Here is a 56,059-nt window from a genome sequence, read left to right on the forward strand (position 1 = left end):
GGACGGGGACGCCGGACCGGGCGAGCCGGACGGCGTCGTTCTCGGTGGCCAGGTCCGCGGTCAGCGCCGCCACCGGCACCTCCCGCTGCACCGCGCGGGCCAGGACCCGGCCGAGGAGTTCGGTCTTGCCGCTGCCGGGGCTGGACAGCAGATTGACGACGGTCACGCCCTGCCGGGTGAGATCGCCGCGCAGCTCCGCGGCCAGGTCGTCGTTCTTCGCCAGGACTGCCTGCTTGACGTCGGACCGGCACATGGCGCTGCTCCTCGGATACGGCGGTGGAGCCCGGGGTGTGTGGCCCCGGGCTCCACCGATCTTCCGCTCAGCCGCCCGTCGTGCCGGGCAGCGCAGCCGGGCAGGGGGGCCCGGATTCCATCGGGCGGCCCAACGGGGGCACGGGCGCGCCGGGGTCGGCGAGCAGGGCCGGGATCAGGGTGTGCAGCGCGTCCACGGCCCGGCCGACGGCCTCCCGGACCGGTGTGCTGAGCCCCGGCAGGAGATCCTCGTCGCCGGTCGGCAGCAGTTCGGGCTCGCAGGCCAGGACGAGAACGCGGGGCAGGGGATCCTCGCCGAGGTGTGTGGCGAGGGCGAGCACCTTCGCCGGGTCCATGCCGTGGGCCTCGGGCGCGACGCTGCCGTCGGGCGGTTCGGCCTCGATCAGGGAGAGGGTGCCCGGGTGGTGGCCGCGCCGCGCGGTGTCCACCAGCACGGCGGTGTCGTACCCGTCGAGCAGGTCGTAGGCGAGGTCCATGCCGCGGATGCCGTAGTCGTGGACCCGGACCGCGGGCGGCAGCGGGCGCCGGTCGAGGGCGCGGATCACCTCGGGCCCGAAGGCGTCGTCGGCGAGGAAGATGTTGCCGACGCCCGCCACCAGCAGCCGCGGCGTCACCGGACGGCTCCGGCGGGCACGGACAGGGGCCGGGGTGAGCCGGACGGTGTCTTGCGGACGAAGGCCGAGCGCAGGGCGTGATAGGGGGCCTCGGGGTCGTGGAAGATGGTGTGCATCCGGGCCAGTTCGGCCTCGCGGTAGCCGACCAGCGGGCGTTCGTGGTCGTCCGCGGCGCGGCCGGCGGCCTTGGCGGCGATCCGCGCGTCCACGAAGGGCGAGGACGCGAGTTCGGCCGCCAGCTTCCGGACCACGGCCGGAAAGTCGCCGGGCGCGGCCGGTACGAGTCGGTTGACGAGCCCCAGCCGCTCGGCGGACGCGGCGCTGACGGGCAGGGCCTCGGTGGTCAGCCGGTGGGCGGCTTCCGCGCCGACGCGACGCGGCAGGGTGTACGTCCAGAACTCCGAGCCGTACAGGCCCATGCGCCGGTAGTGCGGATTGAGGACGACGCCGGTGCGGCACCACACCTCGTCGGCGGCGAGGGCGAGCATGGCGCCGCCGGCCGCCGCGTTGCCCGCGAGCGCGGCCACGACCAGCCGGTCGGTGGTGCGCAGTACGGCCTCGACCAGGTCGTCCATGGCGTTGAGGTTGATCCACGACTCCTGGGCCGGGTCGGGAGCGGCCTCGATGACGTTCAGATGGATGCCGTTCGAGAAGAAGTCGCGGTCCCCGCCGAGCACAAGGACGCGGGTGGGCCGGGAGAGCGCGTGCTCGTAGGCGGCGAGCAGCCGCCGGCACTGGTCGGTGCTCATCGCGCCGCCCGGGAAGGAGAAACCGAGGAAGCCGATGTCACCGCGCTGCCGGTAGCGGATGTCGGTCCAGGTCCGGCGGTCGGACGGCAGTTCCAACGGGACGGCGGCCTGCGGGAGTACGAGGGAGGACTCCCAGGCGGCGAGCACGGAGACGGCGGGACGGCGGAAGGGCGCGGGGTCGCCGGAGTTCTTGCGGGGGCGGAGTTCCGGGATCCAGACCGCGCCGTCACGGGTGGCCCGGCAGACGGCGCCCGCCCGCCGGGCGAGGAGTTCTCCGGGGCGGCCGCGCAGCCGGTCCTCGGGGTGCCCGCCGTGCAGGAACACCTCCCGGCCGAGGAGTTCGTCCAGGACGCCCGGCTGCGAGTCGGCGCCGCGGAGTTTGCCCAGGACCGTTTCGGTGTCGTCCCGCTCCCAGTCGATGCGCCGCCGCTCCTGCCGGAACGCGTCGCGCCAGACCACGCGGACCGAGTCGTCGGTCTGCGGCCGGGGTTTGTGGGCGCCTTCGGCGTAGCGCCGTACGGCGGTGAGGACGGCGGCGACGGCGGCGTCGGAGGCCTCGTTGCGGTACAGGTCGCTCTTGCCGACGGGCGGTACCGGGAAGGGCTCCGCCGCCCAGATCGCGCCCGCGTCCATCGCCGCCTCGGCCTGCAGGACCGTCACGCCCCACTCCCGCGCCCCCTCGGCGATGGCCCAGTCCAGCGAGGACGGACCACGGTCACCGGGCGGCCCCGGATGCACGATCAGGCAGGTGTGTTCGCGCCACACGTCCTCGGGCAGCGCCGACCTGAGCATCGGCGCGATGACCAGTTCCGGCCGCCGTTCCCGTAGCGCGGCCCGCACCGGGTCGGCGCCCTGTGCGGCGAGGACGACGTCCACGCGGTGCCCGTGATCCGTCAGTTCGGCGTACACGCGCTGGGTGAGGCTGTTGAACGCGCTGGCGACGAGCAAAATGTCCATGACATGGCATAGTTGCGCTTCTCGGCGAAGTCGTGAAGCACCGCCGCGCCGTTTCGTCCGCCTCGGTCAGGTCTCTTCCTCCATCCGAATAGCGTTCCGAAGCTCCTCGAAAGCCTGGCTCCGGTCGCCCTCGTGGGCCTCCAGCAGCGCACCGGCGATGGCGTCGAGCTTGCGCTGGATCGCGTGTTCGGCCCGCATCTCGGCGTTCTTCAGCAGGGCGAGGAGCAGCAGGGTGACCGCGGTCATGGACTCGCCTGCCAGCAGGAGCAGTTCTAGCCGCAGTTGCGCGACGTGCGCGGCGACGAAGAAGCCGACGAGGAGCAGGCAGAACAGGAAGAACACCGGTGAGCTGGTGAAGTTGGAGGCGTACTCCGCGAACTGCTCGAACCGGCCGCGTCCGGTTCCGCCGCGGTACACGGGGTTCTTGAAGGCCATGGCCGAACCTCACCTCGCGGCGCTCGGGGCATGGGCCGCCATGCCGGCGACTGGCACGCGCATCGGCCTCTCCTCCCTGCCGTCGCCCGGAGCCGGCCGCCCGCCGGCAGACCACGGATCAGCTTCGCAGTACCCCTACGAGGGCATACGACACCGGGCCGGTCCCGCGGATCTCGGGCTCAGGCGGCGACGGTACGGCCCGGTCCGAGCCGGTCCAGGAGCTGGTCGAGGTGGAGCTCGGCCACGGGGGCGAGGAGGTCGGGGTGCCGCAGCAGTGCGGCGGCGCGCCGGTCACCGTCGTCCGGGGCGAGCAGGCGCCGGAACTCGGCCGGCGAGTCCGGGTTGTGCTCGCCCTCGGCGAGTGCCGCTACGGCCAGGCCGGCCAGCTCGGGATCGGTGAGCAGACCCGCCGCCCAGCTGGCCACGACCTCGTCCACCCAGGTCCGCCAGGCCCAGTCGTCCTCCGCGTCCTCCTCGCCGGTGCGCTCGGCACCCGTGGTCCAGTCCAGGCGGGCGGCGCCACCGGGGCCGGCCATCATGACCAGCGCCGCGTCGATCCCGGTCGGGTAGCGCAGCCACGCGGCGACGGTCACCGCCTGCCGGGCCTGCGCCTCGCACAGCGCGGAGGCCAGCGCGCCGCCGCTCGGCGGATAGGCGGCCGTCAGCCAGCGCGCCGTCGCTGCGATGAGGGGGGACAGATCAGTGGGCACAGCCGGACCGTCCGGGATACGAGGGGAAAGGGCTCGACGCAACGGTAGCCCGGCACCGGTCATCTCAGGGCGCGCATGCGAACCAGGTCATATGTGGCATCGCCCACGCCGATCCGCCCCCGCAGTGCGGCCCTGCCGCCCTTGGCCGCGTGTCCCCCCGGGCCCCGGGGCAACTCGCTCCGTCTTCAGGCGCCGGGGCTACGCGCTGCCGACCAGGGAAAGGATCACGAGCTTGCTGGCGGGCGCCGGTCACTGCCGTGCGTACGCAGGCGAGGCCGGCCAGGTCGTCGACGAACCGGGGAGCGACGGTATCCGGCGGGCCGCCGCACCCCGGCTCACCGGCCCGGTGTGCGGGGCCTCGGCGGGCTGACCGGTCACGGACCGGCTGCCCTACGCCTGGACGTGGACAACAGCGGACCGCCGAGAGCCGGGCCGGCGGCGCGGGCGGACGGCCGTACCCGCTATGCGTCCTCCGCGGCCGCGCTCACCGCCACGTCCAGCACACCCTCGTCCTGGAACAGCTCCCAGGCCGGCCCGGTCGGATCCTGGGCGCCCTCCAGACCCAGCAGCACACGGGCGGCGTCGTCCGTGCGGCCGGGCAGTCGTTCGACCTTGACCTGCACGATCCGGAAGCCGCGCCGGGTGCAGGTCTCCATCAGCCGTGGCAGCAGCGCCGGCTCGGCCGGCTGTCGCATCCCCTGGCCGTCGTGGACGTCCCACAGGGGCGCCGCAAGGCCCGCTCCCGTCATGGACACCTCGCAATCGGCTCCGCCGACGTCGGCGTCGCTTCGATGGTCCGCCGTCGATGCCTACCCCGCGACGGGACCGCGACTCCATCGGCCGGGTACCGGCGGCGGCGACCGGGTACTCGGCCGAGTGCCACGGGAGGCCCGGCCGGCAGCGGTGGCGGCGCCGCCGGCCGGGGGCTGCTGCCCGGCCCGCGGCGGGGAGGTACCACACCGTCAGGACTTCGTGAGGAAGGAACCGGCCTCATGCAGCACGACGAGATGATCGGAAAGGTGCAGGCGCTGGCCCGACTGCCGGACCGGGGCTCGGCCGAACGGGCCGCACACGCCGTCGTGAGCACGCTGTCGGAGCGGCTGCCGTCCGGGCTGGCCCGGCATGTGGCCGCACAGCTGCCGCCGGACATGGCGGCGGCGATGAGGGAGGCGGCCGACGCGTCGGCCGGGTCCGACTCCGGTGTGTCGGGCGAGCGGTTCGGGCTGACCGTCTTCGCCGGACGCGTCGCCGACCGGGCGGGCACCGACGAGGACACGGCACTGCGGGAGGCCGCCGCCGTGATGGAGGTGCTCGACGCCGCACTGGCCCCGGAGCTGACCGAGCGGATGGCCGGCGCCCTGCCCCGGGACATTCGCGACCTGCTGCCGGTGGGCCGGGCGGCCGAGGGCGCCGGCCGCACCGGCGAGGAAGGGTGAACGCGCGTCGGCAGGGCCGGAATCCGGCGTACCGGAGCGGCACGGCGGGGCCGGGCCGGTGCACGGACGATCATGTCCTGCGGCACGGCCCGCGCGGAGTGACGGTGCCGCGGGCGCCTGGTTGAATTGGTGTGCAAGCGCCCGTCGAGGGCAGACGTGGCAATGACGCTTCCCACTCTGCAAAGGTGCTCCATGGCCTTCTTCGCTCTCTCCCGGCAGCGGCCGCTGGTTCTGCTCTCCTCGACCGAGCTCGCGGCGGAGTACGAGCGGCTGGTGACCGAGAACGAGCAGTTGCAGCACGCGGTGTCCTCGCACGCGGTGATCGACCAGGCCATCGGAGCCGTGGTCGTCGTCGGGCAGATCGCCCCGGAAGAGGCCTGGCGGGCGCTGCGGGACGTTTCCCAGCGCACCAACACCAAACTGCGGACGGTCGCCGAGCACATCCTGGACTACGTCCAGGGCCGCACGCTCCCCGAACCGGAGCGGATCGAGCTGGGCAGGGCGATCGTCCGCTACCGGCGGTGCGCCGCCCCGGACGAGGGCACGTCGACGAGCCGGTGAGAGCCGGCCCGCAGGAGATCAGCGGCGGCCCGCCTTCATACGGCGGTGCCGGTGGGGCCTGGTGCGGCGGGTCGTCGGGGGATGCAGGATCCATCGGTCCTCGACCTGGTCGAGACCGAAGAGCAGGAGGGTGAGGACGGGGAGCAGCAGTACGGCGATAGTGATCACTGGAGGATCCCCTCTGCCGACGATTCTCCCCGGGTGCCCCGCGCCGACCTGGCCACTCGCGGCGGTTGTGCAGGTCCTGTGAGCACCTCCGCGGAGCTCGCCCGGCTGGAGGCGGCCATTGCCGGCGGCGGCCGCGATGCGGCGGAGCCCGCCGTGTTCCTCGTGCGGGTTCAGCTGGTCAAGGCCGTGTGAGCCGGCTCCCGTCACATCCGCCGGCCGGCTTCCGTCAGTGCAGCGCAAGCGCGGAGTGGATGTGTACGAGGCGGTGGCGAGCCGGCGGGCGGTGCGGGCCTTCACGGAGGAGCCGGTCCCGCGTGCGGCGCTTGAGCGGGTCCTGACCGCCGCCGCGCGCTCACCCTCGGGCGGCAATCTCCAGCCGTGGCACGTCCAGGTGCTCACCGGCGCCCCGCCGGCCGAGCTGAAGAAGCGCACCGGCGAGCGTGCGGCCGCCGGTGACCCCGGCGACGAGCGGCAGTACCGGATGTATCCACCGGAGCCGAAGTCCCCTACCGGGAGCGGCGGTCCGCGGCGGCCGCGCGGCGTCTCGGGGCGCTCGGGATCCGGCGCGGGGACGCGGAGGCCCGCCGGGCGGCCGTCGCCGCGAACTGGCGCTGTTTCGGAGCACCGTGCCTGCTGCTGTGCTACATCGACCGGGACATGGGCGCGGCGCAGTGGGCCGACCTCGGGATGTATCTGCAGACGGTGATGGTGCTGCTGCGGGCCGAGGGGCTGCACAGCTGTGCGCAGATGGCCTGGTCGGTGTATCACCGGACGGTCGCGGAGGTCGTGTCGGCTCCGCAGGAGCTGATCCTTTTCGCGGGTGTGTCGATCGGCTTCGCGGATCCGTCGGCGCCGTTCACGCGGATCGGCCGGGCGCCGCTCGGGGAGACCGTCACGTTTCTCGGCGACGCGTAGGGCGACGGGGATCCGGCCGTCAAACGTCCCCGTCCGGGGGAATGCGCGCGCGGACGCGTTGCGCGCGCCCCGCTTGCGAGTCGCGCTTACGGTTCTTTCAAGTGACCGACCGTCATCAGGGGTGACGGAGAGGAGCCGGGAGCGGTGGTGGGCGATGCGCGTCGGCGGGCGGCCGGGCCGGACGGCGGGCGCCGCAGGGGGCGGGTGCTGGGCAGCCGGCCGGCGTACACCGTGCGGCTTCCGGCCGTCCCGCGCACCGAGCCGGTGCCGGCGGCCGAGCGGACGGTGCCGTGGCTGCGGGTCGGGGCGGCCTACGCCTGGCGGCTCATCCTCGTCGGGGTCGTCGTCTACGGCGTCTTCAGCATCCTCGGCAGCTTCCAGCTCGTCGCCGTGGCCCTGTTCCTCGCGCTGGTCGTCACCTCCGTCCTGCGCCCGCTGACGGACCTGCTGAACCGGGTGCTGCCGCGGCCGCTGAGCGTCGCCGTGGCGCTGCTGGGCAGCATCCTGCTGCTGCTGGCCCTGCTCGCCCTGGTGGGCAATGCCGTGGCGGGTGAGTCGGCCAGGCTGACGGGTGAGTTCCGGGGCGGGGTGCACCGCATCGAGCAGTGGCTCCAGCGGCCGCCGTTCCGGCTGAGCCCGCGCCGGCTGTCCGAGCTGGAGAACCAGGTGACGCACTATCTGTCCGCCCACCGGTCCAGCCTGCTCAGCCGTGCCGTCAGCGGGCTGAGCCGGGTGGTGGAAGTGGTCACCGGGGGCGCGCTCGCGCTGTTCGCCTCGGTGTTCTTCATCCACTCCGGCGAACGTCTGTGGCGCTGGATGCGCGACCAGCTGCTGCCGATCGGCGCCCGGCCGGCGTGGGACCGGGCGGGCTGGGCCGCCTGGCGGGCCTTCGCCGGGTACACGCGCGGCATCATCATCGTGGCCGCGACCAATGCCGTGCTCGTCGGTGTCGCGCTGCTCGTGCTGCGGGTGCCGCTCGCGCTGCCGCTGACGCTGCTGGAGTTCTTCGCCGCGTTCGTGCCGCTGGTGGGCTCGCCGGTCGCGCTCGCCGTCGCGACCGTCGTCGCACTGGCCGGGCGGGGACCGCTGACCGCGCTGGCCGTGCTGGCACTGATCGTCGTGATCGGCCAGCTGGAGGGACATGTGCTGCACCCGCTGGTGATGAGCTGGGCGGTACGGCTGCATCCGCTCGTCGTCGCGGTGTCGGTGATCGCCGGCAGCATCATCGCAGGGGTGATCGGTGCCGTGGTGGCCGTGCCGCTGGTGTCGGTGGTCTGGGCGGTGCTGCGCGCGCTGCGAGCGGTGCCCCCATGACCCGGGCCACATCGACCACCGTGGAGGCCCTGTCGTCAAATTCCCGTCGTCCGCCCGCAGGGCGGGCTCGGCGGCGTTTGGTGCGTGCGATCGCAAGGCGCCGGAGCGCCCTCGTGGCGGAGCCACGTGGGCGGTTCGGCAACGCGGCGAGCGTGCGTGCCAGGCGTCGCCGAGCAGGCGGGAATTTGACGACAGGGCCTCTAGGGGGACATGTCCGAGCACGGTTCCACCACCGACGCCCCCGTCGCCGTACCGCTCAGCGCAGGGCCGCGGTCACCAGGCCGCGGATCTCCTCCTCCGGCACGCCGACTGGACGCCGCCCAGCCCGGGCTGACCTGGGTGCGGGGTGCCTGGTCCCTCCTCGGCCCTCGCGTTCCGCCGACCGCACTGCGTAGGGCGGTGGGCCGCTGGTCACCCGGAGAGGTATGCGATGCGGGCGGACGGTGCGCGGCCGTGTACGGGGTGGCACCCGCGGCATGCGAATGACGTGGCAGGCGCTGTGGCGCGGTGCGGCGGCCGCGGTGCACGGTGTGGCACGGGCCTGGGCCGGACCGTGACGGGAGCGCGATCTGGCCGCCCAGGCGGCGAAGGCGGCGCTGGCCGCGTGGCTGGCCTGGGCGGTGGCGGGCTGCTGGCTGCACGCTCCGATGGCGTTCGTCGCGCCGTGGGTGGCGGTGGTCCTGGTGGAGTCGACCGTGCGCCCCGGCCGCACCCCGAACTCGCGCACCGCTACGCACAGTTCATGCGCCACGCGGCACACGGCACACGGCACACGGCACACGGCACACGGCACACGCGCTGCGGCTCTACAGCCACAGCCGGTTCGGCGACGAGTCCGACGAGCACGAGGACGAGTTGCGCCCGGCCGTGGCGCGGTTGCGCGCGACGCTGGACGATCTGCGCCGGGACCTGGTGCGTGCCACGAGGGACGACCCGGACGAGGTCGCGACATACGGCGCCCTGCTCGCCCAGGCCCACCGGCTGGCCGATCAGCTGGCCGTCTCGGGCACCTGACCGGGCCCCGGCACCAAGCGGCGGAACACCGGCCCGGTGGGCGGGCAGGGCGGTCACACCGTCTTGACCTGGCCGCCGTCGATGGTGAACTCGGCTCCCGTGATGTTGCCCGCCAGCGGGGAGGCGAGGAAGAGAGCCAGGTCGGCGACTTCGTGCGGTTCGGTGACCCGCCCGGTGGAGATGCCCATGCTCTGCGGCACGACGACATCGATGGCTTCCTGCGCGGTGGTGCCGGCCTGGGCCGCCGTGGCCTCGGCGAAGCCGCCCGGCGCGGTCCAGAACGGAGTGCGAACCGGCCCGGGGGCGATCGCGTTGACCCGGACGCCGCGCGGTGCGAACTCCTCGGACAGCGACTTGGTCAGGCTGGTCAGCGCGGCCTTCGCCGCCGAGTAGTCCACAACGACGGGGAAGGGCAGGCGCGCGTTGATGGAGCTGATGTTGACGATGGCACCGCCGTCCGCGGCCAGCAGGTGTGGAAGCGCCTCGCGGCTGGTGCGGACCGCGCTGAACAGGGTCAGATCGAAGATCCGTTGCCATTCGGCGTCGTCGATGTCCAGGAAGCTCGGCCGGGGCGTCGCGGCACCCAGGTTGTTGACCAGGATGTCGACCCTGCCGTACTGCTCCACCGCGAGCCGGACGAGTGTGTGGGGCCCGTCCGCGGTGGCCAGGTCGACCGGGACAGCGGTGGCGCCGTACTTCTCGTGCAGCCCTTCGAGTTCCGGGGTGACACTTCGGCTGCCGGCGACGACGTGTACGCCCTCACGGGCGAAGGCGTCGGCGATGGCGAGGCCGATGCCCTTGCTCGCTCCCGTGACGACAGCGACCTTGTCCTTGAGCTGGAGGTCCATGGCGGTCCTTGTCCTGGTCGGCCCCCTGTACTCACGGTAGGCGGTTCCGGTGTCACCGCCTCAGCGAGGAGGGGTGCCTGGGCGGGACCCCGGCTCGCGCACCCCGAACAGCGCCGGCCCCACGGTGAGGGTGCCGTCGGTCAACGGCCGGCAGCGCACTCCCCCGCCACCACGCAGCGCGCGCTGCGCACCGGGGCCGAGGGTGGCGTCCATCCAGGCGCAGGGCCGGGCCGCGCTGTGCACCGCGAGTTCCACGGGGCCGGTGCCGCAGTCGAGGAAGACGGTCGCGCCGATCCAGGCGTCGATGTCGACCCCGCGCAGCAGGATGTTGCGCCGGGTGCGCAGCAGGTCCGCCGGGTGGGGACCCGGCTGTGGAAGCCGTTCGACGGCCATGAGGGTGATCGAGGCGTTGCGGTGGGCGGGCCGGTTGAAGTACCGGTCGCCGACGAGCCCCAGCCCGGCGCGCACCTCGGCCGTCGTCACCAGTTCCCCGGAGGGCAGTTCGGGCATCCCGTCGCCCGGCCGGCCCGCGAGCCGGTGCACCGGGGAGACCAGCAGCTGAAGGATTTCGACCTGGGGCACACCGCGAGCCTACGACGGCGACGCGCGCCCGCGCTCAGCCGGCCCTGCGCATGGCCCCGCCCAGCACCGGGCGCGGGACGGCGTCTTGTGCCGCCGGCCGGGCTTGGTGATGCTGCCTCGATGCCGACTTCCTTCGTCGCGTTCATCGGCGCGGCCTTCCTGATCGCCATGGTGCCGGGGCCGAGCACCGTCGTCATCCTGCGCCGGGCGGTGGTGAACGGCCGGAGAACCGGCATGGCCACCGTCATGGGGAACGAGTGCGGGGTCCTGCTGTGGAGCCTGGCCGCCGCCTTCGGCCTCTCGGCGCTGCTGCTCGCCTCGCGGATCGCCTACGACGTGACGCGGCTGACCGGGTGATGGGAGCGCGCGCCCTCTGGCAGGCGCGGCGGGCCCGCGTCGAGCACGAGCGGCCGGCGGAGCCGGCCGAGGTGTCGCTGCGGCGGGCGTACGGGCAGGGGCTGGTCTCCAACTTCGCCAATCCCAAGGCGGGCGTGTTCGCCGTCTCCATCCTGCCGCAGTTCGTCCCGCCCGGCGCCCCCGTCCTGCCGGTGCTGCTCGCCTTCGCGGTGATCTGGGTGGTGGTCGACCTCGTCTGCTACGTGCCGCTGGTCTGGCCGGCCGGGCGCGTGGGCGGCGTTCTGCGGCGCCGGCCGTCCGGCGCCGGACGGAGCAGATCTCCGGGGTCGTCCTGGTCGGGCTGGGGGTGCGGCTGGCCACGGAGTCCTGAGGCGGCACCGGGAGCTGCGTAGCCCGGCATGTCAGCGTGATGTCAGCACCCGGTGCCACCGTAGTACTCGTGAACGGCACGGGAGACCGGAGCCGGGAACGAGGAGAGGTGCCCGGAGTGGCTTATCGGGGACCAATGAGCGCGTCTCACGGTCGGGCCTCACGGCCCGCGCAGGTTCAAATCCTGCCCTCTCCGCCGGACCTACCCCGTGCCGGGCGCCCCCGGCACGGGGTCAGCCGGTCGCGAAGCTCTTCAGCCGGTCCGTCGAGCCGTTGAAGCGGTCGCGGTCGCCGACGGTCTTGCCGGAGGAGGTGTACTGCCACATGGCGTACGACGACCAGCCCGACGGCAGTGTCCCGGCGTTCGAGGCATAGCGGGCGATCCACAGCGGGTTGTCGCCGAACCCGGAGTAGTCACCGGTGCACTCGGTCCACCAGTTGGTCGCCGTGTAGATGACGGCGTTCCGGCCGGTGCGGGACTTGTAGCGGTTCAGGAAGTCGCGGATCCAGCCGACCATCTGGCTCTTGGACAGGCCGTAGCAGTCGTCGCCGTACGGGTTCCACTCGATGTCGAGCGCGCCCGGCAGGGTCTTGCCGTCATCGGACCAGCCGCCGCCGTGCGCCAGGAAGTAGTCGGCCTGCGTGGCACCGCCGGCCGAGTCCGGTGTCGCGAAGTGGTACGCCCCGCGGACCATGCCCACGCTGTAGGGGCCGTCGTACTGCTGGGCGAAGTAGGGGTTGGTGTAGGACGACCCCTCGGTGGCCTTCGTGTACGCCCATGTGGTGCCTTCGCTCCACAGGGCCGGCCAGTCGACTTCACCCTGGTAGCCGGCGACGTCCACGCCTTCGGCCTGGCTCGCGCGGATGGTGGTGGGCGGGGCCTCTGCGCCGAAGGCGCGTCCGTCGTGGGCGAGGACGCCCATGCCCATGTACGCGCTGCCGCGCGGGGGAATGCCCGGGACCGAGTCGGGCCGGGCCATGGGACTGGACAGGGTGAGGAGGAGGCCGGTCAGGGCGCCCGTGACGACGAGGCGTGAGCGGCTGGGCTGAAGGGATATGGAGGTTCGCACGGAACCCATCTGACCCGGTGTCGGCCGGTATCGCACCCCGGATACCGCCCAACGAAGCCATCCTGGGTCGAGCTTGGGCCGTATGGGTGGCCCCCGGGTGGCGTACGGGCCGGTCGTGGTGGTCACCCGGAGGCGCGTCCCACGACCGGCCCGCGCCCGATCAGCCGTCGATGCGGTGCTGGGTCCAGAACGAGGTGAGGTCGGTGCTGGTGGCGGCCTGGGCGGCGGCCTTGAACTCGGCCGTGGTCGACACGCCGTACCAGTGGGCGGTCGCGTAGTCCTTCAGCAGCTTGGCCATGGCGGAGTCACCGAGGACGCGGCGCAGGTCGTGCAGGGCGCACTTGCCATAGCCGTAGACGACGGTGGAATAGCGGGAGGAGTGCGCGTCCCAGTAGGCCATTGAGTTGGTGATCTTCTCGGCGCTGGAGGCCCAGGAGACGCCGTTCCAGCAGTTGGTGCCCGACTTGCCGAGGGCGAGATCGGTGGCGTAGTCGGTGAACGCCTCGTCCAGCCAGGGGCTGTTGTACTCGTCGTCGCCGACGATGCCGTACCACCACTGGTGGCCGATCTCGTGGGTGAGGGCGGTGGAGCTGACCACGTCCAGGACGAACCCCGGGTACTCCATTCCGCCGAACCAGTAGTTGTTGTCGAGCACGGCGTCCAGCTCGCCGTAGGGGTAGGCGCCGAAGCGGGCCGCGTGCGCGTCCACGGCGCTCTTGGCGGTGCTGAGCATGGACTGGGCGCTGGAGGAGCTGATGCCGGACACGGAGTAGACGTTCACCGCGACGCCGGCCGCCGAGGTACCGGAGATCTTGGTGAAGGGGCCGGCGGCCCAGGCGAAGTCACGGACCTTCGACGCCGTCGCCGTCGTCACCGTACGGCCGCTGGAGCCGGGTGTGTCGGTGGAGGTGCCGGTGGCCGGGACCAGCAGGCCGCTGGGGTGGTCCAGGGTCACCTTGAAGTCGGCGGCCAGGGAGTAGAAGGACTCGCCGTTGTCCGTGTACGGGTCGAGGTGCCAGCCGGCGCTGTCGCGGACCGCGAGGACGGGCAGGGCGTTGCCGATGAAGCTGTAGGCGCCGTCGTGGCCGAACCGGTCGGCGCCGCTGGGCACGGTGATGCCGAGGTCGAAGCCGATGGTGGCGCTCTGGCCCTGGGCGAGCGGGGCCGGCAGGTCGATCCTGAGCGCGGTGCAGTCCACGGCGGGCGCGCCCGCGGTGCCGCCGGTCACGTTGGTGACGCGGATCGGCATGGCGTCACAGGTGCCGTGGTAGTTGTCCCACAGCCTCAGATAGACCTCGTTCAGGGCGGTGGCGGAGGCGTTGGCGAAGGTCACGCTCTCGTGCCCGGTCCAGACGGTGCCGCTCGTGTCGCTGCTGAGGTTCACCGTGTACGAGGGCGAGGCCGGGGTGCGCGTGGAGTCGCCCGGCGGTGGCGCGGAGCCGCCGGAGGTGTCGAGCGCGACGTCGTCGAGGACGAAGCTCGTCTGGAGGCTGGAGTCCTCGGTCCCCGTGAAGGAGAGAGTGACGGTCTGCCCGGCGTAGGCCGAGACGTCGATCGACTTCTGGACGTACCCGGTGTTCTCGTCGAGGTTCGAGTAGGTGGCCAGCGTCGTGGTGCCGATCTTGGCCGTGAGCTTGTCGTACGCGACGGAGGAGGTCGTCTCGTCCGTGTCGATGTGCAGCCAGAAGGTGAGGGTGGCCGCGTCACAGCCGGCCGGGATGGTGACGCTCTGGCTGAGGGTGTCGGTGTGGGTGCTGCCGACTCCGTCCAGCCAGGCGTAGGAACTGCCGCCGTGGGCGGTCTCGCCGGAGCGGCTGGTGATGACGGTGGAGGAGGACGTCGACCAGGGCGATGTCCCGCTCTCGAAGCCGCTGTTGCCGACGACCTGCGCCGGAGTGCAGGCGGCGGGTGCCGCGGCCGGCCGGGCCGTGGCGGGCGTGCCGGGGAGCACGAGGGCGGTCACCACGGCGACGGTGAGCGCACCGGCGCCGAGGACCTTGTGGGGGGTCGATCTCACACGCTACTCCTTTGCGGCGGCCGGGATTCCCGGCCTGCTCGATGGCCGCCGGCCGGCTGGGGTTCGCCGGGGCGGCCGCTGACGGGGCTTGCGCGATCGCTGCATCGAGAGGTGCGGCGCGCCCTCACGGGGTCAGGGCGCGGGATGCCGGACTTTCGAGAGAGTGCCAGATTTGACCGGGCCATGCCAGATGGGGTGCGGCGTTCCGTGGGGAGGTTCCGTCAGTCGGTGCGCAGCGTCACGTAGACCGCCGTCAGTGCGGTGCCCTGCGGGTCCCGCCAGCCGCGCGCCACATGGCCGAACGCTCCCTCGGGGCACAGCGGCGGGTTCTCGGGGGTGGGGTGCAGGACCCGGTGCACGTGGAGGACCGTGTCGCGCGGCGCGGGGATGCGGGTGCCCGTCCGGTCGTCGGCCGGTTCGGGGGCGAAGCCGTCCAGCGCGAAGGGGGCGCCGGTGCAGGAGCGGATCACCTCGGGGTCGGGGGCGCCGTCGATGCTCTGGGCCTGCGCCTGGGCCCTGCCCTGGATCAGCGACAGCAACTCGGTGACCAGCACCGGGTCGTGGCAGCCGTCGTACACCCAGCGCGTGCCCAGCACTCCGTGCTCCAATGTGCCCACCAGCCCGTGCTCCGCGCCTTCGAGCGGCGCGCCGCGATAGCTCAACGGGACGAGATAGGCAATCGGTTCGGGGGTGGAGGTGTCGGTGGCCACCATGAACTCGATGCCGACCTCGCCCTCCGGGTCGTCCAGCCGGAAGCCGCCGGACTTGGTCAGCACCGGGGCGTCCGGCCCACCGCGGTACCAGGGGCGCGAGGGCAGCCAGTCGGTGAGCAGCTCGAGCTTGGTGGGCTTGAGCGTGGTGTGGTGGATGACGGCCATACCGGCAGGGCTCCTCCGTGGTGCGGATGCTGACCCGCCCCAGCTTCGCACACGTTCCCGCAGGTCACCCGCCTGCCCCTGTCGGCAGCGACTCAACTCGGCTGCTGCGTCGCGCCGTTCGCTACGGGCAGGTCCTCGACGGCCGGTGCCGTGCGCCGGCGCAGGGGACGGACCGGGCGCACCACGGGGCCGCCCGCTTCTCGCTCAACAGCGCGGCTGCGTCCGGGAGCCAACGAGCCCCGACCCCGGACTCCCGCTCGACTGGGGCGGGTTCGCCGAGGCGGAGGGGTAGGCGTGGCAGTCACCGACCCGGTTCGTGCCGGTGGGGGCGAGGCCAGGAGTGAGATCGCTACGGCCGTGGGCAAGGGCCCAGCCGTCGACGGGGCCGGTCACCGTGGCGCCGGTCACCGCGAGCCAGGACGTCTTGTACCCGAACCCCATGGCCTGCTCCCCAACGGCGCCTGAACTCATTGCTTCCCGCTTCTGGTCCGCGAGACCTACCGGACGGTATACAGACCCAGTCGAACGCGCGAGGGCCGCTCCCCGGAGCCGGCACCGTGCGATGAACCGGCCTCAGGGGGAGGATCCATGGCGAACGGCACTGGTGCGGCGGGCGGGGCGAGAGGCCGGCGGGGAGCCGCAGTGGTGGGGGCGGCGCTGGGCGGTTGCGTCCTTGTCGCTGCCGCCACGGCACCGGCCTCCGCGCACTCCGCGGAACACGGTCGCGGCATCGACTACGTCGCCCTCGGCGACTCCTACACCTCGGGCCCCGGCATCCCGCAGCAGGTGGACGCCAACTGCGCCCGCTCCGACCACAATTACCCCTCGCTGGTGGCGGGCCGGCGTCAGGTGAGCACCTTCAAGGACGTCAGCTGCGCCGGGGCGACCACCGCCGAGATGTGGCGGGCGCAGGGCACCAACGCACCCCAGCTCGACGCCGTGCGACGGGACACGGACCTGGTGACGGTGCAGATCGGCGGCAACGACGTCGGCTTCGGCCCGATCATCAGCACCTGCGCCCACCTGGCCGCCCAGGACCCGACGGGCAACCCCTGCGAGCGCTCGTACGAGGCGTCCGGCTACGACCGGCTGGCCCTCGCGATCGTCCAGGCCGCGCCGAAGGTCGACCGGGTGCTGCGGGCCGTGCACGCGAGGGCGCCGCACGCGCGCGTGGCCGTCGTCGGCTACCCGGACCTGCTGCCCGACGACGGCAGCGGCTGCTTCCCGCAGGTGCCGTTCGCGCAGAAGGACTTCCCCTACCTCCGGGACACCGAGAAGCGGCTGAACCTGATGCTGCGTCTGGTGGCCGGGGTGAACCGGGCCGAGTACGTGGACACTTACGGCCCCACGGTCGGGCACGACATGTGCAAGGCGCCCGCGGACCGCTGGATAGAGCCGCTCCAGCCGACCGCGCCCGCCGCCCCGGCACACCCCAACGCCAGGGGAGAGGAAGCCATGGCACAGGCGGTACTGGACAGGCTGGAGGAGGGCCGCACCCACGACTGACCGGGCCGTGGCCTGACTCTGTGGCGGGGCAGGTCTCCCTGGCAGAAGGGCTCCGGGGCCGAGCCGGAATCCATGGCAGGGCCGGGAACCCCGTGGCTGGGCCGGACTCTTGCCGGGTGGGAGTCCCGGCCTGGCCGGCCGCCGAGACCGCACCGGAACCCAGGGGCCGGGCGGGACTCCTGGCAGGCTCCGCGGCCCGGGCCGGACCCGTGCCAGGCCGGACCGCGCCGCGGGTGCCGCCGCCCCCAGCGCCGCCAGGGCCGGCGCCGCGTGCCGGGCCGCCCTCGGGACCTGCCGTCGGGGCCGGCACGCGCACCGGGTCGGCCCGGCCTCCTCACCGTGGCCGCCCGCAGCCGCCTCAGCCGTCGAGCGCGCCCAGTACCACGGCCTGGGCCTCCTCCTGGACCCGGGCGAGGTGCTCGGGGCCGAGGAAGGACTCGGCGTAGACCTTGTACACGTCCTCGGTGCCCGAAGGGCGGGCCGCGAACCAGGCGTTCTTTGTGGTCACCTTGATACCGCCGATCGCGGCGCCGTTGCCGGGCGCCTCGGTGAGGACGCCCGTGACGGCCTCCCCGGCGAGAGTGTCGGCGGTGACCTGGGCCGGTGACAACTTGCCCAGCAGCGCCTTCTGTTCACGGGTCGCGGGCGCGTCGATGCGGGCGTAGGCGGGTTCCCCGAAGCGGGCGGTCAGGTCGGCGTGGTGCTCCGACGGGGTCCGGCCCGTGACAGCAGTGATCTCGGAGGCGAGGAGGGCCAGGAGGATGCCGTCCTTGTCGGTGGTCCACACCGAGCCGTCGCGGCGCAGGAAGGAGGCGCCGGCGGACTCCTCGCCGCCGAACCCGATGCCGCCGCCGGCCAGTCCGTCCACGAACCACTTGAACCCGACCGGAACCTCGACGAGTTGACGGCCGAGGTCGGCGGCGACCCGGTCGATCATCGTGGAGGAGACCAGCGTCTTGCCGATTCCCGCGCCGGCAGGCCACTGGTCGCGGTGCCGGTAGAGGTAGGAGATGGCGACCGCGAGGTAGTGGTTGGGGTTCATCAGGCCCGCGTCGGGGGTGACGATGCCGTGCCGGTCGGCGTCGGCGTCGTTGCCGGTGGCGATGCGGAACCGGTCGCGCTGCTCGATGAGGGAGGCCATGGCGTACGGCGAGGAGCAGTCCATGCGGATCTGGCCGTCCCAGTCCAGCGTCATGAACCGCCAGGTGGGATCGGTGTGCGGGTTGACCACCGTGAGGTCGATGCCGTGCTGATCGGCGATGCGGCCCCAGTAGGCGACGGAGGCCCCGCCGAGCGGGTCGGCGCCGATGCGCACGCCGGATGCGCGGATCGCGTCCAGGTCCAGCACGCTCGGCAGATCGCCGACGTAGGCGCCGAGGAAGTCGTACCGCCCGGTCGTCTCCGCGGCGAGCGCCCGCGCGTACGGCACCCGGCGTACGTCCTTCAGGCCGCCGGTGATGATCTCGTTGGCCCGGTCCTGGATCCAGGAGGTGGCGTCGGAGGCCGCGGGGCCGCCACTGGGCGGGTTGTACTTGAAGCCGCCGTCGGCGGGCGGGTTGTGGGAAGGGGTGACGACCACGCCGTCGGCGAGGCCGGAGCTGCGGCCCCGGTTGCGGGTGAGGATCGCGAGCGACACGGCGGGGGTGGGCGTGTAGCCGTCGGCGCTGTCGATGAGCACGGTGACGCCGTTGGCGGCGAACACCTCCAGCGCGGTGACCTTCGCGGGCTCGGACAGGGCGTGGGTGTCGGCGCCGAGGAAGAGGGGACCGTCGGTTCCCTGGTCCGCGCGGTACTCGCAGATGGCCTGGCTGGTGGCGGCGATGTGGTCCTCGTTGAAGGCGGTCGCCAGGGACGAGCCCCGGTGCCCGGAGGTGCCGAACGCCACCCGCTGCGCCGGGTCGGCCGGGTCCGGGTGCAGTGCGTAGTACGCCGTGACCAGCCGGGCCACGTCCACAAGGTCCTCGGGACCGGCCGGCCGGCCGGCTCGCTCGTGCGGCATGAGTCCGTTCCTCCGAGTCGTCGGATCGATCGCTCACCGCCCATCTTTCCTCGTCAGGGCCCTGACATGCGAGTGGGTACCGCCCTATGATCCAGTGCTCCGATCTTCGTGCCGTGCTGCCGCCCGTGCAGGACGCCTTCCACAGACAGGTCTTCAACCGTGACCGCATCCGCCGTCCAGGCTCCTTGGTTCCTCGCGCGTTGCACGCAGTTCGCCGTGGCAGCGGCGGCCGGCAGCGAACTGGTCCGGGCGCTGACGGCCCGCGCTCATCTGCTGCATCCGGCGACGACCACGGCCTCCGATTTCGGGCAGGCGTCGATGATCTTCGTGAACGCGATGACGGCGGCGGTCGTGCTCTTCCTCCTCTGGTTCGCCCGCTGTTGGCGCAACGCCGGACTGCTTTCGCCCGGCGCGGTGCGCGGCTCTGTCGCGTGGGCCGTTGTCGCCTGGCTGATACCGGTGATGAACCTCTGGGCTCCGCGTGGGCTCGTGCTGGATGTACAGCGCGCGAGCGACCCCGGTGGTGCGGCTGAGGGCCGCGGGAACGTTCTGGTGAACGTGTGGTGGGCGGCCTGGGCCGGGCATGCGGCGCTGTCCCTGGCCGCCATGATCCTGGGCGGCGGCACCTCGCTGCCCCTGCTGGTGGCGTCGGAAGGTCTCAACCTCCTGGCCGCCGTCCTGGCGATCGCCGTGATCCAGCGCATCACGGCGCGGCAGGCCGCCGGGCTGCGTTCCGTGACTCCGGTGCCCGCGCCCGCCGGCCTGCCGCACGCCTCGTAGGACGGGCGCGTCACCCGATGTGGTAGCTGTCCCCGTACACCTTCCAGTCGAGCGGGGTGTTCAGGTCGAGGTTGCCCTTGCGCAGGAAGACCCGCTGCTCGGTGTCGACACGGCTGGTGTCGCTGTGCGCCTCCTCCTGCTTCATGGCCCACACCCGGGCGTCGAGGAAGGCGTTGAGGTACGTCGTCTCGTTGCCGCCCTGCGCCGGGGGCTTGGCGCTGCGCAGGGCGCGCTTTCGGATGTTGCGGAAGCTGGTCGGGTCGTCGCCGTCGCCGTGCATGACGATGGCGTCGTAGTAGCAGAACTGGCCGAGGGTGCGCAGGCCGTCGGCCTTGCCCTGGGCGACCGCGGGGTTGAAGTAGACGCGGTCGCGCTCGTCGTTCTGGCACTGCTGGAACACGGTGTCCTGGGCGGCCTTGCGCCAGTCCTTGGGGTAGTTGGGGTCGAGGCCGTCATGGGAGTCGGAGCCGTTGACCTGGCGCAGGGCGGGCAGGTACTTGGCGAGGACGTTGCCGGGCTTGCGGTCGGCGTACAACTGGACCAGGTCGAGCATGTCGCCGGTGCCGGAACAGAAGCCGATGATGCCGGCGGTGTAGCCGCGGCCGTCGCCGATGTCCTCGATGTACTTGTACTGGGCCTTCCAGTCGAGCGAGGAGTTCTCCGCGCTCGACACCAGTTCCATGGCGATCTCCTTCTTCGCCGGGTCGTCGAGGCCCGATGCCGCCGCCGGGGCGGCGGTCGCGCGCTGGGACACGAGCAGGGCTCCGGAGGCCACGCCGGCGCCGAGCAGGGCGACGACGGTCCGGCGGGATATGTGGGCGGGGGTTGCGGTCTCGCGGTCTGCGTTCACCACAGGGCTCCAAGCGGGAGTGGGGGGTGGGTAGTTGGTCCGTGCTGATCCGCGTCCAACATTGGTAGGAAAGTTTCCTATCAAACACTCGACAGCTCGGTAAGCAGGCTCGCGAGAAGTTCGTACGATCGAACGAGGGCTGGATCGGACAGGTGCGCCTCAGGTGCGCCGCGCCCCGTCCCACTGCTGCACGAAGCTGTACAACTCACGTGACACGGTGATCAGTTCACGCTGCTCCTCCCGCGAACCGACCATCGGCTGCGACCCCTTGAGCGGCACCTGGGCGGTCTCGGGCAGGAACTTCACCGTCAGCAGTCCGATGACCCCGGCCAGCATCAGTTAGTAGGCGGGCCGGCATCAGGTCGTCGCCGGTGGCCGTGACCAGCGCGGCGGTCACCAGCGGGGTGGTGCCGCCGAAGGCGGAGACGGCGAAGTTGAAGCCGATGCCCATCGCCGCGTAGCGGACGGCGGTCGGGAGCACGGCGGGCAGCGTGGCCGCGCTCGGCGCGGCGAAGCAGGCCAGCAGGGTGGCGAGCAGCAGGACGCCGAGGATCGGCGGCCAGGTGCCGTGCGCCTTGATCAGCAGGAAGGCGGGCACGGCCAGCACGATCATCGTCGCGGCGGCGACGGCGTAGACCGGCCGCCGGCCGACATGGTCGCCGAGCCGGCCGATGAAGGTGATCAGCACGACGATCCACACCATGCCGACCAGCACCAGGAGGTCCGCGGAGCCGCTGGAGGGGTGCAGGGTCTCGGTCTGATAGGTCGGCAGATAGCCGGTGACCATGTAGTTGGTGACGTTGTACAGCAGCACCAGACCCACGCAGACGAGCAGCTCCCCCCAGTGGCTGCGGATGATGTCCTTGAACTCACTGGGCGCCGATTCCTGCGCCAGGGCCTTCTCGTGTTCGTCCAGCTGCTGCTGGAGGGCCGGGGACTCCTCCAGTTTGAGCCGCATGTAGAGGCCGATCACCCCGAGCGGTCCGGCGATCAGGAACGGGATGCGCCAGCCCCAGGTCAGCATCTGACCGTCCGTCAGGGACAGATCGAGCACAGTGACCAGGGCCGAGCCGAGGGCATAGCCGACGAAGGTGCCGAAGTCGAGCCGGCTGGAGAGGAAACCGCGCCTGCGGTCCGGCGAGTACTCGGCGACGAAGGTGGTCGCGCCGCCGTACTCCCCGCCGGTGGAGAAGCCCTGGACCATTCGGGCCGGCAGGAGCAGCACCGGTGCGGCGATGCCGATCGTGCCGTACCCGGGGATCACACCGATGGCGAAGGTGCCGACCGCCATCATGATCATGGTGGTGGCGAGCACATTCTGCCGGCCGATCCGGTCACCGAGCGGTCCGAAGAACAGGCCGCCGAGCGGCCGGACGACAAAGGCGGCGGCGAAGGCCGCGAACGAGGAGATGACCTGCGCGGCCGGGGAGGCGCCGGGGAAGAAGACCTTGCCGATGGTGGCGGCGAGATAGCTGTAGACACCGAAGCCGAACCACTCCATGCAGTTCCCGAGCGCGGAGGCGCCCACGGCGTGCCCGATCAGCGGCCGCTCGACGACCTGGACGTCGTCCTTGCCGAACGCCCGTCGGTCACGGCCGAGCCTGCGGATCAGCTCCTCGCGGACCTGGCGGGGCAGCCGCGCCACGGCTTGCGGCGTCCGCGACCGGGCCCGGCCCCTCCCACCCGTCCGACCTCGCACCGCTCACGAGCGCCTCCTCGTCTCACCGCACCGGTCACCGCCTGCCCCCTTGGCCGATTCAGAAACGGAGCCGCTCAATCCCATCCGGTACGGCGGTTGGACTTGCGCGGCGCCCGGGCGCAGGGTGGACGGGCCCGTCCGCACACGGAGGGGCGACCCCTACGGCACCACCCGGAGAAGACCCGATGACCCACGTCGCGGACCCCGCACGCTACGACGGCGCCATGCGCTACCGGCGCACCGGACGCTCGGGGCTGGACCTGCCCGTCCTGTCCCTGGGCTACTGGCACAACTTCGGCGACGACCGTCCCTTCGAGACCCAGCGCGAGATCGCCCTGCGCGCCTTCGACCTGGGGATCACGCACCACGACCTGGCCAACAACTACGGTCCGCCGTACGGAGCGGCCGAGCAGAACTTCGGCCGGCTGCTGAAGCGGGACCTCGCGCCGTACCGGGACGAGCTGGTGATCTCCACCAAGGCCGGCTGGGACATGTGGCCCGGCCCCTACGGGCAGGGCGGCGGCTCCCGGAAGTACGTGCTGGCCTCACTGGACCAGTCGCTGCGCCGGATGGGCGTGGACTACGTGGACATCTTCTACTCCCACCGGCTGGACGCCACCACGCCGCTGGAGGAGACGATGGGGGCGCTCGACACGGCCGTACGCCAGGGCAAGGCGCTGTACGTCGGCATCTCCTCCTACGACGCGGAGCGCACCCGGCAGGCGGCGGCGATCCTGCGCGAGCTGGGCACCCCGCTGCTGATCCACCAGCCGTCGTACAGCATGCTCAACCGCTGGATCGAGACCGACGGTCTGCTGGACGCGGCCGAGGAGGAGGGCTTCGGGGTCATCGGCTTCACTGCGCTCGCCCAGGGCCTGCTGACCGGCCGCTACCTGGAGGGTGTGCCGCAGGACTCGCGGGCGGCGCGCGGCACGTCCTTCGACGCCTCCTGGCTGACAAACGACATGCGGCAGCGGCTGCGCGCGCTGAACGACATCGCGGCACGGCGCGGTCAGACGCTGGCACAGATGGCGCTGGCCTGGGCCTTGCGCGATGAGCGGGTCACCTCGCTCGTCATCGGCGCCTCCCGCACCGAGCAGCTGGAGCAGAACGTCGCCGCGCTGGAGAACCTGAGGTTCGACGCGGAGGAGCTGGCCGAGATCGACAAGTACGCGACCGACGGCGGCGTGGACCTGTGGCGTGAGGCGCGGCTGGGCCAGCTGGGCTGACACCGGGCGGGTGGTCCCGAGGGATGAGGTGGGCCCTCTGTGACATTCGTCACAGACATCCGGAATAAAGCCGACATAATGGACGTCCTATGGACAGCGTTGTCAACGCGGACGACAGCGCCCTCAGGTTCACTCGCGATGTCCAAGGAGCCGCTCCCCTCATGGCACACGGAGCCCACCGCAGCCCCCTCCTGCCTCCCCGTCCCGACCTGAGCCTCGCCCGCGACTGCGAGGTGTGCCTGGGCTGGGGCACCGTGGTCACCCGCGACGGGGACCACGAACTGTGCCACATGTGCCAAGGCCTCCCGGCCGACGACGAGGGCGCCTTGCGCTCCGACTCGTAGTCCCCGCACCGGCCCGCCGTCCACGACGCAACCGGCAGGCTGATCGCGACGACGTACCGTGGAGGCATGGCCGCCCCTCCCCTGCCTGGTCCGCTGGCGCATCTCGCGCCGCTGCTCGGGCACTACGGCTACTGGGCCGTGGGGGCCGTGGTCCTGGTGGAGGACTTCGGAGTGCCCGCGCCGGGCGAGACGATCCTGCTGGCCGCCGGGGTGTACGCGGGCGCGGGACGGCTGAACGTGGTGGCCGTGGCGGTCATCGCGTTCGTCGCGGCCGTCGTCGGGGACAACATCGGCTACGGCATCGGCCGGTGGGGCGGACGGGCGTTCGTGCACCGGTGGGGAAGATACGTCTTCCTGACGCCGCAGCGGTTCCAGGCGGCTGAGGAGTTCTTCGGCCGGCACGGCGGCAAGATCGTGACCGTGGCCCGGTTCATCGAGGGCCTGCGCCAGGTCAACGGCATCATCGCCGGCACCTCGGGCATGCACTGGCGCCGCTTCCTCGCCTTCAACGCGCTGGGCGCCGCCCTCTGGGTCGGTCTGTGGACGACCCTGGCCTACCTGGTGGGCAGCCACATCACGACGGTCTACGACGAAATCTCGCGGTACCAGGTCTACGTCCTCGTCGCCCTCGGCGTGCTGATCGCCGCCCTCGTCGTACGGCACTGCGTACGGCGGCGCCGCGAGGTGTGATCCGCCCCGCTCCGGCCGCTCAGCCTCCCCCGGTGCCCTGGGCGTGCAGGTACTCCAGAGCGTCCTGCACCACGGTGCGCCGGTACCAGGACCGCCATGCGGCCAGCTCATGGGCCAGGCGGTCCAGATCGGCCGCCTGACCGGGGTGCAGCCATGCGCCCGGTTCGACGCGGTGCAGCGTGATCACGCCGTTGCAGTCGCCGCTGGCCGTCGTCATCGGCACACTGTGCAGCGCGCGGCTGCCCACCGCCAGCGCCGCCCGGCCCACCGGGTGAGCGGCCAGTCCGGGATCCGCGGCCACGTCCGCCACGGTCACCGGCCGGCCCTCGGCCTGCGCCCGCGCGCACACCGCGGGCGGTCCGACCACCAGCGCGAGGCAGTCGCGGTAGGCGGCGTCCAGTCCGTGGTGGGCCTCCAGCACCAGCGCCTCCTCCTGCACCTTGTCGATCAGATGGATCTCGGCCGCGTCGGCGTCCCCCAGCGTCACGACCGCGTACAGGGCCGCCCGCAGCACCTGCCGCCGGTCCCGCGGGTCGACCGGGCCGGCCTGCGGCAGTCCCAGGGCGGGCGGCGGGGTGCGCCGGCGACCGGGGAACCACAGCTGTGCCGTCAGCGGCGGCGGCGCGGTCACCACGGCCGAGGCCACCACCCGCAGCGGCACGTTGCAGTGCTGGGAGGCCGCGCGCAGCAGGGCGAAGGCGTCAGCCGGTGCGGGCAGGAGGTAACGGGCGATCAGGATGCCCTGGGCCATGCCGATGATTCCGCCGGTGCGGGCCTTGGCCCGCAGGCCGAAGACCTCACCGGGAGTGCCCTCGGCCTGGGTACGGCTCGGTCTGCGGGGTCCGGCTCGCGCACGCACCGCTCACGGTGGCGAAGGCCCCCTCCAGAGTCGGGTACAGCCGGATCCCCGGCAGGGGCGTCGTCGTGAGCACGCGGCGGACCTGAGGGGTGGCTCCGGTGACCAGGACCGGGCCGGCGGCGCGGTGCCGGGTGTGGAGGTCGAGGGCGTGCACCGCCGTGCTGCTCACATGGCGCACACCAGACATGTCCAGGACAAGCTGCAGGCCGCGCTCGTCAGCCCGCCGCAGCCTCAGGTCCAGCTCACGGCCGAGCACCCCGGCGCCGTGGGCGTCGAGAGTCCCCGACAGTCGCAGCACCATCGCCTGCTCGGTCACCGGCTGCACGGTGACCGCGGCTTCTCCTGTCACAGGGCCTCAGCCACCGACATCGGCTCGCAGCCCCCGCGTTGCTGTGCGCTGCTTCCTCCACCTTGTTCCCTCGCGTCACGGAAAGGCAAGCAACCCTCCCCGCGCGTTGAGGCTTTGCCCTGGCAGGAGGGCGCACACTGGAGAGAAGACCGCGGCCCGAGGTCGATGGTCCGGGGCTCCCTCGGTTCGGAGAAGTGCTGGGGGAGCTTCGCCGTGTCCGGCCCTCCTGTCGCCCACCTGCTCCGCCGTCTAGGGCGAGGTGCGCGTGGGCCGGGCCTTCTCCATGTGGTCCGCCGCCCTCGCCTGCCGGGTGTCGTCGACGGCGCGCTCGTGGCCGCCGCGCAGAGCGGAGGCGAGCGCGGAGACCAGGGCCATAGCTGCGGCCACGCCGAAGACGATGGTCAGGCCGTGGTGGAAGGGCCCGGAGACCAGCTCCGGGAAGAAGGTGTGGCCGGTCAGGGTGGCCCGCTGGGCGGCGGTCAGATGGTCCAGCGTGCCGCTGTCGCCGAGCAGATGGCCGATGGGGTTGTCGCCGAGGAACGTGGCGAACAGGGTGCTGACGGGCGGAAGTGCGGCCACCTCGTGCGCGGTCGAGGCGGGCACGCCGTGCGCCTGGAGTCCGCTGCCCAGCGTCTTCGGCAGGGTGCCCGCGAGACCGGAGACCATCAGCGAGAAGAAGACGCCGATGGACAGGGCCGTACCCGAATTCTGGAAGGTGGAGCGCATCCCGGAGGCCACACCCCGGTAGCGGGCGGGCACGCTGCCCATGATGGAAGAGGTGTTGGGCGAGGAGAACATGCCCTGGCCGAGGCCGTTGAGCAGCAGCAGCGTCGCGAAGACGCCGTAGTCGAAGTTCACGGGGAGGGCCAGCAGGCCGAGGAAGGACCCGGCGACGACGACCAGTCCGGCGGTGGAGAAGAGGCGGGCGCCGAAGCGGTCGGACAGATAGCCCGACACCGGCCCGGCGACCAGGAAGCCCAGGGTGAGCGGCAGCATGAAGATGCCGGCCCACAGCGGGGTGTCCGCGAAGTCGTAGCCGCGCAGCGGCAGCCAGATGCCCTGCAGCCAGATGATCAGCATGAACTGCAGTCCGCCGCGGGCGATCGCGGTGAGCAGGGCGGCCAGGTTGCCGGCCGCGAACGCCCGCACCCGGAACAGCGACAGCCGGCACATGGGCTCCGCGACCCGCGTCTCGACCAGGCAGAACACCAGCAGCAGGAACACGCCGCCGACCAGGCCCGTGAGCACCCAGGGGTTGGTCCAGCCGGTGGGGTGGCCGCCGTAGGGCTGGATGCCGTAGGTGATGCCCGCGAGCAGGATGCCCGCGCCCGAGGCGAAGGTGAGGTTGCCGAGCCAGTCGATCCGGCCGCGCCCGCCGGCCGAGGTCTCGCGCAGGCTCAGGTACGACCACACGGTGCCGGTGACGCTGACCGGGACGCTCACCCAGAACACCGCACGCCAGTCGACCGTGGCCAGCAGGCCGCCGGCGAGCAGGCCGAGGAACTGCCCGGCGAGCGCGGTGATCTGGTTGATGCCGAGGGCCGTGCCGCGCTGCCGGGCCGGGAAGGCGTCGGTGAGGATGGCGGCCGAGTTGGCGGTGAGCATGGAGCCGCCGAAGGCCTGCACGATCCGCCACAGGATCAGCCACAGCGCACCCGCGCCGGCCCGGAACGGGTCGAGGGACAGGGCGACGGAGGCGCAGGCGAAGACCAGGAAGCCCAGGTTGTAGATGCGGACCCGGCCGAACATGTCGCCGAGCCGGCCGAGCATGACCACCAGCACCGCCGAGACCAGCAGATAGCCGAGGATCATCCACAGCAGATAGCCGATGTTGCCGGCCGCGAGCGGGTCCAGGCCGATCCCGCGGAAGATCGCCGGCAGCGAGATGATCACGATGGAGGCGTCCATCGTGGCGATCAGGACACCGAGGGTGGTGTTGGAGAGCGCGACCCACTTGTAGCCGGGGCCGGGGGGCGTGTCCCTGAGGCGGGCCGATCGGGCGAGGAGGCGGCCGCGTATTCCCCCAGCGGGCGCGGGGCCGGTCACAGCCGTTCCGCCAGTCGGTCGAGCAGGGGCAGCACGTCGTACAGGGCCTGCCGTTCCTGCGGGGTGAACTCGTCCAGGGCGTGGGCGAGATGGCTCACGGACTCGGAGCGGCGCTGCTCCAGCATGGTCCGTCCCTCCTCGGTGATGGAGACGATGGCCCGGCGGCCGTCGGCCGTGTCGGGGGTACGGCTCACCAGTCCGCGCTGTTCGAGCCCGGCGAGGGTACTGGCCATCGCCTGCGGCCGGACGCGTTCCAGTTCGGCGAGCGAGCCGGGCGAGTCCGGACCGGTACGGGCCAGCCGGGCCAGTACCGACACGCCGGACAACGTCACGTCGCCGACCGCGTGTGCCTGGCGCAGTCGGCGGACGATCCGGCCCATGGCCAGCCGCAGTGCGGCGGCGAGTGCGACGGTGTCCACGATTACTAACGATAGGTTTATCAGTCTGGACTGTTCAACCAAGGGTAAGTAATTAGGCCCGCACTGGCGAGTATGTCGGCAATTTCCTGTTTGGGTGGCTGCACAAGGGCAAACCGACTGGGGACCGGACCCCGCACAACGTTGGGATGTGACACCCGGTGGCAGGCAGCCAGAAGGCAAAGGGCAAGAAGGAGCAGGCCAAAGGGAGGGCCAAGGAGGCCATGGGCCGCGCCGTCGGCAACGAGCGGATGGAGGCCGAGGGCCGTATGGAAGGCGCGCGCGGCGACGCCCGGCAGGCCAAGGAGAAGGGCAAGGACACCTTGAAGCACTGAGCCGCCTTCAGCACCGAGCCGCGCCGGATCGACGGCTCCTCCGATTCCGAACGGGTCCGGGAGATCCAGCGGTTTCCCGGACCGTTCCGCCGTCCGCGCACCCGGTCCGCGGCCCTGCGACCAGGGGTTCATGGGCAACCGGAGGATTCGCGGCGCACGTCCCCTTGACCGCCGGTTCAGCGGGTATCCGCGCAGGGACGGGAGGATCCCGTCCGCACAGGAAGGGCCACTGGCACCGCACGAAAAGGGCAACGACGCATGGACATCCCGCTCGGGACGCACACCAGGACGCAGGCCCGCCCCGCGCCCCTGCGCCACAGCCGCACCTGGGACGACGCCGTGGCCGGCGTCGGGGACGCCAGGGACGCCGTCGCCGCGCTGCTCGCGGGTGTGCGCCCCGCGCCCCCGCGGCGCTCGGTGCAGGATGCCCGGCTCGTCGCCAGCGAACTCGTCACCAACGTGGCCAAACACGCGCCCGGTCCGTGCACCCTGAGCCTGGAAGTGCTGCCCGAGGCCGGCGCCCTGCGCATCACGGTGTCGGACACCTCCACCGACCCGCCGCGGCGGCACCCTCCCGATCCCCGCCGCGTCGGCGGGCACGGGCTGCACCTCGTCGCGATGCTCTCCCGCGCCCTCGAAGTGACCTGGCTGCCCCACGGCAAACGGATCACCGCCACCGTGCCGCTCACCGCCGAGGAGCCGTGATCGGGCCGACCAGGTCGGTGTGGTGTCGCCGTACGACCGGACGCAGCCGGCGGCGGCCAGGTCCACCGCGCGCCCACGAGCGGGGCGTACGCACGCAGCAGCGCGGCCGCCGTTTCGGACGCGCGGAGCCGGGGCACCCGTGCCAGGCTCGAAGGGGAACACCGAGAGTGAGCGATCCAGCACGGGCCGAAGGCGAGCCCGCCCGCCGTCAGCAGCACCCCGTATGACAGGACGTGTGAGGAGGTACGGCGATGAGGGACGGCGACGAGGCCCGCGGACATCTGTGGTACGGCCCCCAGCCGGACGTGGCCGGGGACTCCGGATACCCGGACGCCCCGCCGAGGATGGGCTTCTTCACCGACACCTCGGTGTGCATCGGCTGCAAGGCCTGCGAGGTGGCGTGCAAGGAGTGGAACGCCATCCCGGAGGACGGTCTGGTCCTGACCGGCATGTCGTACGACAACACCCAGAGCCTGGGCGCCGACACCTGGCGGCATGTGGCCTTCATCGAGCAGCGGGGGCCGTTCGGCGGGCAGGAACCCGGGATCGCGCACGAGGACGTCGACGTGTTCGCCGCCGCGGCCCGCCTCGGCACCGATGCCTCCTCCCCCGGCCCGGGCACCACCACTCCCCCGCCCGGGCAGGCCCCCGAGGGCGCGCCCGCCGGGCAGATCTCCCCCCTGTCCCCGGACGGCCGCACCGAGCTGCGCTGGCTGATGTCCTCCGACGTGTGCAAGCACTGCACGCACGCCGCCTGTCTGGACGTGTGCCCCACCGGCGCGCTGTTCCGCACCGAGTTCGGCACGGTCGTCGTCCAGGAGGACATCTGCAACGGCTGCGGCTACTGCGTGCCCGCCTGTCCCTACGGCGTCATCGACCAGCGCAAGGACGACGGCCGGGTGTGGAAGTGCACGCTGTGCTACGACCGGCTCGGCGTCGGCATGGAGCCCGCCTGCGCCAAGTCCTGCCCCACGGACTCCATCCAGTTCGGCCCGCTGGACGAGCTGCGGGAGCGGGCGCAGGCCCGGGTGGCACAGTTGCACGCGGCCGGCGTGACCGACGCACGGCTGTACGGCGAGAGCCCGGACGACGGGGTCGGCGGCGACGGCGCGTTCTTCCTGCTGCTGGACGAGCCGGAGATCTACGGCCTCCCGCCCGATCCGGTGGTCACCACCCGCGATCTGCCCGACATGTGGCGGCACGCGGCACTGGCCGCCGGCACGCTGCTCGCCCTCGCCCTGGGCAGCTTCGCGAGGAGGCCGCGATGAGCGAGTCGGACGTCACCCGGGACGGCGTTCAAGGCGCACGGCCCGGCAGGGAGGCGCCCACGGGCGGAGGCGGGGGGCGCCGCCGGCATCGGCGCGGGCGGGGCGAGCAGCCGATGGTTCCGGACGCCGCCTTCTCGTCGTACTACGGCAAACCGGTGGTGAAAAGGCCGACATGGAAACCCCTGGACATCGCCGGATACCTGTATCTCGGCGGTCTGGCCGGGGCGTCCTCGCTGCTCGCGGCCGGCGGCCAGGTCACCGGGCGGCCGGGGCTCGCGGCTCCCGCGAAGCTCGGGGCCGCCGGGGCCATCTCCCTGTCGCTGGCCGCGCTCGTCCATGACCTGGGCAGGCCGGCCCGGTTCCTGAACATGCTGCGCGTCCTGAAGCCCACATCCCCCATGAGCGTGGGCTCCTGGCTGCTCACGGGGTACGCGCCGCTGACGCTGACCGCCGCGGCGACTGAGGTGGCGGGCCGGTACCGGCTGCTGGGCACGGCCGCGACAGCGGCCGCCGCCGTCCTCGGCCCGGCCGTGGCCACGTACACGGCGGTGCTGCTGTCGGACACGGCGGTGCCGTCCTGGCACGAGGGCTACCGCGAGCTGCCGTTCGTCTTCGCGGGCTCCGCCGCCACCGCGGCCTCCGGCCTGGCCCTGGTCGCGGCCCCGACCGCCCAGACGGGGCCGGCCCGCCGGCTGGCCGTGCTCGGTGCCGCCCTGGAACTGGGCGCGTTCCAGACGATGAAGCGGCGCATGGGCCTGACCGCGGAGCCCTTCGAACAGGGCAGGCCACGCCTGCTGCTGCGTGCGGCACGGGCGCTTACGGCGGGTGGCACCGCCCTCGCCCTGTGCTGCGGGCGGGACCGGCGCCTGGCTCTGGCGGCCGGAGCGGCGCTGCTCACCGGCTCGGCGGCCCTGCGCTTCGGTGTGTTCCACGCCGGGGTCGCCTCCGCGGAGGATCCGAAGTACACCGTCGTACCGCAGCGGGAGCGGCTGGAGCGGCGCGGCCGCTGACGGCGTGACCACCGGACGGGCGGCATGGACCGTGCCAGAGGTGCCGGTGTCGTGTGCGTCCTCGGTGTTCGCGGCCTGCCGACGGCACGGCGCGGTGTGTGCTCCGTGCCCCGTGGGGAACTTGGTCCGCCCCGGGGCGGCGCCGGTGATCCGGGGCCGGGGCCGGCGAGAGGAGCCCATGTGACAGCGTCGGGGTCAGCGGCGGAGGGCCGGCACCCGGGCGCCCACGAGGCCGGATACGAGCCGGATCCGCAACGGTGGCGGGCCCTGTGGGTCACCTTGGTGGCCGGCTTCATGAGCCTGCTGGACGTGACGATCGTGGCGGTCGCCCTGCCCACGATCCAGCGCGAGCTGCACGCCTCCCCCGCGCAGGTGCAGTGGGTGGTGTCCGGATACGCCCTCGCCTTCGCCCTGGCCCTCGTCACCGCCGGCCGCCTCGGCGACGCGCTGGACCGGCGCCGCATCTTCCTGCTGGCCCTCAGCGGTTTCGTGATCTTCAGCGCGGCCTGTGGAGCGGCGCCCGGCATCACGGCGCTGGTGGTGGCCCGGCTCGCCCAGGGGCTGACGGCGGGCTTCATGGCCACGCAGAACTCCGCGCTCATCCAGCAGATGTTCCGCGGCGCCGAACGCGGCCGCGCCTTCGGCTTCTTCGGCGCCACCGTCGGCATATCGGCCGCGACCGGCCCCATCACCGGCGGCGCCATCCTCGCGCTGGCCTCCGGCGCCCAGGGCTGGCGGTGGATCTTCTACGTCAACGTCCCCATCGGCATCCTGGCCGTCCTCCTCGGCCGCCGCCTGCTGCCCCGGACGCGGCGGTCCGGTCGGGGACGCGTGGACCTGCCCGGCGTCCTGCTGCTCGGCCTCGGCGTCCTCGCGGTGATGTTCCCGCTGGTCCAGGCGGAGTCCGGTGGCATCGGGCGCGTGTGGTGGCTGCTCCTCGTCGGCGTGGCGATCCTCGCCGTCTTCGCCCGGTGGCAGCGCCGCCTCGTCGCGCGGGGCGCCGAGCCACTGCTCGACCCGCGCCTGTTCACCACCGTGCGCGGATACGCCGTCGGCGCCGGAGTCGGCACCCTGTACTTCATCGGGTTCAGCGGTGTCTGGCTGGTCTTCGCGCTCTCCTACCAGCACGGTCTGGGCTTCTCCCCCCTCCGGTCCGGGCTCGCCGTGACTCCCTTCGCCCTGGGCTCGGCGGGCGCGGCCGTGGTCGCCGGCCGGCTGGTGGACCGCTTCGGCCGCCTGCTCACCGTGTGCGGCCTGACGGGCGTGATCGTCGGCCTCGGGGGCACCGCGCTGCTGCTCCGTCTCGCGCCCCTCGGCATCGCGCCCTGGCTCGCCGCCCCGGTGCTGTTCCTCGGCGGCGTCGGCAGCGGCTGCGTGGTCTCCCCCAACATCACCATGACGCTGCGGGACGTGCCCGTGCGCATGGCGGGTGCGGCGGGCGGCGCCCTGCAGACGGGGCAGCGGCTCGGTGCCGCGGTCGGCACCGCCGCCCTGCCCGGCTTCTTCTACCTGGTGCTGGGCAGGAGCCACGACTACCGCGCCGCCCTGGTCACCGCGCTGGGCGCCGCCCTCGTCGGCATGGCGGCGTCACTCGCCCTCGCGACATCCGACTGGCGACGCGACCGGCGCACACGCCCCCCGCACCGGAAATGCCCGGATCAACTCCGGACGCGGGGAGGGCAGGGCGATCCCCTGCTACTCCTGTTGTTCCCGATTCGCCCAGGACACCAGCCAGGCCCTCCGCCGAGTGGCGCAGACAGCGGCCCGGGTCGTCGAGGCGGGGCCGGGTGGGGGAGACGACCGGGAGCCGCCGGGTCCGTTTGGCCCCGCCCGGCCGGGGTACTCCCCGCCGACGCAAGAGATGCCGTGACCGCGCGCATGCGGGAAGATCGAGGGACCGAGCGGGAGGAGTGGCTGTGGGCGTGCGCACCTGGATCGACTCCTGGCCGGTCTACCGGCAGTTGACGGGCACCGATCCGCTGGGCCGGGGTGCCGCGGCGAAGAGCGGGCGCAGCGAGCGGCTGGAGCCCCGGGTGGCCAGGGCCGACCGGGTGGTGAAGTCCGTCTGCCCGTACTGCGCGGTGGGCTGCGGCCAGAACGTGTACGTCCAGAACGGGAAGGTCACCCAGATCGAGGGCGACCCTGACTCCCCGATCTCGCGCGGCCGGCTGTGCCCCAAGGGCGCGGCGAGCCTGCAGCTGACCACCGGGGACGCCCGCGAGCACCAGGTCCTCTACCGGCGTCCGCACGGCACCGAGTGGGAGCGCCTGGACCTCGACACGGCGATGGACATGATCGCCGACCGGGTGATCGAGGCGCGCCGGGCGGGCTGGCAGTGGGAGGTCGACGAGACCCGCACCCGGCGCACCCTCGGCATCGCGAGCCTCGGCGGGGCCACGCTCGACAACGAAGAGAACTACCTGATCAAGAAGTTGTTCACGGCGCTCGGCGCGATCCAGATCGAGAACCAGGCGCGCGTTTGACACTCCTCCACCGTTCCCAGTCTGGGAACCTCGTTCGGACGCGGCGGCGCGACCACCTTCCAGCAGGACCTGCAGAACGCGGACTGCATCGTCATCGAGGGCTCGAACATGGCCGAGTGCCATCCGGTCGGGTTCCAGTGGGTGATGGAGGCCAAGGCGCGGGGCGCGAAGGTGATCCATGTCGATCCGCGGTTCACCCGCACCAGCGCGCTGGCCGACCTGCACGTACCGCTGCGCGCGGGCACGGACATCGCCTTCCTCGGCGGGATCATCAACTACGTGCTGGAGCACGAGAAGTACTTCCGCGACTACATCGTGGCCTACAGCAACGCCCCGGTGATCGTCCGGGAGGACTTCGGGGACACCGAGGACCTGGCGGGTGTTTTCTCCGGCCTGGACGCCGTGAACCGTTCCTACGACAACGGCAGTTGGCAGTACGAGGGCACCGAGATCCAGGCGGCCTCCGGGGAGCGCGACCAGGAGTACGAGAAGCGCACCGGCCGCGGCAGTTCGGTGACCGAGGCGGCACGGGGCGAGGCGCACGGGGCCGGCGGCGCGGTGATCCCCGAGGGTGAACCGGAGCGCGACGAGACACTGGCTCATCCGCGCTGTGTCTTCCAGGTGCTCAAGCGGCACTACGCCCGCTACACACCGGAGATGGTCGAGGAGATCTGCGGGGTGCCGCGGGATCTGTTCCGGCAGGTGTGCGAGCTGGTCACGGAGAACTCCGGCCGCGACCGGACGACGGCCTTCGCCTACGCGGTCGGCTGGACCCAGCACACGGTCGGCGTGCAGTACATCCGGGCGGCCTGTGTGCTGCAGACCCTGCTCGGCAACATCGGCCGGCCGGGCGGCGGCATTCTCGCGCTGCGCGGACACGCCTCCATCCAGGGCTCCACGGACATCCCGACCCTGTTCAACCTGCTGCCGGGCTACATCCCGATGCCGCACGCGCACCAGAACCAGGACCTGGACGCCTTCGTGGAGGCCGACGCGGCCCACAAGGGCTACTGGGGCAACATGCGCTCGTACCTGGTGAGCCTGCTCAAGGCCTACTGGGGTGACGCGGCGCGGGCCGACAACGACTTCTGCTTCGACTACCTGCCCCGGCTGACCGGCAGCCACTCGACGTACGAGACGACGATGGCCCAGCTGGAGGGCACCTGCAAGGGCTACTTCCTCTACGGCGAGAACCCGGCCGTGGGCAACGCCAACTCCAAGCTGATGCGGCTCGGCATGGCGAACCTGGACTGGCTGGTCGTCCGGGACTTCTCGCTGATCGAGTCGGCGACCTGGTGGCTGGACGGGCCCGAGATCGAGACCGGTGAGCTGCGCACCGAGGACATCCGCACCGAGGTGTTCTTCCTGCCGGCCGCCGCGCACACCGAGAAGGACGGCAGCTTCACCAACACCCAGCGGCTGCTGCAGTGGCACCACCAGGCGGTCGAACCGCCCGGCGAGTCGCGCAGCGACCTGTGGTTCACCTACCACCTGGGGCGGATCATCCGGGAGAAGCTCGCCGGGTCCACCGACGAGATGGACCGGCCCGTGCTCGACCTGGCCTGGGACTGTCCGACGCGGGGCCGGCTCGCCGAACCGGACGCGGAGGCCGTCCTCGCCGAGATCAACGGCCACGACGCCGAGGGCAATCCGCTGTCCTCCTACGAGGAGCTGAAGCCGGACGGCTCGACGTCCTGCGGCTGCTGGATCTACTGCGGTGTCCGCGCCGACGGCGTCAACCAGGCCGCCCGCCGCAAGCCCGGCCGGGAGCAGGACTGGGTTGCCGCCGAGTGGGCGTGGGCCTGGCCCGCCAACCGGCGGATCCTCTACAACCGCGCCTCCGCCGACCCGCGGGGCAGGCCCTGGAGCGAGCGCAAGGCGCTGGTGTGGTGGGACCCGGAGAGGGGCGAGTGGTCCGGGCACGACGTGCCCGACTTCAAGAAGGACAAGTCGCCCGATCACGTGCCGCCCGAGGACGCGACCGGTCCGGCAGCGCTGTCCGGCACGGACCCGTTCATCATGCAGGCCGACGGCAAGGCCTGGCTGTACGTGCCGTCCGGACTCACCGACGGCCCGCTGCCGGCCCACTACGAGCCGCAGGACTCGCCGTTCCCGAACCTGCTCTACGACCAACAGCACAACCCCGTACGGCAGTTGCTGCCCACGCTCCCCGACAACCGCTATCAGCCGAGCGGCGACGAGCCCGGCTCGCAGGTGTTCCCGTACGTGGCCACCACCTACCGGCTCACCGAGCACCACACGGCGGGCGGCATGTCCCGCTGGCAGCCGTATCTGGCCGAGCTGCAACCGGAGTTCTTCTGTGAGGTCTCCCCGGAGCTCGCGGCCGAACGCGGCCTGGAGCACACCGGGTGGGCGACGATCGTCAGCGCTCGCGCGGTGATCGAGGCACGGGTGCTGGTGACGGACCGGATGGCGCCGCTGAGGGTGCACGGCCGCAGACTGCACCAGGTGGGGCTGCCGTACCACTGGGGTCCCAACGGCTACAGCACCGGGGACGCGGCCAATGAGCTGCTGCATCTGTCCCTGGACCCGAACACGCACATCCAGGAGTCGAAGGCGTTCGCCGTGGACATCCGGCCGGGGCGCCGGCCCCGGGGTCCGGCGTCGGTGGAGCTGGTGCGGGCCTACCGGGCCCGGGCGGGCATCGACGAGCACACGGGAACGGAGCCGTAGCCGCCCTACCTGAGGACGATCGAGTGGGACCCGCGCGGCACCAGCTCCCCCACCACCGGCGCGCCGGGCACCTCGCCTGCGAGCAGCAGCCCGCCGGAGGTCTGGGCGTCGGCCAGCAGCAGCCGGGTGTCGGCGTCGGCGTCCCCGAAGTCGGTGTGCGGGGCGACCCATTCGAGGTTGCGCCGGGTGCCGCCGCTGACGTATCCGTCCCGGACGGCCTCCCGGGCCCCGTCCAGGTACGGTACGGCGGCGGTGTCGACCACGGCGGTCACCCCGGAGGCCCGTGCCAGCTTGTGCAGATGGCCGAGGAAGCCGAACCCGGTCACGTCGGTGGCACACCTGGCCCCGGCGGCGAGGGCGGCCTCGGCGGCGTCCCGGTTGAGCGCCGCCATGGTGGCGACGGCCTGCTCGAACCGCTCACCGGTGACCTTGTGCCGGTTGTTCAGCACGCCCAGACCAAGCGGCTTGCTCAGCGACAGCGGCAGCCCGGGCCGGCCGGCGTCGTTGCGCAGCAGCCGCTCGGGATTGGCGAGACCGGTGACGGCCATGCCGTACTTGGGTTCCGGGTCGTCGACGCTGTGCCCGCCGCCGACATGGCAGCCGGCCTCGGTGGCGATGTCCAGGCCGCCGCGCAGCACCTCGCGGGCCAGGTCGAAGGGGAGCCGGTCGCGCGGCCAGGCCAGCAGGTTCACGGCGAGCACCGGCCGGCCGCCCATCGCGTACACGTCCGACAGCGCGTTGGCGGCGGCGATGCGTCCCCAGTCGTAGGGGTCGTCCACGACCGGGGTGAAGAAGTCGGCCGTGCAGACGACGGCGGTGCCCCGGTGGGTGACCACGGCGGCGTCGTCGCCGGTGGAGAGCCCGACGAGTAGCGGCGTGTCGCCCCCGGCGAGCTGAGGCACGGTCAGCCCGGCGACCACCTCCTCCAGCTCTCCGGGCGGGATCTTGCAGGCGCAGCCGCCGCCGTGCGCGTACTGGGTGAGCCGGACGGGCGCCGGATGGATCGGCGGGGATGTCGATGTCATGGCGGCGGTCTCCTGGGGCAGTAGCCTGACGAGCGGTGGAGGCGTGTGGGTGCCTGGTGGCCCTCCCGGTCTTCAAAACCGAGGGGCCCGAGGATCTCGGGCCGGCGGGTTCGATTCCCGTCCGCCTCCGTTCACCGCGTCCGTACGGCAGCGCCGACGCTGGTCGTCGACGCGCTCGGTGTGGCCCCGGGCGTCCAGGAACTCCAGCAGAGGTACGGCGACCCGCCGGGTGGTGTCCAGCGCGCGCCGGGCCTCTTGAAGCGTGAACGGCTGGGGCAGGGTGCGGAGCACGGCGGCGGCCTCGGTGTCGGCGCCGGGCAGCAGCACGACACCGTCGGCGATCCGCAGCAGCGCACCGGCCGTGACGGCGGCTGCCAATGCCCTGCGGTCCAGGCCGAGTTCGGCAAGCCGACCGGCCTCAGGGGCACGGAAGGGCGTACGGGTGAGGTCCTCGCGTACGGCGTCCACGGCGGCGCGGACGGGCGGGGGCAGGCCGGGGCGGTGGTCGCCGGAGGAATACAGCCGTCCTTGCCCGCTGCGGATTCGGGGCGTGGCGTCGGCCAGGGCGTCGACGAGGCCCCGGTCGGGCAGGCCCAGCAGCCGGCGGGCCGCCTCGGCGGGCAGACCCGGCTCCAGCGGGTGTTCCCTCGCGTACCGGTCGACCTCGCCGGCCAGCCGGTCCTTGAGCGCGGTCCAGTACGTGTCGTCCGCCAGCCAGTCGCCCGCGACGGGTTCGGCGGGGGCCGGGAAGCCCATCGCCAGCAGGTCGGCGCGCCGGATCAGCCCGCGGCGGCGCAGTTCGGCGGCGCCGTCGGGGCGGCCGGTCAGCTCCGCGAGTTCGGCGGCGCGGGCCCGGCCGGCGCCGCGCCGGGTCAGCCGGGGCGGTCGTACGTCGAGGACGGTGGCCCCGCAGGGCATGCGGCTGCCGCCCGGTTCGCGCAGCACCGCACGGTCACCGACCCGCAGCGGCACGCCCCGGGCGAGGGTGAGCCGCGCGGTGTCCTCGCCGAGCGGGCGGACGGTGACGGGCACGGCGGCGGTGCCGATGTGCAGGGTGACCGAGCGGGGCAGGTCATGGGCCGGCTCGCCGGTGACCCGTACGTCGAGCACCGCGCAGCCCAGCCAGCGGTCGGGGGTCAGCAGGACCTGTCCCCGGCGCAGCCCGTCGGCGCCCCGGCCGTGCACATTGACCGCCACCCGGGCCACCCCGCTGACCGCCGTCCGCTGCTGGTGCAGCGTCTGCAGCCCGCGCACCCGGAGCACGGCCGAGCCGTCCCCGGTGACCAGCCGGTCGCCGACCCGCAGGGTGCCCGCACCGAGCGTGCCGGTCACCACCGTGCCGTGTCCGCGCACGGTGAAGGCCCGGTCGAGCCACAGCCGTACGTCGGCGTCGGGGTCGGGATCGGTCAACTCACCTGCCAGCCGCGCCAGTTCACCGCACAGCTCGTCCAGTCCCGCACCGGTGACCGCGCTCACGGCGACCGCGGGCACCTTGCCCAGTGAGGTCTGGGCCAGCCGGTCGACGGCGTCGGTGCGTACGGCTTCGGGATCGGCGAGGTCGCTGCGGGTCACGGCGAGGACGGCGTGCCGGACGCCGAGGGCGTCCAGGACGGCCAGGTGCTCCTCGGACTGGGGTTGCCAGCCCTGGTCGGCGGCGACCACGAACAGCACGGCGGGCACCGGTCCGACGCCGGCCAGCATGGTCGGCACGAAGCGTTCGTGCCCGGGCACGTCGACGAAGGCGAGGTGGTCCGCGTCCGGGCCGAGCCGCGTCCATACGAAGCCCAGGTCCAGGGTGAGCCCGCGGCGCCGCTCCTCCTCGTAGCGGTCGGGCTCCATGCCGGTGAGGGCTCGTACCAGGGCGGACTTGCCGTGGTCGACATGGCCGGCGGTGGCGAACACCCGCATCACATCCGCCTCTCCACTCGCGGCCGGGCGGACCGCACGGCATCGGCCAGCCGTGCGTCGTCCTGCTCGGGCACCGCGCGCAGATCCAGCAGGCAGCGGCCCCCCTCCAGCCGTCCGACGACGGGGACCGGGCCGGTGCGCAGCGCGGCGGCGTACGGCTCGGGCAGGGAGAGCGCCGCGCTGGGCAGGGTGACGCCGGGGGCGCCTCCGCCGCCGACGGTGGCGGTGGAGGCGACGGCCCGTACGTCGATGCCGCAGGCGGCGAGAGTGCCGGCGAGCCGGTCGGCACGGGCTCGCAGCCCGGCCGGGTCGGCGGTAAGGGCGAGGGCGGTCGGGGTGGGCGGTCCGGTGAGGGTCGCCTCCAGGGCGGCCAGGGTCAGCTTGTCGACGCGCAGGGCGCGGGCCAGCGGGTGCCGGGCGAGGCCGCGGACCAGGTCCTTCTCGCCCAGCAGCAGCCCGCACTGGGGACCGCCGAGGAGTTTGTCGCCGCTCGCGGTGACGAGGGCGGCGCCCGCGCGGAGTTCGGTGTCGGCGTCGGGTTCCCCGGGCAGCGCCGGATGCGGGGCGAGCAGTCCGGAGCCGATGTCGACGACGACCGGGACGCCGAGACCGGTGAGTTCCGCGGTCCCGGCGGACCGGGTGAAGCCGGTGATGCGGAAGTTGGACGGATGCACCTTGAGCACGAACCCGGTGTCCGGGCCGAGGGCGGCGGCGTAGTCGGCCGCGGCCGTGCGGTTGGTCGTGCCGACCTCGCGGAGCCGGGCGCCGGTCGAGACGAGCAGGTCGGGCAGCCGGAAGCCGTCGCCGATCTCCACCATCTCGCCCCGGCTGACGACGATCTCCCTGCCGGCCGCGAGGGCGGTGGCGGCGAGCACCAGGGCGGCGGCGCCATTGTTGACGACGTGCGCGGCCCCGGCGGACGGTACGCGCGCGTGCAGGGCGGCGAGGGCGGAGCGGCCGCGGCGGGCGCGTACCCCGGTCGCCAGGTCCAGTTCCACGTCCGTGGGCCCGGCGGCCTCCTGGACAGCCTGCCGAGCGGCGCCCGACAGCGGGGCCCGGCCGAGGTTGGTGTGCAGCAGCACCCCGGTGGCGTTGATCACGGAGCGCAGTCCGCTCGCCGTACCGGGCAACAGGGCCACGGCCGCCTCCGGCACCTGCTCGGGCAGGATGCCGCCCGCCCGGGCCCGCTCCTGCGCGGCGCGCACGGCAGCCTTCACCACACCGGCACCGAGCCGGTCCACCGCGGCCGACAGCCGGGGGTCGCTCAGGAGGTGGTCGGTGCGCGGGATACGCCGGCGGGCGTCGGTGCTCTCGGGTGACCGTGCCGCGTGGTCCGGTCGTCGTTCGGCGCGATCCGGTGATCGTAGGGCGCGATCCGTGGGCCGTTCGAAGTGGTCCGGTGGACGTTCGGCGCGATCCGGTTGGCGTTCGGCCCGATCCGACGGCCGTACGGCGCGATCCGCCCGCCGTTCGGGGTGAACCGTCGGCGGTTCGGCATTTTCCGGTGGTCGTTCGGCGTGATCGGGTGGTCGTGCGGTCGTGCCGTCACGTCCTTCCGCGCGGGTGGCGTCGGGCCCGGCCGCTCCGGTGTGCCGGTCCGCCGCGTTCGCCGTCCGCTGCTCCATCCGCGCCTGTCCCTCCGGTCCGGCCCGGGCCCGTCCGGCCCCACCCATCGTCCCCCAGTGCCCCGGACCGGCCGTTCGACACGCCGGAGGGGTGTGGCGGCGGCCACCGCCCGGGTACTCGGCGCGGCATGAAGGACAAGGACCGCATGCACGACAACGGCCGTTCGCACGGCGAGGACCGCGGCCGACAGGGCGAGAGCGCGACGGCCGCCGAGCGGGCCGCACGCCGGCAGCGCGAGGCGGAGCGCGAGCGTGCCTCCGCCCAGCCGTTCGAGTACCCGTACCCGGAGCGCCGGGCCGGGATCAGGGCCCGGCGCCATGTGAGCGAGGCCGAGGCCGCCGCGGACATGCCACCGGGTATCCCGGGCGGCTACGGCACGACCGGCGGGGGTCAGCCCGGTGCCACCGGGGCCGCGCACCCGACTCCCCGGGACATCAGGTCACGCAAGCGCTCGGCGGAGCCGGGCAGCGACGACGAAGGACCGGTGAACCGGTCCGACCGGTGACACGGAACCACCGTTACGGTGGTGCGGTCGGCCGGGGCCGGCCGTCCGCGCCGTCGGCACCCCCGGCGTCGTCGGCGTCCCGCTGTGCCCGGGGCGGTGGGGCCTCGCCGGCGGTGAGGTGTTCCAGGACCTCGACCAGTTCCTGGCAGGCCTTCTCCACCGAGCTGCGGGTGTTGCGCTGCTCGGTGATCAGCGCGGACAGCAGGAGCGCGGTCAGGGCCATCGCGCCGTTGAACGCCTGGAGCTTCACCATGATCTCGATCCGGCTCAGCCCGGCGAAGGCCCCGGCACGGTCCGTCGCCGCGACCGTGGCCACCACGGACATCAGCAGCGCGGACAGCATGCTGCCCACGAGCTGGAAGCGCAGGGCGGCCCAGATGAGGAGCGGGTAGACGAGGTAGAGCGCGCCGATCGAGCTGTAGACGGCCAGGGGCACGAGCAGGAATGTCACGGCGGCCAGCGCGGTCGCCTCCTTCCAGCGCCCCAGGGGCAGCGGCCGGCGCGCGCCGTGGAGCGACAGCAGCAGCGGGGTGACGAGCAGCACGCCCATGGCGTCGCCCACCCACCAGGCCAGCCAGACGGGCCAGAAGCTCTCCATGTTCAGCTTGTCCATGAGGACGAGGAGGCCGACGCCGACGGTCGAGCTGATCAGCATGGCGGTCAGCGCGCCCAGGAACACCAGGGCGACGCCGTCCTTCAGCCGGCCGAGATCGGTGTGGAAGCGGGCCCGGCGCAGCAGGAGCGCCGCGCACACCGGTGCACAGGTCTGGCCGGCGAGCGTGCCGAGCACCTCGATACGGGGCGTGGTCAGGGACAGCACGGCGAACAGGGCGCCGATCGTGATGCCGGGCCAGCAGCGCAGGCCGAGGATCAGCAGGGCCGCGACGGCGACGCCGGTCGGCGGCCAGATGGGGGTGACGACGGCGCCCTCGACGGAGAGTTCGCGCAGGAGTCCGAGCCGGGCCGCGGCGTAGTAGCAGGCCGCGACGGCCAGTACCTGGACGGCGTAGCCGCCCGGCCGGCGCAGATCGTCGATACTCACCACAGCAGCCATCTCACACCGGCGGCCCCGGCTCGGCGAGGCGAGAGCCGGTGCGGTCCGGCCCTATGGCTGAATCACGGGACCGGTGCCGACCGGCCCGCTCCGCCCTCCGGCACCGGTGTCCACCGTGGTGGGCCACACGAGTCACGGATGGTTTCCGGGACCCTCCAGGCCCACGACGAGGACGGCCGCGTCGTCCTCGTGGCCGACGCTCTCGGCGCCCTTGATCACGGCGGCGGCCAGCGCGTGGGCGTCCAGGCCGGCGACGGCGGCGATACCGGCGAGGCGGACCACCTGGTCGAGGCCGTCCTCCATGTTCAGCGAGGGGCCCTCGACCACGCCGTCGGTGAGCAGCACGAACACGCCGCCCGTGGTGAGCCGGTGCCTGCTCACCGGGAACTCCATGCCCGTGTCGATGCCGAGCGGCGGCCCGCCCTCGTCGTCGACGACGCCGGACTTGCCGTCCGCCGTGGCCCACACGAACGGGATGTGGCCGGCCCGTGCGCTCTCCAGCACTCCGCTGGCCAGGTCGAGGCGCATGAAGGTGCAGGTGGCGAACAGTTCACCGCCCAGCGCCAGCAGCAGGTCGTTGGTGCGGGCGAGGAGTTCGCCCGGCTCGCTCGTCACGGAGGCGAGGGCGCGCAGCCCGGCCCGCACCTGGCCCATGAACGCGGCGGCCTCGATGTTGTGCCCCTGGACGTCGCCGATGGCCAGTCCGATCCGCCCGTCGGGCAGGGCGAACGCGTCGTACCAGTCGCCGCCCACGTTCAGGCCGAGGTTGGCCGGTGTGTAGCGGACGGCGAGGTGCAGGCCCGGTGCGGTGGGCAGGTCGCGGGGCAGCATGCCGCGCTGCAGGGCGATGGCCAGCTCCACCTGGGTGCGCTGGAGCTCCGCGCGCTCCCGTGCCTGGGCGGTGAGCGAGCCGAGTCTGGCCAGCAGCTCATCGCCTTCGTCCGTGGAGCGCCTGCGGGGCATCGATCACTTCCGGCGGGGCGGTGGCCGTCCCTGGCCGGCCGCCTGAATTTTCGGCAAACGCCTAGATTTTACCTATATCGGATGATCTCGCTCTGCGAGCGGCCGCGGTACGGCTCCCCGTCAGCGCACCTCGGAGTCGATCCCGGTGATCACGGCAGGCCCGAGTGGCGCGCTCCGCTCGTCCAGTCCCGCGTCCCGGAGGGCGGAGCCGGCGAGCCGGCGGGCTTCCTGTTCGGCGTGCGGGCCGGTGTCCGCCTCGACGGTCAGTCGGAGGGTGAAGGTGTTGTCCTCGTTGACTCGGAGCACGTCCAGGCCCTCGGCGCTGCCCATCCGGGTGCCGTGCGGATCCGCGGGGCTGAGCGCCCTGGCCAGGCGGGTCCGGGTGTCCGTCCCGATGTCCGCGGTGAAGGTGCCGGGGACGCTGATCACGTAGGTCGTCATGACGGTCCTTTCCTCGGGCGTCCCCCCGCCTACCCCGATTCACGGCCTTCGCACAACGCCGTCCCTCCCCCGTTCGGCCTACGTGCCCGTGTCGCGGCCGGAGCCGCGCCGGGCCGAAGTGGATGATTACGGCTGGATGTCCGATGCCGGCTTGCCTCACCGGCCGTGTCCCTCGCAGGCACATCCGAGTTCATGCCGTCCGGACTGGTGCCGGACATCGGGTGGGACCCCCCGCTGTACTCACCACCCACTTCGGCGTGCTGCTGGCCACGCGGGTGCTCGGCGCGCCGGCCGACGCCGGTTTCCTGGCCGTCGGGCTGCTGTCCGGGCCGACACGGACCCCGATCGCGCGGTCGGTGCCGGGCGGCCCCGGTAGTGCCGTACGTGCCGAACTGCGGTGCCGCGCCGGCCCCGGCCGCTCGTGACGCTGTGCCTCGCCTCGCTCGTGAACGGCGCCACTTTCCGTACCTTTACCTACCTCTCACCGCTCGTCACGGACGTGACCGGCCCGGTGCCGGGGGTGCCGGCGCTGTTCGGCGCCGGCGCCTTCGCCGGGTGAGGGGGCTGCACCCTGGGCGTCGTACGTCGGCGGGAGCGGCAGCCCGCGTGAGGAGCAGGTGGTGGCTCACAGCGGGGAGTGGGCCACCACCGTCACGAAGGCGCCGAACAGCAGGGACACGACGGTGAGGCCGGCGTAGACGACCACGGCGTGGGCCGGCCGGACCCGCCAGGTCCGGGTCAGCGCCCGGGCCATGGGGATGAGCAGCGGGAAGGCGGGCAGCAGGAACCTCGGCTTGGAGGAGAAGGAGCCGGAGCCGCCGACCACGAGCAGGACCAGGATCCCGGCGAAGACCACCAGGGCGAGAGGGGCGCGTTCCAGGCACAGCAGCGCGAACAGCAGCACTCCGGCCGCGACGATCACCAGGGCCGCGGGATAGACGGCACCGCCCCCGTGCAGCAGCAGGGCCTTCGTGAAGCGTGCCGAGCCGACACCGAAGTCGAACCGGGAGTCCCAGGCGCTCTGCACCTTGAAGTAGCCGCCGAGCAGGTCTCCCGTCTGGCTGCCCACCCACAGCACATAGCCGAGCCAGCCCAGCGGGGCCAGCACCGCACCGGCCCACACACTCGCCGGGGCCCGGCCGCGCTGCCGCACGACCTCGTACGCGGCCGCGATGCAGACGGCCCCCGCCACCGCGAATCCGCTCGGCCGGGACAGGCCCGCCAGCGCGGCCAGTGCACCGGCCCACAGCCAGCGGCCCTTGAGCACGCAGTACAGGGACCAGACGGCGAGGGCCGCGAACAGCGACTCGGTGTAGGCGATGGTCAGTTCGACGGAGTGCGGCATCGCGGCCCACAGGGCGACCAGCGCGGTGGCGACCCCGCGCCCGTAGAGGTGGTGGCCGATGGCGTACACGCCGTACGCCGCCACGCCCGCGGCGATCCAGGAGATGAGCAGCGCGGCCTGGCCGGGGGTGAACGGCAGGACCGTGGTCAGCGCCCTGATCAGCCCCGGGTACAGCGGGAAGAACGCCCAGTCGCTCTGGACGGCGCCCTGCGGGGTGATCCAGATCTTGTGGCCGTAGCCCTGGGCGGCGATGTGCAGATACCAGCGGGAGTCCCAGGAGTGGGCGAGGCTCTTGACGAGCGGATGCCCCCGGACGGCGTTGGTGATGATCACCAGGAGGATCCCCGCGAGCCGGACGGCCGCGAACAGGGCGAGGGCCGGGAGCGCCCCCTCGGGAATTCCACGCCGGGTGATCCAGGGCAGGGTCGGAGGGCGCAGGGGCCGGGACGGGGACAGGGCGGCCGACTCGGGACGCGGTACTGAGGAGGTGCTCACTCTCTTGACCTTGGGCACGCCAGGTAAGACGGGCAATCCACGACTCGGGTTTCTTACGGACTTCCACCCTGATTCAGGAATCGGTCAAGGAATGGGTGCAAATCCCTTACTTCACCACCCCCGGAGGGAGCACTTGAGGGGTGTGGTTACCATATGAGCGCTCCCTAGCTCGAAAGATGGATCCGTGACTGTCAACGACGACTCGTTCACCAACTGGAAGATCCGCGAGGAGATCGCGGAGTCGATGATCCCGCTCATCGGGAAGCTGCACCGCGAGCGGGACGTGACCGTCCTGCTGCACAGCCGCTCCTTGGTGAACAAGTCGGTGGTCAGCATCCTCAAGACGCACCGCTTCGCCCGGCAGATCGACGGCGAGGAGCTGTCGGTCACCGAGACGATGCCGTTCCTGGAGGCCCTGACCGCCCTCGACCTCGGGCCCTCCCAGATCGACCTCGGCATGCTCGCCACGATGTACAAGGCCGACGAGCGTGGTGTGAGCGTCGAGCAGTTCACCGCCGAGGCCGTCGCCGGTGCCACCGGTGCCAACAAGATCGAGCGCCGTGAGCCGCGCGACGTCGTCCTGTACGGCTTCGGCCGCATCGGCCGGCTCGTCGCCCGCCTGCTGATCGAGAAGTCCGGCTCCGGCAACGGTCTGCGGCTGCGCGCCATCGTGGTGCGCGGCGGCGGCGCCCAGGACATCGTCAAGCGCGCCTCGCTGCTGCGCCGCGACTCCATCCACGGCCAGTTCCAGGGCACGATCACCGTCGACGAAGCCACCAGCACGATCGTGGCCAACGGCAACGAGATCAAGGTGATCTACGCCGACGACCCGTCGCACGTGGACTACACCGAGTACGGCATCCGGGACGCCATCCTCATCGACAACACCGGCAAGTGGCGCGACCGCGAGGGCCTGTCCAAGCACCTGCGCCCCGGCATCGAGAAGGTCGTGCTGACCGCGCCGGGCAAGGGCGACGTCCCGAACATCGTGCACGGCGTCAACCACGACACCATCAAGCCCGACGAGCAGATCCTGTCCTGCGCCTCCTGCACCACCAACGCGATCGTCCCGCCGCTGAAGGCGATGGACGACGAGTACGGCGTGCTGCGCGGTCACGTGGAGACCGTCCACTCGTTCACCAACGACCAGAACCTGCTGGACAACTACCACAAGTCCGAGCGCCGTGGCCGCTCCGCGCCACTCAACATGGTGATCACCGAGACCGGTGCCGCCTCCGCCGTGGCCAAGGCGCTGCCGGACCTCAAGGCGAAGATCAGCGGCAGCTCGATCCGGGTCCCGGTGCCGGACGTTTCCATCGCGATCCTCAACTTGCAGCTGGCCCGCGAGACCACCAGGGAGGAGGTCCACGACTATCTGCGCGAGGTGTCGCTGACCTCGCCGCTCAAGCGCCAGATCGACTTCATCACGGCGCCCGACGCGGTCTCCAGCGACTTCATCGGCTCGCGCCACGCATCGATCGTGGACGCCGGCGCCCTCAAGGTCGACGGCGACAACGCCATCCTCTACCTCTGGTACGACAACGAGTTCGGCTACTCCTGCCAGGTGGTCCGGGTCGTCCAGCACGTCTCGGGCGTGGAGTACCCGACGTACCCGGCGACGGCGGTCTGATCCGCTTCGTCGACACGTGTACGGCCGCCGACCGGGGTTTCCGGTCGGCGGCCGCCCTGCTGGGGCGCGTGCGGTCAGGCCTTCGCCGGCCTGGCGCAGGCGCCCGCGGCACACGCGGTGAGCCACTGGTCGAAGTCGGCGTCGTAGCGGGTGCCGATGCCGTCGTGGTAGACGGCGTATCCGCCGGCGTAGTCACCGACGCGGAAGCGGGCGAGCATGCGCTGGAGGTCGTCCGGGTGGTTCTCGGCCATGTAGCGCACGGCGAGGTAGCCCCACGGGTAGGTGCGGATCACGTCGCTGTTGTCGTAGGTGCTCTGGAACAGGGTGCTCAGCTTGTACGTGTGCTTGGCGGCCTCCTGGATCGCCTGGTCGTCGGCGAGGCCGCGGTAGCTGTAGGACACGTACTCGGCCAGGCCCTCGATCCACCAGATGTCCGGCACCGAGATCTGCTGGTCGAAGGCGCCCTTCATGTCGTCGCGGCCGTCGAGGAAGTGCGTGTACTCGTGGTTGAGGTTCCAGATCCGGGCCGTGAAACCGTCGTCGTAGTTCTTCTGGTACATGATCGAGGTGACGTGGTTGGCCGGGTCGGACGGGTCGCCGTCCAGGGTCATGCCGCCGTTGTCGGTGCTGATGCCGTAGATCGGGCCGGCGTAGGTCTGGTAGTCGGTGCGGCCGGCGAAGACCACGAGCCGGATGGTGGACACGTACTGGCCGGGTATCGCTCCGTCGGCCTTCACCACGCCGCGGAAGTAGGCGCTCTGGTTCAGCACACTGGCGCAGGCGGCGTCGAGGTCGGCGGCGGTCAGCGACTGGGCGAGGATGCTGACGTTCGCGTCGCACTGGCGGCTGACCGGCAGGACGGCTCTGGTCAGCTTGCCGGGCAGGTCGCAGACGTCGTAGTAGGCGCAGTTGGCGCTGTCGTAGGCGTTCGCCTGCGTGGCCACGGCGACCCAGAGCCCGGCCGTGGGGCCGGTCATAGCGGTCTCCTCCAGCAGGTCCTTGGTCAACGGGCGGACCGTGTCCTGCAGTTCGGGGTGCTCGACATAACGGGCCAGGTTCATCCCGGCGTTGGAGTCCAGGAACGCCTGGTCGGTGCCGAGCAGGTCGGTGTTGGCGAGCGCGAAGTCGTCCAGGGTGTCGATGATGCCCGGGTCGGCCTCGACCGCCTTGACGTAGTCGGGGTTCCAGTTGCCGCGCCACAGCGGGGTGTAGACGTCGTTGACGGCCCTGACCATGCTGTCGACGGAGTCGTACGAGCTGTCGTAGTCGTTCAGCAGCCGTCGGTACACGGAGAGATAGCGGCCCTGCTGGTCGGCGCTGTCGGTGAGGATGACGGTCTCGCCCAGGATGTCGCCGTTGACCGCCGTGACATCACGCGAGTGCGACCGGGCGAAGAAGGCGTCCAGGCCGGCCGTGACGGCCGTGGTGAGGCGGGTGGTGTACGCGCCCACGTCCGCGGCGTGGTTGAACTGCACGTAGTAGCCGGCCCGAAGGAAGAGAACCAGCTGCTCCAGGCCGCCGGAGTTGTCGCCGCGGTACAGCTTGGCCGTGCGGGTGTACGCAGCCGCCACGCTGAGCATCTGGGCCTGGCGGAAGACGTCGTGGGCGTCCTTGCCGGTCACCGAGAACAGGGTGTTGACGCAGTCCGTCGACGAGGCCTTCACGAAGGACACGAGGGCGGAGCCGGTACGGCTGCCGAAGTCGGCCGGAGTGCAGGAGGCCGCCTTGGCCACCCTTCGGGCCGGGTGGGCCGAGAGGGGCTGCAGAGGCGGGAGTTCGGCCGGGCTGAGCCGCCGGGCCCGGCTCGCGGGACGCTCGGTGACGGGGGTGGTCGCACCGGTCGGCGACGGCGTGGACGCGTGCTTGCGGGGCGCGGTGGCGGCAGCGGTGTGCGGCCGCTGCGGGGCCGCCAGCGCGGGCGTGGACAGCAGTCCGGCCACGGTGACACAGACGACCGCGGCGCCGGCCGTGCGCGTGGCCGTACGACGGTGGCCGCGGCCGGGCATGCGTCTGGGCAGCGCGAAGCGATAGCGCATCTGGATTCCTCCACGAAGGGATGCGCCTCTGTGGGGTGTTGAGGCGTGTGAGGCACTGTCTCAGCGGGCCGCCCGCCCCAACAATGCCGTGTGACATAGCACATGACACTGCGCACGCATAACATCACGGTGCGCCTTTGACCTCCCGCTAGGCTCCGGTGACGCTCCAGGTGCGCGAGGCCCAGGCCCGCAGGTGGGGTGCCTGGGCGACGAGGTCGCGGTAGGCGGCGGTCGCGGACTGGGACAGTGCCTCCACGGCCTCCTCGGTGACGGTGTCGGGCCGCCAGGCCAGCACATAACGGCACCACAGCGGTGAACCGGCCAACGGCTTGACCACGACATGTGGGATCGGCCGCAGCGTCGGCTGTACGAGGGACACCCCGAGGCCGTCGGCGATCATGCTCTGCAGCTGGGTCTGGTCGCCGAGGAACTCATGCACGGTGACCGGTGTGAAACCGGCCGCCGCACAAGCGTCGTAGAACACCCCGGGCCAGCCGGCACCGTCGTCCGGGGTCACGAACCACGCGTCCTCGGCCAGATCGGCGAGCTGGACCTGGGAGCACTGCCGCAGCCGGTGCCGGGAGGGCAGGGCGACGAACGTCGGCTCGGTGACGATCCCGCGGTGCCGCACCGCGCCGGAGTGGCGCAGTTCCATACCCGGATAGTCGGCGGCGATGGCCGCGTCCACCGCGCCCTCCTCCAGCAGCTCGACGATCCGCGAGGAGGCGTAGACGCTCGTGACGGCGAGGGACAGCTCCGGCAGCCGGGTACGGACGCGGGAGATCGTGCCGGACAGCATGGGCGAGTTGGTCGCCGCCACGCGCAGGGTACGGCGGGCCCGCGCGGCTGCCGGGCGGTGGCCGATGGCGTCGGCGCGGGTCAGCACGTCACGGGCCTGGGCGACGACCTCGGCGCCGTAGCGGGTGGGCCGCACTCCGCTCGTGCCGCGCTCGAAGAGCGGCTCGCCGAGGTGCCGCTCGATGCGCCGCAGCTGGGTGCTCACGGCGGGCTGCGAGTAGCCGAGCTGTGCCGCGGCGCGACCCACACTTCCCGCGTCGGCGATCGCGCACAGCACCCGCAGGTGCCGCAGCTCCAGCTCCATCGCTCCACTCCCCGTTTCGGTCCCCGGCCGGTCCCGTGCGCACAGCCGTCGCCGGCCGTGGTCGCGACCGGCGGACCGAAGCGTCGCACTGCGCCGCGCCAGGCACAAGTCGCAGGTCCGCCGACCTGTGCCCACCGGGTTGCGGAGCCGGACCGGTCCCCGCGCGCGGCCTGAGCAACTCCGTGAACGCCTGTGCCCGTCCGGGCCGGACGACCGCGCGGTGGGCTTCCGCACGGCTGGGCTCGCAGCGGTCGGGACGCGAGGGGCCACTGAGCCGGTGGCCGATGCGGGCGGGACGGCGTCGACCCCGAGTCCGAGCCGCGCGGCCGCGTCGACGTCCCCTGTTCTCCTCGTCCAGCGCAAACGGAGTGCGACACCGTACGGGCGGCTCGTCCTCCACTCGGTTGGTCCAGCCGAGCAGCACCCTCAGCACTGAAGGACCGGACGGGAGGGAGGCCGGTCGCCGCCGGGCGGGCTGGGCGGGCGGCCCGGCGAGGCGGGCCGCCTGGGCCGGGGCCGGGGAGCAGCTCCGTGCCGGCCCTCCCTTCGGGCCCCGACCGACCCGGTCCGCCGCACTGCCGGTCCTCCCCCAGCCCCGACCCGCCCAGACTGCCTGAGTGCCGGCCCTCCCCCGGATCCGACCCGTGCGGACCACCTCAGTGCCGCATCCTGCGGGCCTCGACCGACCCCGTTTGCCTCGCTGCCGGCCCTCCCCCGGATCCGACGCGTGCGGACAACCTCAGTCCCCCCTGCGAGCCTCGACCAACCCATTCGCCTCGCTGCCTGCCCTCCTCCGGCCCGGCCCGCCCAGACCGCCTCACTGCCGGCCCAGTACCTCCGCGACCCGAATGAAACCGTCCGTGCCGTGGCCGAGACCGATGGTGCGGCGGGTCATGCCTTCCACCGCGCGCATCACACCCGCGTCGATACCGTGGGTCTCCGAGACGGCGACGACATGGGCCATGGTCGAGGCGGCCGAGGTGAGGGGGTTGATCGCCCCGGAGTAGGAGCCGTCGTCGGCGTCCCGCGCGAACTCGGCGAAGAGCGGCGGCAGGATCGCGCCGACGCCCTGCGCGAAGGGTGCGAGCTCCCCGGCGGTGACGCCCTCGGCCCGGGCGATCGCCACGGCGTGGGCATAGCCGGCCATCGCCGTCCAGAAGAGGTCGAGCAGCGCGATGTCGAAGGTGGCGGCGCGTCCGATCTCCTCGCCGAGGTAGGTGTGCGTGCCGCCCAGTGCCTCCAGCACGGGCCGCTGCTCCTCGTACAGGGCCCGCGGTCCGCTGTGCAGGAAGACCGCCTCGGGTGTGCCGATGCTGGGCGCGGGGGTCATGATCGCGCCGTCCAGGTAGCGGATGCCGTGCGCGGCCGCCCAGCGCGCCGTCTCGCGGGCCCGGCCCGGGGTGTCGGCGGTCAGGTTCACGACCGTACGGCCCTTGAGCGCCCGGGTGACGGGTTCGGGCCGCAGAAGGGCGTCGACCGCGTCGTAGTTCACCACGCAGACCACGGTCAGGTCCCCGGCCGCCACGGCCTCCTCGGCCGATCCGGCGCCGGCCGCCCCCTGCGCGATCACCTCCCGGTCCTTGCCCGGTGTGCGGTTCCAGACCGTGGTCCGCAGCCCCGCTCTCAGGAAGCTGCCGGCGAGCGAGCGGCCCATCGGGCCGAGACCGAGCACGGTGACGGAAGGAAGATTCGTGGACGTGGACATGTTTCAACTCCTGTACGTGCAAAGGAATGTGGCCGTACGGCCTGACGGGGAACAGAAGAGGACACCGATGACACGCAGCCGCGCTCAGGACCCGAACGTCTGTGGCGTGACCGCCGCGATCGCCGTGATCGACGGCAAGTGGAAGACGTCCCTGCTGTGGCTGCTGGAGTCCGGCCCGCACCGGCCCGCCGAACTACGGCGCCGGCTACCCGGGTTGAGCGAGAAGGTGCTGACTCAGGCGCTGCGCGAGATGGAGGAGGACGGCCTGGTGCATCGGGAGGTGTACGACGTCCTGCCGCCGAAGACCGTGTACACGCTGACCGGCTTCGGCCGCGACCTGTCCGACGCCCTCGGCCCCGTGTCCGACTGGGGACACCGCCGGCTGGAACGACTCGGCGAACGCGGAACGGCGTCCTGACACGGCACCGCCGCCACCTCCTCTCGCACTGACGCCCTGCCCTCCGGCCTCCCGAAACAGCCTCTCCCGGCCGGGCACGGGCCGCCAAGTACGCACAAAAAAGTGGGTATGCCCGCACGCCGGCCGCCCGCCTGCCGACCGGGCGCGAGAGGCGCACCTCCTCGACTGCGACAACCTGTTGTTTCGGCCTCGCAGCAGTCGGGCGCGGCTTGGCGGCCGCCCTGCTCACCTGACGGCAGATCCGCCCGCGCCGGTCAGTACGCCCGCGCCACCACCGCCACGTTCCCCGGTTGGTCCTCCCTCTCCGGAACCGAACCGTCCGCCGCGACCAGGCACCGCACGGACACGCCCCGCTCGGCGAGTCCGGCCTCGCCCTCGGGGCCCAGCGTGGCCCAGGGGATGCGGGCCCAGCCGGTGGCGGCGGCCTCCGCGGCCTCCTCGACGGTGGTCACCTCGACCGTGCGGTCCTCGCGGCGCCGGCGGGACTGCTCCAGCAGCAGGGCCTGGTCGTCCACCAGCGCCTTGGGCAGGAGCGCGGACAGGGCCTCGGCCGCGACCGGCTCCTTTGTGCCCGGGATCCGGCGGACCAGCATGGCGGTGCCGTGCTCCAGGTCGCGGGGCCCGACCTCGATCCGTACCGGCACGCCCTTCAGCTCCCAGTCGACGGCGCGCCGGCCGAACGGCACGTCCGTGCGGTCGTCGACGTGGACGCGTACGCCCGCCTCCCTCAGCCGCTCGCCGATCGCGCGGACGCAGGCCAGCACCTCCTCGTCGCCCTTGACCGCGAGGACCACCGCCTGAACCGGGGCCAGGCGGGGCGGGACACGCAGCCCTTCGTCGTCGCCGTGCGTCATCACCAGCGCGCCGATCATGCGGGTGGTGGAGCCCCAGGAGGTCTGCCAGACGTACTCCTGCCGGCCGTCCCGGGTCACGAACTGCGTGCGGAAGGCCTTGGCGAAGTTCTGGCCCAGCTCATGGCTGGTGACCATCTGGAGGGCCTTGCCGTCGCCCATCATGCTCTCCAGCGTGAGGGTGTTGATCGCGCCGGCGAACCGCTCGCGGGCAGTCTTGCGTCCGGAGACGAAGTCCATGGCGAGGACGCCGCGCAGGAACGCGCCGTAGACCTCGCTCTGGACGCGTGCCGCGAAGGTGCGGGCCTCCTCGTACGTGGCGTGCGCGGTGTGGCCCTCCTGCCACAGGAACTCGGTCGTGCGCAGGAACAGCCGCGGGCGCAGCTCCCAACGCACCACGTTCGCCCACTGGTTGATCAGCAGCGGCAGATCGCGGTAGCTCTGCACCCACTTGGCGAAGTACTCGTTGACGATCGTCTCGGAGGTGGGACGGACCACGACCGGCTCCTCCAGCTCCTTGCCACCCGCATGGGTGACGACCGCGAGCTCGGGCGCGAAGCCCTCGACGTGCTCGGCCTCCCTCGTCAGATACGACTGGGGGATGAGCAGCGGGAAGTACGCGTTCTGGGTGCCGGTCGCCTTGATCCGGGCGTCCATCTCCTGCTGCATCCGCTCCCACAGGCCGTACCCGTACGGTCGGATGACCATGGTGCCGCGCACCGGGCCGTTGTCGGCCAGCTCCGCCTTGGTGATCAGGTCCTGGTACCAGCGCGGGAAGTCGTCCGCCCGGGGTGTGAGAACGGGTGCCTTTGCCATGCCGGGGAGAGTAGGTCCCGGTTCCAGTCGTCTGCGAGTCAATTTCGGCCCGTGTCGACGCCCCCTCATCAGCCCCCTCACCGCCCCCTTGACGCTCCCTGGTCCCGATGGAAATTTTTATCGATACAAACAAGCGAACGCTCTCGGATGGGAGTACGTCCGTGCCCAACGCCACCGCGATCATCAACCTCGACATCGAGGGTCCGAAGATCAGCCGTCACCTGTACGGGCACTTCGCCGAGCATCTGGGGCGCTGTGTCTACGGCGGGTTCTGGGTCGGCGAGGACTCCCCGATCCCGAACGCGGGCGGTGTCCGCCTGGACGTCGTCGAGGCGCTGCGCGCCCTGCGCATCCCCAACCTGCGGTGGCCGGGCGGCTGTTTCGCGGACGAGTACCACTGGAAGGACGGCATCGGCCCGTGTGAGGAGCGCCCCCGGATGGTCAACACCCACTGGGGCGACGTGGAGGAGAACAACCACTTCGGCACCCATGAGTTCATGGCGCTGTGCGAACTGCTCGGCGCGGAGCCGTACATCAGCGGCAACGTGGGCAGCGGCACCGTCCGGGAGATGAGCGAGTGGGTCGAGTACCTCACTCGGGACGGCGACAGCCCGATGGTGCGGCTGCGCAAGGAGAACGGGCGCGAGGAGCCGTGGCGGGTGCGATTCTGGGGCATCGGCAACGAGACCTGGGGCTGTGGCGGCAACATGCGCGCCGAGTACTTCGCGGACCTCGCCCGCCAGTACGCGACGTACTGTCGCGACCACGGCACCAACAAGCTGTACCGGATCGCCTCGGGAGCCTCCGACGAGGACTACCAGTGGACCGAGACGCTGATGCGGCAGATCAACTGCTTCGGCTGCGAGGCCACTCCGCGCACCTACTACCAGGCCCTGTCCGTCCACTACTACACGCTGGCCGGGTCCTGGGAGGCCAAGGGCAGCGCCACGGTCTTCGACACCCAGGACTACTACCGCACGATGGTCTCGGCCCGGCGCGTCGACCGCATTCTCACCGGTCACTCCACCGTCATGAACTGCTACGACCCCCGGCGCACCGTCGGGCTCGTGCTGGACGAGTGGGGCACCTGGTGGGACGTCGAGTACCGGCCACGGGCAGTCGGGCGGCGACCGCCCGGCGCGGTACGCCCCGCACGGATGGCGCGGTGGGCGCCCTGGCAGGGCGAGGGCGGCTGGGCGGACGCCGACATGCTGCCGCTCGGCCGCATCGGCATCCGCGCCGAACGCGGCACGGACCGGCTGTCCAGGCGCACCCGGCCCGAACAGATCAGTCTGCTCACCCTGTGGCTGATCTCCCGTTCCCCGCTGATGATGGGCGGCGACCTGCCGACGAGCCCGCCGCAGACCATCGAACTCCTCACCAACGACGAGGCGTTGGCCGTCCTCATGCACAGCACCGGCAACCGCGAGGTGCTGCGCGAGGGCGACCTGGTGCTGTGGGCCGCCCGCGACACCGACGGCCCTACCCGGTACGCCGCCGTCTTCTCCCTGGCCGCCCGGCCCCGCCGGTACGAGGTGCCGCTCGGCTCGATCGGTGCCCGCCCGGCCGATCGCGTCCGGGAGCTGTGGACCCCCCGGGTGCCGCACGAC

General features: G+C 72.4%; 52 protein-coding genes, 1 tRNA gene and 5 pseudogenes (2 of these 58 running past the window's edge). 27 read left to right on the plus strand and 31 right to left on the minus strand.

The features are described from left to right. The 6 genes from hypB to ACWCQS_RS13655 all read right to left on the minus strand — a co-directional run. On the minus strand, window positions 1-253 hold the 5' end (the start) of the coding sequence (gene hypB / locus ACWCQS_RS13630) for a hydrogenase nickel incorporation protein HypB (RefSeq protein ID WP_451004597.1). It extends 470 nt beyond the left edge of the window; the window shows 253 of its 723 coding nt (coding positions 1-253); the start codon lies at window positions 251-253; its stop codon lies off the left edge, out of view. A gap of 67 nt (window positions 254-320) precedes the next feature. Continuing rightward, window positions 321-887 (minus strand): hydrogenase maturation protease, encoded by a 567-nt coding sequence (locus ACWCQS_RS13635; protein WP_451004598.1) that lies wholly within the window; start codon window positions 885-887, stop codon window positions 321-323. Next, window positions 884-2,593 (minus strand): enoyl-CoA hydratase-related protein, encoded by a 1,710-nt coding sequence (locus tag ACWCQS_RS13640; protein WP_451004599.1) that lies wholly within the window; start codon window positions 2,591-2,593, stop codon window positions 884-886. The genes ACWCQS_RS13635 and ACWCQS_RS13640 overlap by 4 nt, the downstream gene beginning before the upstream one ends. A gap of 66 nt (window positions 2,594-2,659) precedes the next feature. Next, window positions 2,660-3,028, minus strand: coding sequence for a hypothetical protein (locus tag ACWCQS_RS13645; RefSeq protein WP_451004600.1), 369 nt, complete (start codon window positions 3,026-3,028; stop codon window positions 2,660-2,662). A 179-nt stretch (window positions 3,029-3,207) separates the two neighbouring features. Continuing rightward, the gene (locus ACWCQS_RS13650) at window positions 3,208-3,738 is read right to left on the minus strand and encodes a hypothetical protein (protein WP_451004601.1); all 531 of its coding nucleotides are present in this window, start codon (window positions 3,736-3,738) and stop codon (window positions 3,208-3,210) included. 461 nt (window positions 3,739-4,199) lie between these two features. Continuing rightward, window positions 4,200-4,487 (minus strand): hypothetical protein, encoded by a 288-nt coding sequence (locus ACWCQS_RS13655; RefSeq protein ID WP_451004602.1) that lies wholly within the window; start codon window positions 4,485-4,487, stop codon window positions 4,200-4,202. A gap of 243 nt (window positions 4,488-4,730) precedes the next feature. Between ACWCQS_RS13655 and ACWCQS_RS13660 the strand changes: the two genes are divergently transcribed. Next, entirely contained in the window at window positions 4,731-5,174 is a 444-nt protein-coding gene (locus ACWCQS_RS13660; RefSeq protein ID WP_451004603.1) for a DUF2267 domain-containing protein, read from the plus strand. A 192-nt stretch (window positions 5,175-5,366) separates the two neighbouring features. Continuing rightward, window positions 5,367-5,735, plus strand: a complete 369-nt coding sequence (locus ACWCQS_RS13665) for an ANTAR domain-containing protein (RefSeq protein WP_451004604.1) — start codon at window positions 5,367-5,369, stop codon at window positions 5,733-5,735. A gap of 18 nt (window positions 5,736-5,753) precedes the next feature. On the opposite strand, the gene ACWCQS_RS13670 is transcribed toward ACWCQS_RS13665, so the two are convergent. Continuing rightward, complete coding sequence (locus tag ACWCQS_RS13670; RefSeq protein ID WP_451004605.1) at window positions 5,754-5,903, minus strand: hypothetical protein; 150 nt, start codon at window positions 5,901-5,903, stop codon at window positions 5,754-5,756. Between the two features lie 247 nt (window positions 5,904-6,150). On the opposite strand from ACWCQS_RS13670, the pseudogene ACWCQS_RS13675 reads away from it, so the two are divergent. From ACWCQS_RS13675 to ACWCQS_RS13690, 4 genes and pseudogenes are all read left to right on the plus strand, one after another. Then, window positions 6,151-6,818 (plus strand): annotated as a pseudogene (locus tag ACWCQS_RS13675) (nitroreductase). A 144-nt stretch (window positions 6,819-6,962) separates the two neighbouring features. Next, window positions 6,963-8,132: an AI-2E family transporter gene (locus ACWCQS_RS13680; RefSeq protein ID WP_451004606.1), complete on the plus strand. Its 1,170-nt coding sequence runs from the start codon at window positions 6,963-6,965 to the stop codon at window positions 8,130-8,132. A 482-nt stretch (window positions 8,133-8,614) separates the two neighbouring features. Next, window positions 8,615-8,830 (plus strand): annotated as a pseudogene (locus ACWCQS_RS13685) (hypothetical protein); the annotation flags it as partial. A gap of 157 nt (window positions 8,831-8,987) precedes the next feature. Beyond that, a complete protein-coding gene (locus tag ACWCQS_RS13690) occupies window positions 8,988-9,146 on the plus strand; it encodes a hypothetical protein (RefSeq protein ID WP_451004607.1) in 159 nt (52 codons plus the stop codon). Window positions 9,147-9,199: 53 nt separating this feature from the next. Here ACWCQS_RS13690 and ACWCQS_RS13695 read toward each other — a convergent pair whose 3' ends face one another. After that, window positions 9,200-9,994, minus strand: coding sequence for an SDR family NAD(P)-dependent oxidoreductase (locus ACWCQS_RS13695; RefSeq protein WP_451004608.1), 795 nt, complete (start codon window positions 9,992-9,994; stop codon window positions 9,200-9,202). A gap of 60 nt (window positions 9,995-10,054) precedes the next feature. Next, the gene (locus tag ACWCQS_RS13700) at window positions 10,055-10,576 is read right to left on the minus strand and encodes a molybdenum cofactor biosysynthesis protein (protein WP_451004609.1); all 522 of its coding nucleotides are present in this window, start codon (window positions 10,574-10,576) and stop codon (window positions 10,055-10,057) included. Window positions 10,577-10,696: 120 nt separating this feature from the next. On the opposite strand from ACWCQS_RS13700, the gene ACWCQS_RS13705 reads away from it, so the two are divergent. The 3 genes and pseudogenes from ACWCQS_RS13705 (at window position 10,697) to ACWCQS_RS13715 (ending at window position 11,498) form a co-directional block, all read left to right on the plus strand. After that, entirely contained in the window at window positions 10,697-10,933 is a 237-nt protein-coding gene (locus ACWCQS_RS13705) for a LysE family translocator (RefSeq protein ID WP_451004731.1), read from the plus strand. Continuing rightward, a complete protein-coding gene (locus tag ACWCQS_RS13710; RefSeq protein ID WP_451004610.1) occupies window positions 10,933-11,325 on the plus strand; it encodes a LysE family translocator in 393 nt (130 codons plus the stop codon). The genes ACWCQS_RS13705 and ACWCQS_RS13710 overlap by 1 nt, the downstream gene beginning before the upstream one ends. A gap of 80 nt (window positions 11,326-11,405) precedes the next feature. Then, a pseudogene (locus tag ACWCQS_RS13715) lies at window positions 11,406-11,498 on the plus strand. A gap of 37 nt (window positions 11,499-11,535) precedes the next feature. On the opposite strand, the gene ACWCQS_RS13720 reads toward ACWCQS_RS13715, so the two are convergent. From ACWCQS_RS13720 to ACWCQS_RS13735, 4 genes are all read right to left on the minus strand, one after another. Further along, window positions 11,536-12,381, minus strand: coding sequence for a lysozyme (locus ACWCQS_RS13720; protein ID WP_451004611.1), 846 nt, complete (start codon window positions 12,379-12,381; stop codon window positions 11,536-11,538). 151 nt (window positions 12,382-12,532) lie between these two features. Beyond that, on the minus strand, window positions 12,533-14,389 hold the full coding sequence (locus ACWCQS_RS13725) for a M1 family aminopeptidase (protein WP_451004612.1): 1,857 nt from the start codon (window positions 14,387-14,389) through the stop codon (window positions 12,533-12,535). A 221-nt stretch (window positions 14,390-14,610) separates the two neighbouring features. Beyond that, window positions 14,611-15,267, minus strand: a complete 657-nt coding sequence (locus ACWCQS_RS13730) for a maltokinase N-terminal cap-like domain-containing protein (protein WP_451004613.1) — start codon at window positions 15,265-15,267, stop codon at window positions 14,611-14,613. Between the two features lie 204 nt (window positions 15,268-15,471). Then, window positions 15,472-15,708, minus strand: coding sequence for a hypothetical protein (locus tag ACWCQS_RS13735; protein ID WP_451004614.1), 237 nt, complete (start codon window positions 15,706-15,708; stop codon window positions 15,472-15,474). A 147-nt stretch (window positions 15,709-15,855) separates the two neighbouring features. On the opposite strand from ACWCQS_RS13735, the gene ACWCQS_RS13740 reads away from it, so the two are divergent. Next, window positions 15,856-16,773, plus strand: a complete 918-nt coding sequence (locus tag ACWCQS_RS13740) for an SGNH/GDSL hydrolase family protein (protein ID WP_451004615.1) — start codon at window positions 15,856-15,858, stop codon at window positions 16,771-16,773. A gap of 358 nt (window positions 16,774-17,131) precedes the next feature. Here ACWCQS_RS13740 and pgm read toward each other — a convergent pair whose 3' ends face one another. Then, the gene (gene pgm, locus ACWCQS_RS13745) at window positions 17,132-18,772 is read right to left on the minus strand and encodes a phosphoglucomutase (alpha-D-glucose-1,6-bisphosphate-dependent) (protein WP_451004616.1); all 1,641 of its coding nucleotides are present in this window, start codon (window positions 18,770-18,772) and stop codon (window positions 17,132-17,134) included. A gap of 159 nt (window positions 18,773-18,931) precedes the next feature. On the opposite strand from pgm, the gene ACWCQS_RS13750 reads away from it, so the two are divergent. Then, window positions 18,932-19,552, plus strand: a complete 621-nt coding sequence (locus tag ACWCQS_RS13750) for a DUF4328 domain-containing protein (RefSeq protein WP_451004617.1) — start codon at window positions 18,932-18,934, stop codon at window positions 19,550-19,552. 10 nt (window positions 19,553-19,562) lie between these two features. On the opposite strand, the gene ACWCQS_RS13755 is transcribed toward ACWCQS_RS13750, so the two are convergent. Then, window positions 19,563-20,405, minus strand: coding sequence for a chitosanase (locus ACWCQS_RS13755; protein WP_451004618.1), 843 nt, complete (start codon window positions 20,403-20,405; stop codon window positions 19,563-19,565). Between the two features lie 156 nt (window positions 20,406-20,561). After that, a pseudogene (locus tag ACWCQS_RS13760) lies at window positions 20,562-22,108 on the minus strand (MFS transporter). 178 nt (window positions 22,109-22,286) lie between these two features. On the opposite strand from ACWCQS_RS13760, the gene mgrA reads away from it, so the two are divergent. The 3 genes from mgrA to ACWCQS_RS13775 all read left to right on the plus strand — a co-directional run bounded on the left by mgrA (window position 22,287) and on the right by ACWCQS_RS13775 (window position 24,364). Then, window positions 22,287-23,330, plus strand: coding sequence for an L-glyceraldehyde 3-phosphate reductase (gene mgrA / locus ACWCQS_RS13765; protein WP_451004619.1), 1,044 nt, complete (start codon window positions 22,287-22,289; stop codon window positions 23,328-23,330). Between the two features lie 161 nt (window positions 23,331-23,491). Next, on the plus strand, window positions 23,492-23,674 hold the full coding sequence (locus ACWCQS_RS13770; protein WP_451004620.1) for a hypothetical protein: 183 nt from the start codon (window positions 23,492-23,494) through the stop codon (window positions 23,672-23,674). A 66-nt stretch (window positions 23,675-23,740) separates the two neighbouring features. Further along, a complete protein-coding gene (locus ACWCQS_RS13775; RefSeq protein ID WP_451004621.1) occupies window positions 23,741-24,364 on the plus strand; it encodes a DedA family protein in 624 nt (207 codons plus the stop codon). Between the two features lie 19 nt (window positions 24,365-24,383). Here the strand turns inward: ACWCQS_RS13775 and ACWCQS_RS13780 are convergent, their stop codons facing one another. The 4 genes from ACWCQS_RS13780 to ACWCQS_RS13795 form a co-directional block, all read right to left on the minus strand. Further along, window positions 24,384-25,223, minus strand: a complete 840-nt coding sequence (locus tag ACWCQS_RS13780) for a GAF and ANTAR domain-containing protein (protein WP_451004622.1) — start codon at window positions 25,221-25,223, stop codon at window positions 24,384-24,386. After that, window positions 25,162-25,572 carry an STAS domain-containing protein gene (locus ACWCQS_RS13785; protein ID WP_451004623.1) on the minus strand — a complete coding sequence of 137 codons (411 nt, stop codon included), beginning with the start codon at window positions 25,570-25,572 and terminating at the stop codon, window positions 25,162-25,164. Before ACWCQS_RS13785 ends, ACWCQS_RS13780 begins: the two co-directional genes overlap by 62 nt. Before the next feature lie 249 nt (window positions 25,573-25,821). Next, window positions 25,822-27,618, minus strand: coding sequence for an MFS transporter (locus ACWCQS_RS13790; RefSeq protein ID WP_451004624.1), 1,797 nt, complete (start codon window positions 27,616-27,618; stop codon window positions 25,822-25,824). After that, the gene (locus tag ACWCQS_RS13795; RefSeq protein ID WP_451004625.1) at window positions 27,615-28,037 is read right to left on the minus strand and encodes a MarR family winged helix-turn-helix transcriptional regulator; all 423 of its coding nucleotides are present in this window, start codon (window positions 28,035-28,037) and stop codon (window positions 27,615-27,617) included. Before ACWCQS_RS13795 ends, ACWCQS_RS13790 begins: the two co-directional genes overlap by 4 nt. A gap of 158 nt (window positions 28,038-28,195) precedes the next feature. Here ACWCQS_RS13795 and ACWCQS_RS13800 point away from each other — a divergent pair, with 158 nt between their 5' ends. The 6 genes from ACWCQS_RS13800 (at window position 28,196) to fdh (ending at window position 36,529) form a co-directional block, all read left to right on the plus strand. After that, window positions 28,196-28,369: a CsbD family protein gene (locus tag ACWCQS_RS13800; protein ID WP_450987480.1), complete on the plus strand. Its 174-nt coding sequence runs from the start codon at window positions 28,196-28,198 to the stop codon at window positions 28,367-28,369. Between the two features lie 258 nt (window positions 28,370-28,627). Next, window positions 28,628-29,074, plus strand: coding sequence for an ATP-binding protein (locus ACWCQS_RS13805; RefSeq protein WP_451004626.1), 447 nt, complete (start codon window positions 28,628-28,630; stop codon window positions 29,072-29,074). Window positions 29,075-29,325: 251 nt separating this feature from the next. Beyond that, window positions 29,326-30,342 carry a 4Fe-4S dicluster domain-containing protein gene (locus ACWCQS_RS13810; protein ID WP_451004627.1) on the plus strand — a complete coding sequence of 339 codons (1,017 nt, stop codon included), beginning with the start codon at window positions 29,326-29,328 and terminating at the stop codon, window positions 30,340-30,342. Continuing rightward, window positions 30,339-31,352 carry an NrfD/PsrC family molybdoenzyme membrane anchor subunit gene (nrfD, locus tag ACWCQS_RS13815; RefSeq protein WP_451004628.1) on the plus strand — a complete coding sequence of 338 codons (1,014 nt, stop codon included), beginning with the start codon at window positions 30,339-30,341 and terminating at the stop codon, window positions 31,350-31,352. Before ACWCQS_RS13810 ends, nrfD begins: the two co-directional genes overlap by 4 nt. 180 nt (window positions 31,353-31,532) lie before the next feature. Further along, complete coding sequence (locus ACWCQS_RS13820; RefSeq protein ID WP_451004629.1) at window positions 31,533-33,317, plus strand: MFS transporter; 1,785 nt, start codon at window positions 31,533-31,535, stop codon at window positions 33,315-33,317. After that, the gene (gene fdh / locus ACWCQS_RS13825) at window positions 33,269-36,529 is read left to right on the plus strand and encodes a formate dehydrogenase (protein ID WP_451004630.1); all 3,261 of its coding nucleotides are present in this window, start codon (window positions 33,269-33,271) and stop codon (window positions 36,527-36,529) included. The genes ACWCQS_RS13820 and fdh overlap by 49 nt, the downstream gene beginning before the upstream one ends. A 5-nt stretch (window positions 36,530-36,534) precedes the next feature. On the opposite strand, the gene selD is transcribed toward fdh, so the two are convergent. Continuing rightward, complete coding sequence (selD, locus tag ACWCQS_RS13830) at window positions 36,535-37,554, minus strand: selenide, water dikinase SelD (protein WP_451004631.1); 1,020 nt, start codon at window positions 37,552-37,554, stop codon at window positions 36,535-36,537. Window positions 37,555-37,591: 37 nt separating this feature from the next. Here selD and ACWCQS_RS13835 point away from each other — a divergent pair. Then, window positions 37,592-37,684: transfer RNA gene (locus tag ACWCQS_RS13835), tRNA-Sec, on the plus strand. An 83-nt stretch (window positions 37,685-37,767) separates the two neighbouring features. Here ACWCQS_RS13835 and ACWCQS_RS13840 read toward each other — a convergent pair. Beyond that, a pseudogene (locus ACWCQS_RS13840) lies at window positions 37,768-39,462 on the minus strand (GTP-binding protein); the annotation flags it as partial. Next, window positions 39,462-40,751: an L-seryl-tRNA(Sec) selenium transferase gene (selA, locus tag ACWCQS_RS13845; RefSeq protein WP_451004732.1), complete on the minus strand. Its 1,290-nt coding sequence runs from the start codon at window positions 40,749-40,751 to the stop codon at window positions 39,462-39,464. The gene selA and the pseudogene ACWCQS_RS13840, both read right to left, overlap by 1 nt. A gap of 464 nt (window positions 40,752-41,215) precedes the next feature. Between selA and ACWCQS_RS13850 the strand changes: the two genes are divergently transcribed. After that, entirely contained in the window at window positions 41,216-41,593 is a 378-nt protein-coding gene (locus tag ACWCQS_RS13850) for a hypothetical protein (RefSeq protein WP_451004632.1), read from the plus strand. A gap of 13 nt (window positions 41,594-41,606) precedes the next feature. Here the strand turns inward: ACWCQS_RS13850 and ACWCQS_RS13855 are convergent, their stop codons facing one another. The 3 genes from ACWCQS_RS13855 to ACWCQS_RS13865 all read right to left on the minus strand — a co-directional run bounded on the left by ACWCQS_RS13855 (window position 41,607) and on the right by ACWCQS_RS13865 (window position 44,051). Continuing rightward, window positions 41,607-42,647 (minus strand): MASE1 domain-containing protein, encoded by a 1,041-nt coding sequence (locus ACWCQS_RS13855; protein WP_451004633.1) that lies wholly within the window; start codon window positions 42,645-42,647, stop codon window positions 41,607-41,609. Window positions 42,648-42,779: 132 nt separating this feature from the next. After that, entirely contained in the window at window positions 42,780-43,610 is an 831-nt protein-coding gene (locus tag ACWCQS_RS13860) for a PP2C family protein-serine/threonine phosphatase (RefSeq protein WP_451004634.1), read from the minus strand. A gap of 120 nt (window positions 43,611-43,730) precedes the next feature. Continuing rightward, on the minus strand, window positions 43,731-44,051 hold the full coding sequence (locus tag ACWCQS_RS13865) for a hypothetical protein (protein ID WP_388629464.1): 321 nt from the start codon (window positions 44,049-44,051) through the stop codon (window positions 43,731-43,733). A gap of 221 nt (window positions 44,052-44,272) precedes the next feature. Between ACWCQS_RS13865 and ACWCQS_RS13870 the strand changes: the two genes are divergently transcribed. Both ACWCQS_RS13870 and ACWCQS_RS13875 read left to right on the plus strand, forming a co-directional pair. Further along, on the plus strand, window positions 44,273-44,476 hold the full coding sequence (locus ACWCQS_RS13870) for a hypothetical protein (RefSeq protein ID WP_451004635.1): 204 nt from the start codon (window positions 44,273-44,275) through the stop codon (window positions 44,474-44,476). Further along, a complete protein-coding gene (locus ACWCQS_RS13875; RefSeq protein WP_451004636.1) occupies window positions 44,473-44,610 on the plus strand; it encodes a hypothetical protein in 138 nt (45 codons plus the stop codon). Before ACWCQS_RS13870 ends, ACWCQS_RS13875 begins: the two co-directional genes overlap by 4 nt. A 66-nt stretch (window positions 44,611-44,676) precedes the next feature. Here ACWCQS_RS13875 and ACWCQS_RS13880 read toward each other — a convergent pair whose 3' ends face one another. Then, window positions 44,677-45,891, minus strand: coding sequence for a hypothetical protein (locus tag ACWCQS_RS13880; RefSeq protein WP_451004637.1), 1,215 nt, complete (start codon window positions 45,889-45,891; stop codon window positions 44,677-44,679). 184 nt (window positions 45,892-46,075) lie between these two features. On the opposite strand from ACWCQS_RS13880, the gene ACWCQS_RS13885 reads away from it, so the two are divergent. Beyond that, window positions 46,076-47,521, plus strand: a complete 1,446-nt coding sequence (locus ACWCQS_RS13885) for a glyceraldehyde-3-phosphate dehydrogenase (RefSeq protein ID WP_451004638.1) — start codon at window positions 46,076-46,078, stop codon at window positions 47,519-47,521. A 74-nt stretch (window positions 47,522-47,595) separates the two neighbouring features. Here ACWCQS_RS13885 and ACWCQS_RS13890 read toward each other — a convergent pair whose 3' ends face one another. The 3 genes from ACWCQS_RS13890 to ACWCQS_RS13900 all read right to left on the minus strand — a co-directional run bounded on the left by ACWCQS_RS13890 (window position 47,596) and on the right by ACWCQS_RS13900 (window position 52,364). Then, window positions 47,596-49,557 (minus strand): collagenase, encoded by a 1,962-nt coding sequence (locus tag ACWCQS_RS13890; protein WP_451004639.1) that lies wholly within the window; start codon window positions 49,555-49,557, stop codon window positions 47,596-47,598. A gap of 148 nt (window positions 49,558-49,705) precedes the next feature. Beyond that, entirely contained in the window at window positions 49,706-50,659 is a 954-nt protein-coding gene (locus ACWCQS_RS13895) for a LysR family transcriptional regulator (protein WP_451004640.1), read from the minus strand. Between the two features lie 817 nt (window positions 50,660-51,476). Next, window positions 51,477-52,364, minus strand: coding sequence for an NAD(P)-dependent oxidoreductase (locus tag ACWCQS_RS13900; protein ID WP_451004641.1), 888 nt, complete (start codon window positions 52,362-52,364; stop codon window positions 51,477-51,479). A 67-nt stretch (window positions 52,365-52,431) separates the two neighbouring features. On the opposite strand from ACWCQS_RS13900, the gene ACWCQS_RS13905 reads away from it, so the two are divergent. Beyond that, complete coding sequence (locus ACWCQS_RS13905) at window positions 52,432-52,782, plus strand: winged helix-turn-helix transcriptional regulator (RefSeq protein ID WP_451004642.1); 351 nt, start codon at window positions 52,432-52,434, stop codon at window positions 52,780-52,782. Window positions 52,783-53,036: 254 nt separating this feature from the next. Here the strand turns inward: ACWCQS_RS13905 and proS are convergent, their stop codons facing one another. After that, on the minus strand, window positions 53,037-54,449 hold the full coding sequence (proS, locus tag ACWCQS_RS13910) for a proline--tRNA ligase (RefSeq protein ID WP_451004643.1): 1,413 nt from the start codon (window positions 54,447-54,449) through the stop codon (window positions 53,037-53,039). Between the two features lie 161 nt (window positions 54,450-54,610). Here proS and ACWCQS_RS13915 point away from each other — a divergent pair, with 161 nt between their 5' ends. Beyond that, window positions 54,611-56,059 carry the 5' portion of a hypothetical protein gene (locus tag ACWCQS_RS13915; RefSeq protein WP_451004644.1) on the plus strand. It continues 102 nt past the right edge of the window, so only the first 1,449 of its 1,551 coding nucleotides appear in the window; the start codon lies at window positions 54,611-54,613; its stop codon lies beyond the right edge, outside the window.

The organism is Streptomyces sp. NPDC002076, from assembly GCF_053593835.1.

Bases quoted from the DNA above. Each gene is read 5' to 3' on its own strand.
- ACWCQS_RS13640 (WP_451004599.1), bottom strand. From the start codon at position 2,593: ATGGACATTTTGCTCGTCGCCAGCGCGTTCAACAGCCTCACCCAGCGC.
- ACWCQS_RS13645 (WP_451004600.1), bottom strand. From the start codon at position 3,028: ATGGCCTTCAAGAACCCCGTGTACCGCGGCGGAACCGGACGCGGCCGG.
- ACWCQS_RS13655 (WP_451004602.1), bottom strand. From the start codon at position 4,487: ATGACGGGAGCGGGCCTTGCGGCGCCCCTGTGGGACGTCCACGACGGC.
- ACWCQS_RS13660 (WP_451004603.1), top strand. From the start codon at position 4,731: ATGCAGCACGACGAGATGATCGGAAAGGTGCAGGCGCTGGCCCGACTG.
- ACWCQS_RS13665 (WP_451004604.1), top strand. From the start codon at position 5,367: ATGGCCTTCTTCGCTCTCTCCCGGCAGCGGCCGCTGGTTCTGCTCTCC.
- ACWCQS_RS13695 (WP_451004608.1), bottom strand. From the start codon at position 9,994: ATGGACCTCCAGCTCAAGGACAAGGTCGCTGTCGTCACGGGAGCGAGC.
- ACWCQS_RS13705 (WP_451004731.1), top strand. From the start codon at position 10,697: ATGCCGACTTCCTTCGTCGCGTTCATCGGCGCGGCCTTCCTGATCGCC.
- ACWCQS_RS13710 (WP_451004610.1), top strand. From the start codon at position 10,933: ATGGGAGCGCGCGCCCTCTGGCAGGCGCGGCGGGCCCGCGTCGAGCAC.
- ACWCQS_RS13720 (WP_451004611.1), bottom strand. From the start codon at position 12,381: ATGGGTTCCGTGCGAACCTCCATATCCCTTCAGCCCAGCCGCTCACGC.
- ACWCQS_RS13730 (WP_451004613.1), bottom strand. From the start codon at position 15,267: ATGGCCGTCATCCACCACACCACGCTCAAGCCCACCAAGCTCGAGCTG.
- ACWCQS_RS13735 (WP_451004614.1), bottom strand. From the start codon at position 15,708: ATGGGGTTCGGGTACAAGACGTCCTGGCTCGCGGTGACCGGCGCCACG.
- ACWCQS_RS13740 (WP_451004615.1), top strand. From the start codon at position 15,856: ATGGCGAACGGCACTGGTGCGGCGGGCGGGGCGAGAGGCCGGCGGGGA.
- pgm (WP_451004616.1), bottom strand. From the start codon at position 18,772: ATGCCGCACGAGCGAGCCGGCCGGCCGGCCGGTCCCGAGGACCTTGTG.
- mgrA (WP_451004619.1), top strand. From the start codon at position 22,287: ATGACCCACGTCGCGGACCCCGCACGCTACGACGGCGCCATGCGCTAC.
- ACWCQS_RS13770 (WP_451004620.1), top strand. From the start codon at position 23,492: ATGGCACACGGAGCCCACCGCAGCCCCCTCCTGCCTCCCCGTCCCGAC.
- ACWCQS_RS13775 (WP_451004621.1), top strand. From the start codon at position 23,741: ATGGCCGCCCCTCCCCTGCCTGGTCCGCTGGCGCATCTCGCGCCGCTG.
- ACWCQS_RS13805 (WP_451004626.1), top strand. From the start codon at position 28,628: ATGGACATCCCGCTCGGGACGCACACCAGGACGCAGGCCCGCCCCGCG.
- ACWCQS_RS13810 (WP_451004627.1), top strand. From the start codon at position 29,326: ATGAGGGACGGCGACGAGGCCCGCGGACATCTGTGGTACGGCCCCCAG.
- nrfD (WP_451004628.1), top strand. From the start codon at position 30,339: ATGAGCGAGTCGGACGTCACCCGGGACGGCGTTCAAGGCGCACGGCCC.
- selD (WP_451004631.1), bottom strand. From the start codon at position 37,554: ATGACATCGACATCCCCGCCGATCCATCCGGCGCCCGTCCGGCTCACC.
- ACWCQS_RS13850 (WP_451004632.1), top strand. From the start codon at position 41,216: ATGAAGGACAAGGACCGCATGCACGACAACGGCCGTTCGCACGGCGAG.
- ACWCQS_RS13855 (WP_451004633.1), bottom strand. From the start codon at position 42,647: ATGGCTGCTGTGGTGAGTATCGACGATCTGCGCCGGCCGGGCGGCTAC.
- ACWCQS_RS13860 (WP_451004634.1), bottom strand. From the start codon at position 43,610: ATGCCCCGCAGGCGCTCCACGGACGAAGGCGATGAGCTGCTGGCCAGA.
- ACWCQS_RS13865 (WP_388629464.1), bottom strand. From the start codon at position 44,051: ATGACGACCTACGTGATCAGCGTCCCCGGCACCTTCACCGCGGACATC.
- ACWCQS_RS13890 (WP_451004639.1), bottom strand. From the start codon at position 49,557: ATGCGCTATCGCTTCGCGCTGCCCAGACGCATGCCCGGCCGCGGCCAC.
- ACWCQS_RS13895 (WP_451004640.1), bottom strand. From the start codon at position 50,659: ATGGAGCTGGAGCTGCGGCACCTGCGGGTGCTGTGCGCGATCGCCGAC.
- ACWCQS_RS13900 (WP_451004641.1), bottom strand. From the start codon at position 52,364: ATGTCCACGTCCACGAATCTTCCTTCCGTCACCGTGCTCGGTCTCGGC.
- ACWCQS_RS13905 (WP_451004642.1), top strand. From the start codon at position 52,432: ATGACACGCAGCCGCGCTCAGGACCCGAACGTCTGTGGCGTGACCGCC.
- proS (WP_451004643.1), bottom strand. From the start codon at position 54,449: ATGGCAAAGGCACCCGTTCTCACACCCCGGGCGGACGACTTCCCGCGC.